The 54,065-nt window shown below is 62.8% G+C and carries 58 protein-coding genes, 2 pseudogenes and 1 riboswitch (1 of these 61 cut by a window edge); of the genes and pseudogenes, 39 read left to right on the top strand and 21 right to left on the bottom strand.

All coding sequences use genetic code 11. The features are described 5' to 3' along the window. Positions 1-1,122 carry the 3' portion of a dicarboxylate/amino acid:cation symporter gene (locus tag ACP2YO_RS19465; RefSeq protein ID WP_426442276.1) on the top strand. It extends 177 nt beyond the left edge of the window, so only the last 1,122 of its 1,299 coding nucleotides appear in the window; the start codon falls outside the window, past its left edge; it ends in the stop codon at positions 1,120-1,122. Positions 1,123-1,146: 24 nt separating this feature from the next. Here ACP2YO_RS19465 and ACP2YO_RS19470 read toward each other — a convergent pair whose 3' ends face one another. Next, positions 1,147-1,602: a hypothetical protein gene (locus tag ACP2YO_RS19470; protein ID WP_426442277.1), complete on the bottom strand. Its 456-nt coding sequence runs from the start codon at positions 1,600-1,602 to the stop codon at positions 1,147-1,149. 70 nt (positions 1,603-1,672) lie between these two features. On the opposite strand from ACP2YO_RS19470, the gene ACP2YO_RS19475 reads away from it, so the two are divergent. The 5 genes from ACP2YO_RS19475 (at position 1,673) to ACP2YO_RS19495 (ending at position 6,742) form a co-directional block, all read left to right on the top strand. Beyond that, positions 1,673-2,458, top strand: a complete 786-nt coding sequence (locus ACP2YO_RS19475) for an ATP12 family chaperone protein (RefSeq protein WP_426442278.1) — start codon at positions 1,673-1,675, stop codon at positions 2,456-2,458. A gap of 65 nt (positions 2,459-2,523) precedes the next feature. After that, positions 2,524-4,092: a flagellar hook-length control protein FliK gene (locus tag ACP2YO_RS19480; RefSeq protein WP_426442279.1), complete on the top strand. Its 1,569-nt coding sequence runs from the start codon at positions 2,524-2,526 to the stop codon at positions 4,090-4,092. Next, entirely contained in the window at positions 4,089-4,358 is a 270-nt protein-coding gene (locus tag ACP2YO_RS19485; protein WP_426442280.1) for an EscU/YscU/HrcU family type III secretion system export apparatus switch protein, read from the top strand. The genes ACP2YO_RS19480 and ACP2YO_RS19485 overlap by 4 nt, the downstream gene beginning before the upstream one ends. 91 nt (positions 4,359-4,449) lie before the next feature. After that, positions 4,450-5,262, top strand: a complete 813-nt coding sequence (gene blaOXA / locus ACP2YO_RS19490) for a class D beta-lactamase (protein ID WP_426442281.1) — start codon at positions 4,450-4,452, stop codon at positions 5,260-5,262. 106 nt (positions 5,263-5,368) lie between these two features. Then, entirely contained in the window at positions 5,369-6,742 is a 1,374-nt protein-coding gene (locus tag ACP2YO_RS19495; RefSeq protein ID WP_426442282.1) for a serine hydrolase, read from the top strand. Positions 6,743-6,769: 27 nt separating this feature from the next. Here ACP2YO_RS19495 and ACP2YO_RS19500 read toward each other — a convergent pair whose 3' ends face one another. Further along, positions 6,770-7,771 (bottom strand): dienelactone hydrolase family protein, encoded by a 1,002-nt coding sequence (locus tag ACP2YO_RS19500; RefSeq protein ID WP_426442283.1) that lies wholly within the window; start codon positions 7,769-7,771, stop codon positions 6,770-6,772. A gap of 52 nt (positions 7,772-7,823) precedes the next feature. After that, positions 7,824-8,234: a DUF4260 domain-containing protein gene (locus ACP2YO_RS19505; protein WP_426442284.1), complete on the bottom strand. Its 411-nt coding sequence runs from the start codon at positions 8,232-8,234 to the stop codon at positions 7,824-7,826. A 196-nt stretch (positions 8,235-8,430) separates the two neighbouring features. Between ACP2YO_RS19505 and ACP2YO_RS19510 the strand changes: the two genes are divergently transcribed. The 3 genes from ACP2YO_RS19510 to ACP2YO_RS19520 all read left to right on the top strand — a co-directional run bounded on the left by ACP2YO_RS19510 (position 8,431) and on the right by ACP2YO_RS19520 (position 10,727). Next, positions 8,431-9,963, top strand: a complete 1,533-nt coding sequence (locus ACP2YO_RS19510) for an acyl-CoA carboxylase subunit beta (protein ID WP_426442285.1) — start codon at positions 8,431-8,433, stop codon at positions 9,961-9,963. A gap of 124 nt (positions 9,964-10,087) precedes the next feature. Then, the gene (locus tag ACP2YO_RS19515) at positions 10,088-10,288 is read left to right on the top strand and encodes a hypothetical protein (RefSeq protein ID WP_426442286.1); all 201 of its coding nucleotides are present in this window, start codon (positions 10,088-10,090) and stop codon (positions 10,286-10,288) included. Between the two features lie 88 nt (positions 10,289-10,376). Continuing rightward, a complete protein-coding gene (locus tag ACP2YO_RS19520; RefSeq protein ID WP_426442287.1) occupies positions 10,377-10,727 on the top strand; it encodes a hypothetical protein in 351 nt (116 codons plus the stop codon). A gap of 134 nt (positions 10,728-10,861) precedes the next feature. On the opposite strand, the gene ACP2YO_RS19525 is transcribed toward ACP2YO_RS19520, so the two are convergent. After that, on the bottom strand, positions 10,862-12,820 hold the full coding sequence (locus tag ACP2YO_RS19525; protein ID WP_426442288.1) for an alpha/beta hydrolase domain-containing protein: 1,959 nt from the start codon (positions 12,818-12,820) through the stop codon (positions 10,862-10,864). Between the two features lie 867 nt (positions 12,821-13,687). Further along, positions 13,688-14,038 (bottom strand): cupin domain-containing protein, encoded by a 351-nt coding sequence (locus tag ACP2YO_RS19530; RefSeq protein ID WP_426442289.1) that lies wholly within the window; start codon positions 14,036-14,038, stop codon positions 13,688-13,690. 265 nt (positions 14,039-14,303) lie between these two features. Between ACP2YO_RS19530 and ACP2YO_RS19535 the strand changes: the two genes are divergently transcribed. Together ACP2YO_RS19535 and ACP2YO_RS19540 are read left to right on the top strand one after the other, a co-directional pair. Further along, positions 14,304-14,603 (top strand): twin-arginine translocation signal domain-containing protein, encoded by a 300-nt coding sequence (locus ACP2YO_RS19535; RefSeq protein WP_426442290.1) that lies wholly within the window; start codon positions 14,304-14,306, stop codon positions 14,601-14,603. Positions 14,604-14,684: 81 nt separating this feature from the next. Continuing rightward, entirely contained in the window at positions 14,685-14,930 is a 246-nt protein-coding gene (locus tag ACP2YO_RS19540; protein WP_426442291.1) for a GCG_CRPN prefix-to-repeats domain-containing protein, read from the top strand. A 64-nt stretch (positions 14,931-14,994) separates the two neighbouring features. Here ACP2YO_RS19540 and ACP2YO_RS19545 read toward each other — a convergent pair whose 3' ends face one another. After that, entirely contained in the window at positions 14,995-15,243 is a 249-nt protein-coding gene (locus tag ACP2YO_RS19545; protein WP_426442292.1) for a GCG_CRPN prefix-to-repeats domain-containing protein, read from the bottom strand. 91 nt (positions 15,244-15,334) lie between these two features. Continuing rightward, the gene (locus ACP2YO_RS19550; protein ID WP_426442293.1) at positions 15,335-16,030 is read right to left on the bottom strand and encodes an ArsR/SmtB family transcription factor; all 696 of its coding nucleotides are present in this window, start codon (positions 16,028-16,030) and stop codon (positions 15,335-15,337) included. Positions 16,031-16,108: 78 nt separating this feature from the next. Here ACP2YO_RS19550 and ACP2YO_RS19555 point away from each other — a divergent pair, with 78 nt between their 5' ends. Both ACP2YO_RS19555 and ACP2YO_RS19560 read left to right on the top strand, forming a co-directional pair. Then, complete coding sequence (locus ACP2YO_RS19555) at positions 16,109-16,417, top strand: NIPSNAP family protein (RefSeq protein WP_426442294.1); 309 nt, start codon at positions 16,109-16,111, stop codon at positions 16,415-16,417. Between the two features lie 82 nt (positions 16,418-16,499). Further along, a complete protein-coding gene (locus ACP2YO_RS19560; RefSeq protein ID WP_426442295.1) occupies positions 16,500-17,315 on the top strand; it encodes an isocitrate lyase/PEP mutase family protein in 816 nt (271 codons plus the stop codon). A 63-nt stretch (positions 17,316-17,378) separates the two neighbouring features. Here the strand turns inward: ACP2YO_RS19560 and ACP2YO_RS19565 are convergent, their stop codons facing one another. Beyond that, positions 17,379-17,816 (bottom strand): hypothetical protein, encoded by a 438-nt coding sequence (locus ACP2YO_RS19565; RefSeq protein ID WP_426442296.1) that lies wholly within the window; start codon positions 17,814-17,816, stop codon positions 17,379-17,381. A 143-nt stretch (positions 17,817-17,959) separates the two neighbouring features. On the opposite strand from ACP2YO_RS19565, the gene ACP2YO_RS19570 reads away from it, so the two are divergent. Continuing rightward, the gene (locus ACP2YO_RS19570; protein WP_426443256.1) at positions 17,960-18,601 is read left to right on the top strand and encodes a trimeric intracellular cation channel family protein; all 642 of its coding nucleotides are present in this window, start codon (positions 17,960-17,962) and stop codon (positions 18,599-18,601) included. Positions 18,602-18,605: 4 nt separating this feature from the next. On the opposite strand, the gene ACP2YO_RS19575 is transcribed toward ACP2YO_RS19570, so the two are convergent. Then, on the bottom strand, positions 18,606-19,811 hold the full coding sequence (locus tag ACP2YO_RS19575) for a c-type cytochrome (protein ID WP_426443257.1): 1,206 nt from the start codon (positions 19,809-19,811) through the stop codon (positions 18,606-18,608). Between the two features lie 255 nt (positions 19,812-20,066). Here ACP2YO_RS19575 and ACP2YO_RS19580 point away from each other — a divergent pair, with 255 nt between their 5' ends. The 9 genes from ACP2YO_RS19580 (at position 20,067) to ACP2YO_RS19620 (ending at position 33,375) form a co-directional block, all read left to right on the top strand. Continuing rightward, entirely contained in the window at positions 20,067-23,561 is a 3,495-nt protein-coding gene (locus tag ACP2YO_RS19580) for an indolepyruvate ferredoxin oxidoreductase family protein (protein ID WP_426442297.1), read from the top strand. 139 nt (positions 23,562-23,700) lie between these two features. Further along, positions 23,701-24,858 (top strand): thiolase domain-containing protein, encoded by a 1,158-nt coding sequence (locus ACP2YO_RS19585; protein ID WP_426442298.1) that lies wholly within the window; start codon positions 23,701-23,703, stop codon positions 24,856-24,858. Beyond that, positions 24,858-25,247 (top strand): Zn-ribbon domain-containing OB-fold protein, encoded by a 390-nt coding sequence (locus tag ACP2YO_RS19590; protein WP_426442299.1) that lies wholly within the window; start codon positions 24,858-24,860, stop codon positions 25,245-25,247. Before ACP2YO_RS19585 ends, ACP2YO_RS19590 begins: the two co-directional genes overlap by 1 nt. Before the next feature lie 251 nt (positions 25,248-25,498). Beyond that, positions 25,499-26,359: a MaoC/PaaZ C-terminal domain-containing protein gene (locus ACP2YO_RS19595; protein ID WP_426442300.1), complete on the top strand. Its 861-nt coding sequence runs from the start codon at positions 25,499-25,501 to the stop codon at positions 26,357-26,359. Positions 26,360-26,552: 193 nt separating this feature from the next. Continuing rightward, a complete protein-coding gene (locus ACP2YO_RS19600; RefSeq protein WP_426442301.1) occupies positions 26,553-27,431 on the top strand; it encodes an SDR family oxidoreductase in 879 nt (292 codons plus the stop codon). Between the two features lie 129 nt (positions 27,432-27,560). Further along, positions 27,561-28,517 (top strand): dihydrodipicolinate synthase family protein, encoded by a 957-nt coding sequence (locus tag ACP2YO_RS19605; RefSeq protein ID WP_426442302.1) that lies wholly within the window; start codon positions 27,561-27,563, stop codon positions 28,515-28,517. Positions 28,518-28,520: 3 nt separating this feature from the next. Further along, complete coding sequence (locus ACP2YO_RS19610) at positions 28,521-29,342, top strand: NUDIX hydrolase (protein WP_426442303.1); 822 nt, start codon at positions 28,521-28,523, stop codon at positions 29,340-29,342. 249 nt (positions 29,343-29,591) lie between these two features. Further along, entirely contained in the window at positions 29,592-30,500 is a 909-nt protein-coding gene (locus ACP2YO_RS19615; RefSeq protein ID WP_426442304.1) for a DMT family transporter, read from the top strand. 193 nt (positions 30,501-30,693) lie between these two features. Beyond that, complete coding sequence (locus tag ACP2YO_RS19620; RefSeq protein WP_426442305.1) at positions 30,694-33,375, top strand: PAS domain S-box protein; 2,682 nt, start codon at positions 30,694-30,696, stop codon at positions 33,373-33,375. A gap of 131 nt (positions 33,376-33,506) precedes the next feature. Here ACP2YO_RS19620 and ACP2YO_RS19625 read toward each other — a convergent pair whose 3' ends face one another. Continuing rightward, positions 33,507-33,857 carry a GrlR family regulatory protein gene (locus ACP2YO_RS19625; protein WP_426442306.1) on the bottom strand — a complete coding sequence of 117 codons (351 nt, stop codon included), beginning with the start codon at positions 33,855-33,857 and terminating at the stop codon, positions 33,507-33,509. Between the two features lie 238 nt (positions 33,858-34,095). Between ACP2YO_RS19625 and ACP2YO_RS19630 the strand changes: the two genes are divergently transcribed. Then, entirely contained in the window at positions 34,096-34,536 is a 441-nt protein-coding gene (locus ACP2YO_RS19630) for a hypothetical protein (RefSeq protein WP_426442307.1), read from the top strand. Between the two features lie 107 nt (positions 34,537-34,643). Here ACP2YO_RS19630 and ACP2YO_RS19635 read toward each other — a convergent pair whose 3' ends face one another. Continuing rightward, positions 34,644-35,027: a VOC family protein gene (locus ACP2YO_RS19635; RefSeq protein ID WP_426442308.1), complete on the bottom strand. Its 384-nt coding sequence runs from the start codon at positions 35,025-35,027 to the stop codon at positions 34,644-34,646. A gap of 280 nt (positions 35,028-35,307) precedes the next feature. Between ACP2YO_RS19635 and ACP2YO_RS19640 the strand changes: the two genes are divergently transcribed. Then, a complete protein-coding gene (locus ACP2YO_RS19640) occupies positions 35,308-35,940 on the top strand; it encodes a hypothetical protein (RefSeq protein WP_426442309.1) in 633 nt (210 codons plus the stop codon). A 211-nt stretch (positions 35,941-36,151) separates the two neighbouring features. Next, positions 36,152-36,679, top strand: coding sequence for a hypothetical protein (locus ACP2YO_RS19645; RefSeq protein WP_426442310.1), 528 nt, complete (start codon positions 36,152-36,154; stop codon positions 36,677-36,679). 37 nt (positions 36,680-36,716) lie between these two features. On the opposite strand, the gene ACP2YO_RS19650 is transcribed toward ACP2YO_RS19645, so the two are convergent. After that, the gene (locus ACP2YO_RS19650; RefSeq protein ID WP_426442311.1) at positions 36,717-37,145 is read right to left on the bottom strand and encodes a hypothetical protein; all 429 of its coding nucleotides are present in this window, start codon (positions 37,143-37,145) and stop codon (positions 36,717-36,719) included. A gap of 189 nt (positions 37,146-37,334) precedes the next feature. After that, positions 37,335-37,413, top strand: a riboswitch (ZMP/ZTP riboswitch). Positions 37,414-37,429: 16 nt separating this feature from the next. Between ACP2YO_RS19650 and ACP2YO_RS19655 the strand changes: the two genes are divergently transcribed. The 7 genes and pseudogenes from ACP2YO_RS19655 to ACP2YO_RS19685 all read left to right on the top strand — a co-directional run bounded on the left by ACP2YO_RS19655 (position 37,430) and on the right by ACP2YO_RS19685 (position 42,442). Further along, a complete protein-coding gene (locus ACP2YO_RS19655) occupies positions 37,430-38,293 on the top strand; it encodes a bifunctional 5,10-methylenetetrahydrofolate dehydrogenase/5,10-methenyltetrahydrofolate cyclohydrolase (protein WP_426442312.1) in 864 nt (287 codons plus the stop codon). A 281-nt stretch (positions 38,294-38,574) separates the two neighbouring features. After that, a complete protein-coding gene (locus tag ACP2YO_RS19660; RefSeq protein ID WP_426442313.1) occupies positions 38,575-38,868 on the top strand; it encodes a hypothetical protein in 294 nt (97 codons plus the stop codon). Positions 38,869-39,090: 222 nt separating this feature from the next. Further along, on the top strand, positions 39,091-39,465 hold the full coding sequence (locus ACP2YO_RS19665; RefSeq protein WP_426442314.1) for a hypothetical protein: 375 nt from the start codon (positions 39,091-39,093) through the stop codon (positions 39,463-39,465). 136 nt (positions 39,466-39,601) lie between these two features. Continuing rightward, the gene (locus ACP2YO_RS19670) at positions 39,602-40,306 is read left to right on the top strand and encodes a DUF1223 domain-containing protein (protein WP_426442315.1); all 705 of its coding nucleotides are present in this window, start codon (positions 39,602-39,604) and stop codon (positions 40,304-40,306) included. Positions 40,307-41,059: 753 nt separating this feature from the next. Next, a pseudogene (locus ACP2YO_RS19675) lies at positions 41,060-41,669 on the top strand (IS66 family transposase); the annotation flags it as partial. Then, a complete protein-coding gene (locus tag ACP2YO_RS19680; protein ID WP_426443258.1) occupies positions 41,643-41,843 on the top strand; it encodes a hypothetical protein in 201 nt (66 codons plus the stop codon). The pseudogene ACP2YO_RS19675 and the gene ACP2YO_RS19680, both read left to right, overlap by 27 nt. A 335-nt stretch (positions 41,844-42,178) precedes the next feature. Further along, complete coding sequence (locus tag ACP2YO_RS19685) at positions 42,179-42,442, top strand: hypothetical protein (protein ID WP_426442316.1); 264 nt, start codon at positions 42,179-42,181, stop codon at positions 42,440-42,442. A gap of 280 nt (positions 42,443-42,722) precedes the next feature. Here ACP2YO_RS19685 and ACP2YO_RS19690 read toward each other — a convergent pair whose 3' ends face one another. Together ACP2YO_RS19690 and ACP2YO_RS19695 are read right to left on the bottom strand one after the other, a co-directional pair. Further along, on the bottom strand, positions 42,723-43,127 hold the full coding sequence (locus tag ACP2YO_RS19690; protein WP_426442317.1) for a hypothetical protein: 405 nt from the start codon (positions 43,125-43,127) through the stop codon (positions 42,723-42,725). Further along, the gene (locus ACP2YO_RS19695) at positions 43,066-43,521 is read right to left on the bottom strand and encodes a hypothetical protein (RefSeq protein WP_426443560.1); all 456 of its coding nucleotides are present in this window, start codon (positions 43,519-43,521) and stop codon (positions 43,066-43,068) included. The genes ACP2YO_RS19690 and ACP2YO_RS19695 overlap by 62 nt, the downstream gene beginning before the upstream one ends. Between ACP2YO_RS19695 and ACP2YO_RS19700 the strand changes: the two genes are divergently transcribed. The 3 genes and pseudogenes from ACP2YO_RS19700 (at position 43,432) to ACP2YO_RS19710 (ending at position 45,972) form a co-directional block, all read left to right on the top strand. Next, entirely contained in the window at positions 43,432-43,920 is a 489-nt protein-coding gene (locus ACP2YO_RS19700; RefSeq protein ID WP_426443259.1) for a transposase, read from the top strand. The two genes, ACP2YO_RS19695 and ACP2YO_RS19700, sit on opposite strands and share 90 nt — an antisense overlap. Positions 43,921-44,048: 128 nt before the next feature. Then, positions 44,049-44,776 (top strand): annotated as a pseudogene (locus tag ACP2YO_RS19705) (transposase). Positions 44,777-45,672: 896 nt separating this feature from the next. Next, positions 45,673-45,972 carry a helix-turn-helix domain-containing protein gene (locus ACP2YO_RS19710; protein ID WP_426442318.1) on the top strand — a complete coding sequence of 100 codons (300 nt, stop codon included), beginning with the start codon at positions 45,673-45,675 and terminating at the stop codon, positions 45,970-45,972. A 176-nt stretch (positions 45,973-46,148) separates the two neighbouring features. Here the strand turns inward: ACP2YO_RS19710 and ACP2YO_RS19715 are convergent, their stop codons facing one another. Further along, a complete protein-coding gene (locus tag ACP2YO_RS19715; RefSeq protein ID WP_426442319.1) occupies positions 46,149-46,643 on the bottom strand; it encodes a PilZ domain-containing protein in 495 nt (164 codons plus the stop codon). Between ACP2YO_RS19715 and ACP2YO_RS19720 the strand changes: the two genes are divergently transcribed. The 3 genes from ACP2YO_RS19720 (at position 46,618) to ACP2YO_RS19730 (ending at position 50,166) form a co-directional block, all read left to right on the top strand. Next, positions 46,618-47,196 (top strand): NYN domain-containing protein, encoded by a 579-nt coding sequence (locus ACP2YO_RS19720; RefSeq protein ID WP_426442320.1) that lies wholly within the window; start codon positions 46,618-46,620, stop codon positions 47,194-47,196. The two genes, ACP2YO_RS19715 and ACP2YO_RS19720, sit on opposite strands and share 26 nt — an antisense overlap. Before the next feature lie 209 nt (positions 47,197-47,405). After that, positions 47,406-47,699, top strand: a complete 294-nt coding sequence (locus ACP2YO_RS19725; RefSeq protein WP_426442321.1) for a hypothetical protein — start codon at positions 47,406-47,408, stop codon at positions 47,697-47,699. A 1,120-nt stretch (positions 47,700-48,819) separates the two neighbouring features. Beyond that, positions 48,820-50,166, top strand: a complete 1,347-nt coding sequence (locus ACP2YO_RS19730; RefSeq protein WP_426436472.1) for an IS5 family transposase — start codon at positions 48,820-48,822, stop codon at positions 50,164-50,166. 7 nt (positions 50,167-50,173) lie between these two features. Here ACP2YO_RS19730 and ACP2YO_RS19735 read toward each other — a convergent pair whose 3' ends face one another. From ACP2YO_RS19735 to tnpA, 6 genes are all read right to left on the bottom strand, one after another. Then, on the bottom strand, positions 50,174-50,458 hold the full coding sequence (locus ACP2YO_RS19735) for a hypothetical protein (RefSeq protein WP_426442322.1): 285 nt from the start codon (positions 50,456-50,458) through the stop codon (positions 50,174-50,176). Positions 50,459-51,010: 552 nt separating this feature from the next. Next, on the bottom strand, positions 51,011-51,175 hold the full coding sequence (locus tag ACP2YO_RS19740; protein ID WP_426442323.1) for a hypothetical protein: 165 nt from the start codon (positions 51,173-51,175) through the stop codon (positions 51,011-51,013). A gap of 70 nt (positions 51,176-51,245) precedes the next feature. Next, the gene (locus tag ACP2YO_RS19745) at positions 51,246-51,839 is read right to left on the bottom strand and encodes an ankyrin repeat domain-containing protein (protein WP_426442324.1); all 594 of its coding nucleotides are present in this window, start codon (positions 51,837-51,839) and stop codon (positions 51,246-51,248) included. A 184-nt stretch (positions 51,840-52,023) separates the two neighbouring features. After that, positions 52,024-52,890 carry a tetratricopeptide repeat protein gene (locus ACP2YO_RS19750; protein ID WP_426442325.1) on the bottom strand — a complete coding sequence of 289 codons (867 nt, stop codon included), beginning with the start codon at positions 52,888-52,890 and terminating at the stop codon, positions 52,024-52,026. Between the two features lie 78 nt (positions 52,891-52,968). Beyond that, a complete protein-coding gene (locus ACP2YO_RS19755; RefSeq protein WP_426442326.1) occupies positions 52,969-53,283 on the bottom strand; it encodes a FecR domain-containing protein in 315 nt (104 codons plus the stop codon). 112 nt (positions 53,284-53,395) lie between these two features. After that, the gene (gene tnpA / locus ACP2YO_RS19760) at positions 53,396-53,860 is read right to left on the bottom strand and encodes an IS200/IS605 family transposase (RefSeq protein WP_426442327.1); all 465 of its coding nucleotides are present in this window, start codon (positions 53,858-53,860) and stop codon (positions 53,396-53,398) included. Between the last annotated feature and the right edge of the window lie 205 nt (positions 53,861-54,065).

Genomic DNA, 54,065 nt, shown 5'->3' on the forward strand with positions numbered 1-54,065 from the left:
ATGATTATCGCGCCGCTCGTGTTTGCCACGATCGTCTCCGGGATTTCCAGCCTTGGCGCGAGCGGCGGCGCAGTCGGACGAATCGCCGTCAAGTCTCTGGCCTGGTTCATCACCGCATCGCTGATGTCGTTATTCATCGGGCTTTTGCTTGCCAACGTGCTTCAGCCGGGTCACGGCCTTGGTCTTGCGCTGCCGGAGGCAAATGCGGCGACCAACGTCCAAACCAGCAGCCTGAACGTCAAAGACTTCGCTGCGCACGTCTTTCCGATCAGCGTGGTCCAGGCAATGGCAGGGAACGAGGTGCTGCAAATCCTCGTCTTCTCCATATTCTTCGGTTTCGCGCTGAGCGCCGTCAAGACAACGCTTGCCCCTGATATCGCAAGGTCGATCGATCAAATCGTTCCGGTGATGCTCAAGTTCACCGATTACGTCATGCGCTTCGCGCCATTAGGCGTGTTCGCCGCCATGGCCGCGGTCATCACCACGCAGGGAGTAGGGGTTCTTGTGACCTACGGAAAGTTCGTCAGCGCCTTCTACTTCGGCCTTGCGGTGCTCTGGGTCATCATCATCGGCGCCGGCAGCGTCGTACTCGGTGGTGCAATCAAGACGCTTCTTCTCCTGCTCCGGCAGCCGATGATGATCGCGTTCTCGACCTCGAGCAGCGAGGCTGCCTTCCCGAAGATGATCGAGCAACTCATGAAGTTCGGCGTCTCGGAGCGCATCACCGGCTTCGTTCTGCCGCTCGGCTATTCGTTCAATCTCGACGGTTCGATGATGTACCAGACCTTTGCAGCCCTGTTCGTTGCCCAGGCATTCAACATCGAAATGCCCATCTCAACCCAAATCGCAATGCTGCTTCTGTTGATGGTTACCAGCAAGGGCATCGCCGGCGTGCCGCGCGCATCCCTGGTCGTGGCTGCCGCGACGCTTCCCACGTTTGGCCTGCCTGCGGGAGGCCTCGTCCTGCTCATCGGCATTGACGCGTTTCTGGATATGGGACGCACGATGACCAACGTCATCGGTAACGGCGTTGCAACCGCCGTCGTTGCGAAGTGGGAAAACGAGCTGGGTCAGCCCGTCGAGGAAGGCGCTGAATTCCTGCCGACGGCCGTGCCGGGGTAGCACCGGCATCTATAACTACACGGCTTACCTCTTGAACTGCGCCAGAAACAACCGCAATGAATCATGCGGGCTCTCGACGTCCGAGATCACCCAGCCCTCCGTCCCATAGACTACGATGAAGTTGAGCGTGATCGCGCGGCCCTGGTTGTCGAATCGTACAGTCACATAGGTCTTGTCGAGCTGCTTGCGCAGGATCGCGATCGAGATGGCGCCGAGCCGCCAGGTCGGGCTCTGCACCAGGAAGTCATAGGGCGCATCGTGCGGGGCGGTCCAGGCGTTGCGCAGGCTGGGGTCGAAGAACTGCCGGGCCGTCGCGTCGTCGCGCGGCAGGCCGTTCGAGAATTCCGCGCTGCCGCGGCCGTAATGGGCGTAGACGTTGCGGACCAGCGATTCCGGTGAGCGGAACCCGGCGTCGGCGGGGACCGCTCCGAGAGCGGCCGCCACCAGCAAAAGGCCTGCGAGGATTTTGGTCTGTCCCATCAGCTTTATTTGCCGTCGCCCCTGACATATCTTGCAGGCAAATCCTCCAGAGCGAAAGCCGGCCGGCGTGATGCGCGAACTGTTTGACGAAGCGACAGGACAATCCCCGCTCGATCCGCAGGAGGCGGTGCGGCGCCACACCCGCACGCCCCAGCGCAAGCGCTTCTATGCCAACGCCGGTATTGCGGAGGCCGAGGGCGGATTTTCGATCACGCTGGACGGCCGGCCGATCCGCTCGCCGTCGGGCAAGCCGATCGTGGTGCCGATGCGCGCCATCGCCGATGCGATCGCCGCGGAATGGAGTGCGCAGGGCGAGACCATCGATCCCCTGACCATGCCCGTGACGCGCTTTGCCAACAGCGTCGTCGAGGGTGTGATCGACCGCGTCGACGAGGTGGCGGATGATGCCGCAAAATTCCTCCGGACCGACATGCTGTGCTATCGCGCCGGCCATCCTGATACGCTGGTGGCGCGCGAAGCCGCTCATTGGGACCCGGTCGTGTTCTGGGCTGCCGATACGCTCGGCGCCCATTTCATCCTGGCCGAGGGGGTCGTGCATGTCGGCCAGCCCGAGGCCGCGATCAAGGCGGCGCGCGCGGCGTTCCCGGCCGATCCCTGGGCGGTCGCGGCCCTCCATGTGGTGACGACGCTGACCGGCTCGGCGCTGCTCGCGCTGGCGCTGGCGCATGGTTTCCGTGACGAGGACCAGGTCTGGGCGGCCGCCCATGTCGACGAGGACTGGAACATCGAGAGATGGGGCATCGACGAGGAAGTCGCCGCGCGCCGCGCCGCCCGGCTGGTCGATTTCAAGGCGGCCGCTGATATCCTCAGGGGGCTGATGCCGGCCGTCGGTTAACGAGGGGTTTACGGCGCTGGGCTAGCCTCGAGGCTGAATCTTGCCGCCTGGCCGAGACCTCCGACATGGCAATCTCCGTTAATCCCGTGCTGCCGGTGCTTGCCCCCCAGGAGGCGGGCAGCGCGGCGCCTGATCTTACGCTGCAGCAGGGCAGTGTCGTCAACGCGCAGGTGCTGAAGGTGCTGTCCGCCGATTTGGTGCGGATCGCGATCGCGAGCCTGTCGATCGACGTCCAGACCGAGGTGCCGTTGCAGCCGGGCCAGAACCTGCAGCTCGCGGTCTCGCAAACCCAGGATGGCGTCCGCCTTCAAATCGTCGGATCAGGTGCTGGGGCGACCGGCGGATCGAGCGATGCCGTGACGCTGTCGCCAGGCATTGTGACCGGGCTTGGTGCGAACTCTCAGACGAATGCGACGACGCTTGGCGCGGTGCTGACGCCGCTCGAGCGGGTCACCGTCACGACGGCCGTGCAGAGCGCGGCGACGGTGCAGGGCAGCCAGGCAGCGCTGTTTGCCAACCTTGCCGCGATCGTAGCGGCCAATCTACCCCCGAAGCTGCAGGCGGCGATCGCGCAGGTGCTGGCGCAGCAAACGAGCCTCGACGACAATCTCAACGGCGATGCCGTCAAAGCCGCCTTCCAGAAGTCCGGCCTGTTGTTCGAGGCCTCGCTGGCCTCGGGTATCGCGCCGTTCGACGGTAGCGCGCCGGATCTCAAGGCGGCGCTGATTGTGCTGCGCCAGACGCTGCAATCCTCGCTCGGCGCGGATGACGCCGTCGAAACGGCTGCGCCGGATGGAGCGCTGTCGCGCGGCGCGGCACCGAACCTGGTACCGGCGGCGGCGCCGGACCTTGAGTTTCAGGAGATCCTGCTGCCGCAGGCGCGCGTGCCGGCCGCGCACGATGTCTTGCCCGGCGGCGCGAGCCTCGCCGGCGCGCTTGCTGACGCGCTCGACACCGGGCCGTCGCCGGGCGGCGCGCTCAATCTGCTTCAGGAAGCCCTGCACGAACTCGGCCCGGCCCGGCAAGGCGATGGCTCGGCTGACGACGTCGTCGTGCGCACCAACACGCCGCCACCGCCGTTTCGTGGATCGCAGCCCGCCGCCCAGGCCATCGCCGAGCCGTCGATCGCGCCTGACGCACCGCTTGCGACCGTCGCACAGCGCCTGCTTGGTGATACCGATGCCGCGCTGGCGCGGCATACCCTGCTGCAGGTCGCCTCATTGCCGGACCGCCTCGACGGCCGCTCGCCGATCGATGCGATGATGCCGCGCTGGAATTTCGAGGTCCCGTTCCTGACCCCGCAGGGGACCGCGATGGCGCAGTTCGAGATTTCCCGCGACGGCAGCGGCGAGGCTACTGATGCGTCCAGGCGGGTCTGGAACGCGCGTTTCACGCTCGACGTCGAGCCGGCCGGGCCGGTGCATGCGCTGGTCTCGCTGAACGGCGAGCGCACCTCGGTGCGGATGTGGGCGGAGCGGCCGGTGACCGCCGCGCGGTTGCGCGCCAGCGCTCCCGAATTGAGCCAGGCGCTCGCCCAGGCCGAACTGACGCCCGGCAACATCGAGATCCGTGACGGCACGCCGCCGCAAGCCACGTCGGCGCCGGCCGGCCATTTCCTGGACCGCGCGCTATGAGCGACACCAAGAGCCAGCTTGCAGTCGCCTTGCACTACGACCACGGCGGCGCGCCGCGCGTCGTCGCCAAGGGCAGGGGCGTGATCGGCGCCAAGATCATCGAGGTCGCCAGGGCCAACGACATCCCGATCCAGGAGAACGAGGTGCTGGCCGGCGCGCTCTCCAATGTCGAGCTCGGCGAGGAGATTCCGGCCGATCTCTACAAGGCCGTCGCCGAGGTCCTGATTTTCGTGCTGCGGCTGTCGCGCCGGGCACCCCAGCGGTAGGAGCGCGGCAAAAGACAGCGGCCTGTTGCCATCCTTTTACCACGATGGCATTCACCATCGCCGTCAGCCCCGAACCAGTCTAGGACCCGTCGTGATCACTCGCCGCCATACGCTCGGTCTGCTCGCCGCAGCGAGCATCCTGCCGTCGCGCAGCCTTGCCAACGTCTCCTACCAGCGCAGCGAATTTCGCGAGGGTCTCGCCCGGCGGTTCTTCGATCTCGGCACCGAGGGCACCTTCGTCGGCTACAAGGTCGACGATTACCTGATCATCGCGAGCGACAAGGATCGGTCTGGGCAGGGCAGGTTGCCGGCCTCGACCTTCAAGATCCCGAACTCGCTGATCGCGCTGGAAACCGGCGTCGTGCAGGACCCCGACAAGGACATCTTCAAGTGGGACGGGGTGACGCGCAGCGTCGAGGCCTGGAACACGGATCACACGCTGCGTTCGGCGATCGCGGTGTCGGCCTTTCCGGTCTACCAGGAGATCGCGAGGCGGATCGGCGAGGAGCGGATGCAGAAGTATGTCGACATGCTCGACTACGGCAATCGCGACATCGGCGGCGGCATCGACCAGTTCTGGGTGGCGGGCAACTTGCGGATCGATCCGGTCCAGCAGGTCGATTTTATCGACCGGCTGCGCCGCGGCACGCTGCCGGTTGGCAAGCGCAGCCAGCAGCTGGTGTGCGATATCCTCCCCGTCACCAAGGTCGGCGACGCCGTGATTCACGCCAAGACCGGATTGACCGACAAGGAGCACGGCTCGCTGGGGTGGCTGGTCGGCTGGGCCGAGAAGGGCAGTGAGGTGACCGTGTTCGCCATGAACATGGACTGCAAGACGCAAGCCCAGATCGACGCGCGGATGACGGTGACGCAGCAATGCCTCACCGATATCGTCGCGCTGTGACGGGCTGACCTGCGCCGGTCGCGGCGCCGATATTGTGACAAGGACATCATGCCCGGGCTCGTCCCGGGCATCCGGGATATTCTCCAGTTAGGACACGAGGTCTTTCATGCTGGATCGCCGCTCGGTGCTGTTGGGAGCCGGTTCGCTGCTGCTGGGAGGCGGTCCGGCGCGGGCGCAATCGCCGGAGCAGGAGCTGTCGGCGCTGCTCAAGGAGCGCATCGATGTCGGCCGCGAGACGCTCGGGCTCGTCGCCGGGCAGCTCGACGGCGAGCGGCGGATCGTCGCCGCTTACGGCCGGTCCGGCGCGGACGATGATCGTCCGCTCGATGCTGACACCGTGTTCGAGATCGGCTCCATCACCAAGGTGTTCACGGCGCTACTGCTCGCCGACATGGTCGGACGCGGCGAGGTCGCGCTGGACGATACCGTGTCGAAGTTCCTGCCCGCCAGCACGAAGGTGCCCGATTTCGAGGGCACGCCGATCACGTTGCTCGATCTTGCGACTTACACGTCCGGCCTGCCGCGCATGCCGGCCAATTTCGCGCCTGCCGATCCGAACAACCCTTACGTCGACTACACGCCAGACCGGCTCTACGCGTTCCTGTCGGATCACAAGCTCGGCTTCAAGCCGGGCACGCACTATGAATACGCCAATTTCGGTTTCGGCCTGCTCGGGCACTTGCTGGAGCTGCGCGGCGGCAAGAGCTACGAGGAGCTGATTGTCTCGCGCATCTGCACGCCGCTCGGGCTCGACGACACCCGCATCACGCTGTCGGGCGCGATGCGGCAGCGCCTCGCCAAGGGCCACAACGCTGCGTTCGCACCGACCGCCAACTGGGATTTCTCGGTGATGGCCGGCGCCGGTGCGCTGCGCTCGACCTTGAACGACATGTTCAAATTGCTCGAAGCCTGCCTCGAGGTCAGGCCTAGTCCGCTCGCCGCGGCGATGAAGCTCGCGCTGTCGGTGCGGCGTCCGCGTCCGCAACGAAACCGCGAGGTGGCGCTCGGCTGGTTCATCAGCGACCGCTTCAAGGACGAGATTATCTGGAAGGACGGCGGCACCGGTGGCTATGCGACCCTGATCGGATATTCGACGCTGACCAAGCGCAACGCCATCGTGCTGTCGAATGTGGCCGACTATCTCCCCAACACCTCGCTCGCTTTGCACCTCATCAATGCGAAGTATGAGCTGCCCAAGATCCATCACGAGGTGCCGGTCGATCCCGCGATTCTCGCGACCTATGCCGGGCGCTATGCCGTCTCGCCGTCCTTTGTGCTGACGGTGCGGCCCGACGGCGCGCGCCTGTTCGTGCAGGCCACGGGCCAGCCCGAGTTCGAGGTCCATGCCGAGAGCGACGCCGACTTCTTCTACGCCGTCGTCAATGCCCAGATCACCTTCGCGAAGGCCGAGGGCGGCGTGGTGCCGTCGCTGACATTGCACCAGAACGGCAAGGACATGCTGGCGCCGCGCCAGCCGTAATGTGCCGCGCGGTCGCCGGACCGCCGCTCATCCGAGCTTGAACAGCGTCGTCAGGAAATCGCTGACCGCCTTGCGCGCCTCGATCGCGGTCGTCGCGTTGCCGCCGACATGCGGGCCCAGCTCGACGCAGGAATCCTTGTAGCTGAACGGCGCTTGCGTTGCGGCATCCATCAGCACGCCGCCTTCGCCCTCCTTGATGGTGCAGTGGCGCACGGTCTGCGATCCCACGGCTTCCACGACATTGGTCGCGCCGATCAGCCCGGCATCGAAGCCGTGAGCGGAATCCGGATATTCGGTCAGCACCACATCACGCTTGGCGGCCTCGAGCCGCGCGACATAGGCCTTGCAGCTCGCGACCGGGTTATAATCGTCGGGTGTGCCGTGGAAGATCCGGATTGGCCGCGCCGCGACCTCGGTATCGGTGGCGTAGCTCGTCGAGCAATCCGGATAGAACGGGATATAGGCCGCGAACCGGACGCCGGATTTGTTCCAGAGCTTGTTGAAGCGTTCGAGGCTCGCATAGAGCGTCGCCTGGCCGCCGCGCGAAAATCCCATCAGCGCAATCCGCCCAGGGTCGACCCGCGGATGTTTGGCGAGAATGTCCAGCGAACGATAGATGTCGACGATGAAGTTGAGCCGGCCGAGCAGCGCCTGGTTCGGACCCGTCGCGGTCAGGCCTCTGCCGGAGAAGCCGTCGATCACGAAGGTCGAGATCCCCATGCTGTTGAACTGGTGCACCCACGCATCCATCGTGCCGCCGACGCCGCTCGAGCCGTGCATCAAGACCACGACCGGGAGGCGGCCGGACCCCTGCGCGATGCGGAACTCGCCGCCCACCGTGACCGGCTTGCCGCTGGAATCGCCGGTCAGGAACTGCTGGTCGGAGATCGTCAGCGACGGGATGCCGTAGATCTCGGTGCGGGCGGCGATGTCTTTCGGGATCGACTGCGCGCTGGTCTCGATGCAAGTGAACAGCACGGCGCAACAGAAGATCACGGCCGTCGCGGCCAGGCGCCAGTCTGTCAGCATCCTATTCCCCGAGTTCGCATTGCCGTCGGCGCGCGACTACAGCAAGCGTCCGTCAGCCTGTCAATTTGTCCTTCCCCAACCGCCCGAGATGGGTGAAGCCGAATCCGGCCGAATATTTCAGGCCGTAGCCGAGCGCGCGATCGAACCCGATATGGGCGAGCCAGATCATCGCGATCGAGAGCACCAGCGGCTCTGCCGTGTAAAAGCCGAACGTCATCAGCGCCATCGGCGCCAGATAGGCGTGGGCGGCGTTGTAAACGATAGCGCCGACGCGGGGGCCGGCGAGATAGGCGGCGAAGCTCAAATCCGGCACCAGGAAGAGCACGACATAGACCAGCCACGATCCCTCCCAGGTCGCATAGAGCAGGGTCATGCCGAGAAACAGCACCAGCCCTTCGAGCCGGAGCAGGGTCCGCACCCCGCCGGTCGCAGCCCCGGTCTCAAGCGTGGTCGTTCCGTTCATCGACATCTCCCCCAAGGGTCAGAAAATACTACCGTTTTGCCGTCCGGATCGCCCACAACCCCGTTTCCGGTTCGGAAAATGCCGTGCTAAAGCGTTTTCGCGCGAAGCGGGAACCGGTTCGCATCAAGAAAACGCGTCGAACATGAGTTGGCGAAATCCTCTACGCAGGTCCAGTAGCTAATACGGGCGGAAGCAAATGAAAGATATCCTCGACACCCTCGAAGAACGGCGTGCCGGCGCCAAGCTGGGCGGCGGCGAAAAGCGAATCGAGGCGCAGCACGCCCGCGGCAAGCTGACCGCCCGGGAGCGAATCGAGCTGCTGCTGGACAAGGGCTCGTTCGAGGAATTCGACATGTTTGTCGAGCACCGCTCGACCGAATTCGGCATGGAGAAGAACAAAATTCCCGGCGACGGCGTCGTCACGGGCTGGGGCACCGTCAACGGCCGCAAGACCTTCGTCTTCGCCAAGGACTTTACGGTATTCGGCGGCTCGCTGTCCGAGACCCACGCGCTGAAAATTACAAAACTGCAGGACATGGCGATGAAGGCGAGGGCGCCGATCATCGGCCTCTATGACGCCGGCGGCGCGCGCATCCAGGAGGGCGTCGCAGCCTTGGCGGGCTATTCCTACGTGTTCCGCCGCAACGTCATCGCCTCGGGCGTGATCCCGCAGATCTCCGTCATCATGGGCCCCTGCGCCGGCGGCGACGTTTATTCCCCCGCGATGACCGACTTCATCTTCATGGTGAAGAACACCTCTTACATGTTCGTCACCGGCCCCGACGTTGTGAAAACAGTCACCAACGAAGTGGTCACGGCGGAAGAACTCGGCGGCGCCTCGGTGCACGCGACGCGTTCCTCGATCGCCGACGGTGCGTTCGAGAACGACGTCGACGCGCTCTTGCAGATGCGCCGCCTGATCGACTTCCTGCCGTCGAATAACACCGACGGCGTGCCGGAATGGCCGAGCTTCGACGATATCGGCCGCCTCGACATGTCCCTGGACACGCTGATCCCCGACAATCCCAACAAGCCCTACGACATGAAGGAGTTGATCCACAAGGTCGTGGACGAAGGCGATTTCTTCGAGATATCCGAGACGTTTGCCAGGAACATCGTCACCGGATTCGGCCGCATCGCCGGCCGCACGGTGGGCTTCGTCGCCAACCAGCCGATGGTGCTGGCCGGTGTGCTCGACAGCGACGCATCAAGGAAGGCCGCGCGCTTCGTGCGCTTCTGTGATGCCTTCAATATCCCGATCGTGACGTTTGTGGACGTGCCGGGCTTCCTGCCGGGCACCGCGCAGGAATATGGCGGCCTGATTAAGCACGGCGCGAAGCTGCTGTTCGCCTATTCGCAATGCACGGTGCCGCTCGTCACCATCATCACCCGCAAGGCCTATGGCGGCGCGTTCGACGTCATGGCGTCCAAGGAAATCGGCGCCGACATGAACTACGCCTGGCCGACCGCGCAGATCGCCGTGATGGGCGCCAAGGGCGCGGTGGAGATCATCTTCCGCAGTGACATCGGCGACGCCGAGGCGATCGCCGCCCGCACCAAGGAATACGAAGACCGCTTCCTGTCGCCGTTCATCGCCGCCGAGCGCGGCTACCTCGACGACGTCATCATGCCGCATTCGACAAGGAAGCGGATCGCGCGCGCGCTGGCGATGCTCAGGGACAAGAAGGTCGAGATGCCGGCAAAGAAGCACGACAATTTGCCGTTATAGGGATGTCGTAGGGTGGGTTAGCGAAGCGTAACCCACCATCTCTGCTCCGCGCTCGATCAGCGGCGGGTTGCGGCTTCGCCTAACCCGCCGCACAGGTTCTAACGAATGGTTTGGACCCGAAACGATGAGCTTCGTCCTGCAGATTGCCAGTCCTCCTGATCGTGATGAGTTGGTGACGGAGGTCTGGTGGAATGACCAATTGGTTGCGGAAGTACGCCGAAGTGCTGACGGCAAGCAGTTCATCGACCTTTACGCAAGTCCTTCGCGAATCCCGTGGTCATTTGAATTTCAGGAATGGCTCGCTGTGATGAATAAAGTAGGGTGAGTTAGCGAAGCGTAATCCACCATCTCTGCTCCGCGCTCGATCGGCGGCGGGTTACGGCTTCGCCTAATCCGCCCTACGGGACTTGTTCATGACGTCCGAGGACAACCCGACAGACGAGATTTCAGAACTCGAGACGCGGATCGAGGGGCTTGCCGAGATCGCCGAGCGATGCCGGAAGATCAGTCTGGCTTCCAAGATCGCAATCGGCGGCGGTTTTGCGTTGCTGATCGTCACGCTGCTCGGTTGGCTCGGAGCCAGTGAGGTTGTCGCGCTCGGGTCGATTGCGTTGATTATCGGCGGAATCGTGTCGCTTGGATCGAATTTTGGGACGTTGCGGCAGACCGAGGCCGCCATCAGCGCTGCCGAGGCGCGCCGTTCGGACCTGATCAGCCGGATCGACCTTCGCGTCGTCCATGATGCGCCGATTAAATTGATGTGATGGGCCGAACCACGGGCGATCTCGTCATTGCGAGCGAAGCGAAGCAACCCATCGTGCCGTATAGGCGGAAGAATGGATTGCTTCGTCGCTGTTGCTCCTCGCAATGACGAGGATGGTCCGTTACGCTTCACCGCTCACTGTCCCAGCTTCGCGAGATTGCCCTGCTTCGCCGCCTCGACCGCGCGGTCCGCATCTTCCGGTAACAGCAATCGTTCGGCCACCTGCCGTGCGGCTTCCCGGCGGACTGCGGCGACATAGGCATCATTGTCCGCGTAACGCTCGGCGATCGACAGTCGCGGATCGTGGACTTCCTTCCGCGCGGCTTCGGTCGGCGCGAACGGCACCACACCACCTTGCAGCGGATAGAGCGCTGTCGGCCCAAAGCCTGGCGCACGCGGATTCCACGCGGTGTAGGTCGCGCGCGGGACGGCGATGGCGAGCTGGTGAACACCGGCGATGGCCATGCCGTCATCATCGGCTTTCGGCACGAACACTGGATAGCGGCCGATCTCGTTTGGCGGCAGCACAGTCTGGTCGGAGAAGACGGCCGGCATATGGATGCCCTTGTAGGGCAGGCCGGGGATGTCTGATGGCACCGCGCCGCTGGCTGAAACCAGCGTGCCTTGCGAGCGCATCGGCACGCGACTCGAGGGCGGCGGTACGCCGTCGCTGATCCAGGCATTGAGGTCCGTCAGCAGCGCGCGCATCGGGGCGCCGGCATGCATCGGGTTCTGCGGCAGCGACATCGCTGGCACGCCCTTGTGCATCACGTCGGTGGGCTCGGCGAAATGCGGCGTGCCCGCGATCATGTAGGCGCGGACGTTGCCGGGCAGGTCGAGGTGATTGCCGGCGAGGTCGGTGACCAGCAGCGAGGCGTGCGACGACCACCATTCCAGCTCGCTGTCGGTCTGCATCACCCTGGGGCAGGTCGTTGACAGCTCGCAGCGGCGGAGCAGGCCGTCGGTCTTGCCGGAAAGCGGATCTGATAGCGTCGCATAGGTGAACGGGAACAGGTCGGCCTGCCAGGCCGGGTCTTGCGGGTGGCGCGGATTGCGGCCGGGCTGGCCGAATCGGAAATTGGTCGCCATCCGCCGCGTGCCGGCGACATGCGGCATCAGCCCGTCGAACACGACGCGGCCCTGCACATCCTCGTTGAAACCGAGATAGAGGAAATCGCGCAGGAAGCGGCCGGATTGTGAGACGCCGAAGCCGATGGCACGGCTTACCGACGGGTGCAGTCCGTCGAGCAGCGGATTGGCCGCCGTCGTGTCGCGGCGCAGGAAGCTCGCGACATCGCGGACCGCGGCAAAGCCCATGCCGAGCGGCACCGGATCGCGCGCCGTATAGGTGATCTCGTAGAGCGCGCCGGCGTCGAACGCGTCGGGCCGCGTGATCTCGACCGTGGAGGGGTCGACCAGATGGATGGAGAGACTTTGTGGCGTCTCGCGACGATCGGCCCAGGCGGCGCGGACAGTGACTTTGAGATTGGCAGGATCGGCCGCGGGCCAGGTCAGGATTGCCCGTGCTGCGTTGACCGTGTTGTCGAACACGATCTCTTCGCGCGCCGGCCCGGTGACGCCCTTCAGCACCGGCGCGGCCATCGCCATCTGGCCGGGCTTGGAGGGGATGTCGCCCTGCCAGCCGACCCAGACCATCGTGTAGCCCTGCCGGTGCAGGAAGCCGATGCCGGCATCATCGGGAGCTTGCGCGTTGTTGGCGCCGGGCTGCGGTGAATCGTCGAACAGTTGCGGTGCGAGCTTGCGGCCGCGATTGGGCACTTCCAGCAGCAGCGTGCCGTTGCCATGCGTGGGATCGGCGGGCCGCAAGATCACGACGTCGGCGGTCGCTTCCACCTTGCCGTCGGCATTGCGCGGCGCCTGCGCGAGATCGGTGATGACAGCGTTGCGATCGTCTGTGGGATCGAGCGCGATCGTCGCCCGCGCCGTGATCCGCTCAAAGGGGCCGACATCGCTGAAGCTCCGGCCCGCGAAGGCCGGCACGCGCTCCACAATGTCGAAGCGCACGACCTCCGCCCGCAAGGTAACCGGTGAGAGGCAAACGGCCGCGATGACAGCAGCCAACATCTTGCGCATGGCGGTTCTCGTCCCTGTTCGGCGCAGGAGGTTGAGATCCCCGTCGCGCTCATTGTTGTCGCTACTCAGCTATAGCATCGCGCGCTGCGTCCGACGGGAGGATTTCACCTCATCGCAGCCCCGTGCAATTCGCATGGAGCCTCATCGCCGATCGTTTCCCCCTGGCACTGATTTGCCCGACGGCGCAAGGCCTCGCGGCAAAAATATTCTGATTTTCGGAAGGGCGACTTAGTGCTATAGATTTCCCTGTCTCACCCGATTGAGGGACGCTCGCGATCGTCACGAACGCGCGGTGAGATCCGGTGGACGCTGATGTCGCGATTGACGGTCGTGACGGATGCGGACGGCGAAGTCGTGCAGGCCTGACGCCCTAGTGGCAGGTGTCTCATCAGCGAGGGGCTAACGTCCCTTCCGATGGCGGTGACAAGCAAGCCCAGTCTCACCGGGGAGAGCACGTATAAGCCGTAACCCATCGCGCAGGGAAAGCCGGAGTTCCCGGTTACACCTGTGGTCCTACCCCGGTGCTTTTTGTTGCACCGGGCCCATGGGTGCGATCGGCACCCGGCTTTCCCCTGCGCCCTCTACAAGATGAGAGGGCGGAACGAAATGCAAGACTCGGGCAAATCATGTCGCGAGAGCGCGCAGCTGCGTCCGTATCCACAATTGTCATCGCCCGGCCTTGTGCGCAATTGCGCACTGGGACCGGGCGACCCTGTACGCCGCAGCCCATCCGCTCAAGCACCGGCGTCTCTGGAATACTGGATCACCCGCATGCGCATGCGCAGGTGATGACACTGCGATGGTTGATAGTGAATCGAGAACCATCACCCTTCGCCAGACGACACGCGGAGAGAGCGGCGCGCGCAACTAATGCGACGCCAGCGGGACGTAATCGTATTCGCCGACGCCCTGCAAAACCAGGAACGTCAGCGAATTGGTGCCCGCATTGGTCACGAGATGCGGCCGCGTCGGCCTGACGGCATAGACGTCGCCGGGCTTGAGATGCACGTCCTCCTTGGGCTCCTGCAGGAACAGCCGCATCTCGCCTTCCAGAACGTAAAACGTATCGGAGATGTTGGAGTGCGTGTGCCACGGCACCTTCTGCGTCGGCGAGAGCTGCAATTCCGCGATGCGAAAGCCGGGGCGGGTGGCATGGTGGGCGCGACGCTCGACTTCGTAGAGGTGACTTGCGTCCTTGACCGGCTGTCCTTGCTTCATGGCGGCCTCCCTGGTTTTTCTTGTTCCCGTCGCGGGACGTCCGACGCCATCCTAGCGCGCTTCCATCATCAACGAAACGGTTGGACCGGGCGACGTCATCACCTTGTGGGCCAGGCGCGCCTGCGAGGTGATGTTTGTGTGACGTCATGTTGCTGTATCGCACGTATCGAGTTCACGTACCTGAATGCGCGGTTCAGCGAGTGTTCAGGTGGTCGCGACAAAACTTGCGGCGCAAATCGTCTCACTCCAGACAGAGGAATCAGGCATGGAACGTCGGGATTTCCTGAAGATCGCCTTTGGTATTGCCGCGGGTGCCGCGGCTTTCGCAGCGAGCGTCCAGGCTGCGCCGCTCGCGCCGCATCCGCTCAACGAAGACGCAAAGTCGCCGGCGGGCGAGGATGCCCATCCGGCCGTGACCACGGGCGAGGAGGTCGACCGTCTCAAGCCCGAGGAGGTGCGCTGGCATCATGGCCACCGTGGCTGGGGACATCGTCACTGGCACCACCGGCATTGGGGCTGGCGTCGCCGCCATTGGCACCGTCACTGGCATCGCCGCCGCTGGTGAGGCGCCGGCCGGATTTTCTGTGAACTGTTTTTGGGATGAGCACACGAATCAACTGATGCGTATCAACTGAAAGGATTTGTCATGAAATTTATTGCTGCTTCAGTGCTTGCGCTCGGCCTTGGTCTGGCCGCGATGTCCGCGTCCCAGGCCATGCCGGTTGCGCCGCTCGATCAGGCCCAGGCCGAGTCCGGCGACACCATCCGCGTGGCCGGCGGCTGCGGCGCCGGATGGCATCGCGGTCCGTATGGCGGCTGCCGCCCGATGTTTAATTGCCCGCCCGGCTGGCATTCGGGTCCGTACGGCCGCCACTGCTTCCGCAATTGGTAGAATGATTGCACAAAAGAAAAACCCCGCAACCAAGCGGGGTTTTGTTTGTCGTATCCGAGTGCGATCAGATCGTCCGGCAACGGCCGTAGCGCCAGACGAAACCGACGGGGCAGGCGCGGACAACCGGCCCTACCACCACGGGACGCTCAACGACGACGGCGCCCGGAACGACGACGACCTCGCCACGATTCCTGACGCATCCGGCATAGGGGCCGCGATGGAAGCCGGGGCCGCATCCGCCCGCGGCGCCAGCCGCACTGATGCCGGCGAATGCGGTCGTGATCAAAACTGCTGCTGCAAAAAGATACTTCATGTCTTCTCCCTTGGATTTCGTCGCACTGCGGCACCGCAACAAACTTCCGCTCAACGAGCCGAGCAACAATTCGTCATGGTTGCGAGCGCGGTTATTCTCCGGGCCCGAACAGCGCGGCGAATCGCTTCTCGCCGTTGCGCGAGAAATTGACCACGCGGCTGCCCGGCGTGATGTCGCGCGCGGCCCATTTCAGCTCCGTGAAGCGGTCCATCACGGCAGCGCCCAGCGTGCCCGCAAGATGATGCCGCCGTTCGCTCCAGTCGAGGCAGGCCTTGCACACGGGCCGGCGTGGATGCGTGAGCGTCTCGGCGTCGATCTGCAGCGCCTCGGCCATGAAGCGCTTCCCGTCGCCGGTCAGCTCGATCGCCTCCTTGGTCTGGCGGATCAGCTTCTGCTGTTTCATGCTGTCGAGCATCTGCACGCCGAGGTCGCCAGCGAGGTGGTCGTAGCAGATCCGCGCGCGGCGCAGCGCCGGATCCTTCGGCCCGGTGCGCACGCGCATATGGCCGGCGCGGGCCGCGATGCCCTGCAGGCCCTCGAGCACGTCAGCCACGTCGGGGCCGGTGAGGCGATAGTAGCGGTGGCGGCCCTGCTTCTCCGGCTCGATCAGCCCTCCGGCTTCGAGCTTCGCAAGGTGCGAGCTTGCCGTCTGCGGCGTGATGCCGGCCTCCTGCGCCAGTTCACTTGCGGTCAACGCGCGGCCGGTCATCAGCGCGGTCAGCATGTTGCAGCGTGCGGGATCGCCGACCAGGGCGGCAATCCGGGAGATGTCGGGTCCTGCTTTCATAGTTCGATGATAGCCGAAGCATCGACGTCGGGCAAGCGGCTAGTGTTGCAGATGACGCCAACATGCATGAGGCCATCAATGACCATCACCGTCTTCATCCGTTACCAGCTCGATCCGTTCAAGCGCGCGATGTTCGAGGAGTATTCGAAGAACTGGCTCTCGATCATCCCAAGATGCGGCGGCGACCTGATCGGCTACTGGATGCCGCACGAAGGCACCAACAACATCGCCTTCGCGCTGATCTCGTTCGAGAACCTTGCGGCCTACGAGGCCTATCGCGCGGGGCTGCGCATCGACAGGGAGGGCATGGCGAACTTCAACTTCGCGGAAGAAAACAAGTTCATCCTGGCGGAGGAGCGGACATTTCTGCGCAAGGTGGAAGCATAAGCGCCGCGGGCTCACACGCCGGACTGGCGCCGCACGCCGTGCATGCCTATTTGTGCGCGGCCAATCAATCAGGGAGAGAACGATGCCAGTGACAACTGCTGACAAACGCGCCACCTTCAAGAAGCTGCACGAAAGCGGATGCTTCATCATTCCGAATCCGTTCGATGTCGGCAGTGCCTGCGCGCTGCAGCACCTCGGCTTCAAGGCGCTGGCCTCAACCAGCGCGGGCTTCGCCTGGACGATCGGCAAGGCCGACAACGCCGTCACCATCGATGACGTCTGTGATCATCTCACCGCCGTGTGTGCGTCGGTCGATATTCCCGTCAACGCGGACTATGAGGACGGCTTCGCCATCGAGCCCGAGAAAGTCGCCGTCAACGTCGCGCGCGGCGTCGAGACTGGCGTAGCCGGGCTCTCGATCGAGGATTTCACCGGCGATGCCGCCAATCCGCTGTTCGAGCATAAGCTTGCGGTCGAGCGCATCAGGGCGGCACGCAAGGCGATCGATGCCGACAATAGCGGCGTGCTGCTCACCGGCCGGTGCGAGGCGTTTCTACGGGGGGTGCACGATCTGAAACTGGTGATCGAACGGCTGCAGGCCTATTCAGACGCCGGTGCCGACGTCCTCTATGCGCCGGGCATCAAGACATCAGAGGAGATTTCCGCCGTCGTGAAGGCGGTCGCTCCGAAGCCGGTCAATTTGTTGACCGGCTTCGCGCCATTGTCGCTGAATGAGATCGCCGATCTCGGCGTGCGCCGGGTCAGCATCGGCGGTTCGCTGGCGCGGATGGCCTGGGCCGGCGTCATGAAGGCCGCGAAGGAGATGGCCGAGAAGGGCACCTTCACCGAATTCGCCAATGGCTATCCCGGCGGCGAGCTTAACAAGATATTCAAGTAAGCGAGACAAAAAAGCAGCGGGCCGATCGGCCCGCTGCTTCGCCGCCGTCATTCGTTGGCTTGCTTACTGTTTGTTGCCACCCGTGGAATTCGACGGCGCCGCCGAGCGGTCGATGTCCTGGCCGGTCGGCTTGCTGGCCGGGGGAGCCGCGGGCTGAGCCGGCGCCGCGCCCGTCGTCATGCCGGGTTGGCTGTTGGCCTTCGGCGTCACGTCGCGCATGCCCGGAGGCGCCCCGGCCGGGTTAGGCTGGGTCTGCGCGGTCTGGGTCGACGGCGTCGTGGCGGCCTGATTCACCGACGTGTTATTCAGCCCGTAGAACAGCGCGCCCAGCACCACGGCTACTGCGACTGCGAACATCGCGATCTTGGTCCCGCTGGCCGGCCCTTGCGCGAGTTCCGGATCCGGCTGCAGCTCGTTGTCCAGGCTGTTGAAGCGCGCCTGACGGCGGATTTCGTCATCGGTCATGTTGGCGCGATACGGATCGTTGGGTTCGTAGGTCATTATCGTTCCTCCGTTAGCACCCCAAAGCTAAACGCGAGGGACAATAGCTGGCGCGTAAGGATGTTCCGCGCCAATGTTGCAACTTGTCCATGATGGAACTGCCGATTCCCCGGTTCCTGACCCTGTTCCGTGAGGCCTTCGCGATGTGGAGCATGCCACCCACCGATTCCGTGCTGCACGTGCTCTCGTTCATCGCGGTCGCGGCGCAGGCGATGACGGCGGCGCTCGCCGCGGGCCGGCGCAGCATGGATTGGGCCGGCGTCTGCATGCTCGGGGCCATCACCGCGCTCGGCGGCGGCACCATCCGCGACGTGCTGCTCGGGCATTATCCACTGCTCTGGGTCGCGCACCCGATCTACCTCGCGATTGCGGGGGCTGCGTCCTTCGTCACCATCCTGCTGGCGCGGCTGGTGGTCAGGCTCAATCTTGCCTTCCTCGTGCTCGACGCGATCGGGCTCGTGGTGTTCACCATGGCCGGCTGCGACGTCGCCTGGCAGGTCGATGCGCCGCTGGCGATCGTGATCGTCTCGGGCATGATTACCGGCTGCGCCGGTGGCGTGCTCCGCGACCTCCTCTGCAACGACGTGCCGCTGCTGTTTCGCAGCGAGCTCTATGCCAGCGTCTCCGTGGTCACCGGGCTGTTCTACGCGACCGCCTTCGGACTGCAGCTGAACGACACGCTCTGGACCGGGCTGACCTTCGCGCTCGGGCTGACGTTCCGCATGCTCGCGATCCACTACAAATGGGAAATGCCGAAATTCGTGTTCAGCGGCGAGGAGCGGTGACCGGCTATTTTGGCTGGCGCGCCTTCGCAACCTGGTCCGCCGTCACCGCAGGTGCCGCATTGCCCCAGGAGTTGCGGATATAGGTCGCGACGTCGGCGATCTCCTGGTCGGTCAGCTTCGGATAGGACGGCATCGAGCCGGCGTTCGGCGCCCGCGGCGTGGTCACGGTCTGCGCGCCGTCGAGGATGATGCGTAGCGTGCTCGCGGGGTCGGCGGATTGCAGGTTGGCGTTGCCGGGCAGCGGCGGATAGATCCGGGGCGAGCCTGAACCGTCGAGTTCGTGGCAGGCGACGCAGGAACCGCGATAGATGCGCTCGCCGTCGCTCATCTGTGCCGGCGAGGGCGGAGCGACCGCAGGCTCCGGCGCGCCCGCCGGCAGCGCCTTCAGATACACCGCGATCGCGCGAACGTCGGCGTCGCTCATCTTCGAGGTCGAATTGACCACCACCTCCGACATCAGCGGGCCGGCATGGCTGTGCCCGTTGCGGCCGCTCTGCAGATATTCGACGATGTCGTCGACGCTCCAGGATTTCAGCCCGCTGCGTTCAGCGCCGTCGAGCCGCGGCGCGAACATGCCCTGAACCATGCTGCCGCCGAACGCCTGGCCGCGTCTGTCGGCGCCAAAGGCGTTCTTCGGCGTGTGGCAAGCGCCGCAATGCGCCACGCCTTCGACCAGATAGCCGCCGCGATTCCATTGCGCGGACTTGCCCTGGTCCGGCTGGAAGATGCCGGGCACAAAGAACAGGTAATCCCAGGCCCGCATCAGAACCCGATCGTTCAGCGGCCAGCGCAGCTCCGGCGGCGGTGCCTTGTTGCTGACGGGTTCGAGCGTGGCGAGATAGGCGCGGATCGCCAGAATGTCGTCACGGATCAGCTTCGTGAAATTGGGGTAGGGGAAGGCGGGATAATAGTGGGTCCCGCTCGGCGAGACGCCGGTGCGCAGGGCGCGGAGGAAATCGTCGACGCTCCAGCCACCGATGCCGGTATCGCGGTCGGGGGTCAGGTTCGGCGAAAACACCGCGCCGAACGGCGTGTCGATCCGTTTTCCCCCGGCGAACGGCTTTGCCGGATCGGCGGTGTGGCAGCTCGCGCAATCCCCCGCGATCGTCAGCGCCTTGCCGCGGGCGATCACGTCGTCGGACGGCTCGGCCACGCATTCGCCTGATGCGAACGCACCGCACAATAGCAGGGGCACCAGAATCGCCCGCATCGCCTGAAGCCGCCGCCGCATCTATCCACCTTCCGGTCCACACGACGCGTTACGCTGTTTCGCCGCGGGCCTGTCCTGCGACAGAAACCGAAACGGCCCCACGATATTCCCGGTACGAAGTTGCGATTTTTGCGCGCCGGGCATCCTTGCCCAGAATTGTGGTGCGTGCGTTGGAACATCCGACATAGACTGGTTCTAACAAGCTCGGATGACTAGCTAAAACACAGTCGTCGCGACCAGGAAAAAGAGGGCTAAATGGGTATCAACCAAGGGCCTATCGGTCTCGACCAGAAATACACCCAAGGCACCGGCCATGTCTTCCTGACCGGCATCCAGGCGCTGGTCCGCCTGCCGATGGCGCAGATCAGACGGGACCGCGCCGCAGGCCTCAACACCGCGGGCTTCATCTCCGGCTATCGCGGTTCTCCGCTCGGCGGCTATGATCAGCAGCTGTTCGCCGCCCGCCAGCATCTCGAGCAATACAACATCAAGTTCCAGCCCGGCGTGAACGAGGACCTGGCTGCGACCGCGATCTGGGGCTCGCAACAGCTCGGGCTGTCGCCCGGCGCCAAGTATGATGGCGCGGTCGGCATCTGGTACGGCAAGGGCCCCGGCGTCGACCGCTGCGGCGACGTGTTCCGTCACGGCAACGCGGCAGGTTCGGCCAAAAACGGCGGCGTGCTCTGCCTTGCCGGCGACGACCACGGCGCAAAATCCTCCACCGTCCCGCATCAGTCCGACCACGCCTTCATCTCCGCACTGATGCCCTACCTCTACCCCTCCAGCATCCATGAAATGATCGAGATGGGTCTCCTGGGTATCGCGATGTCGCGCTACTCCGGCTGCTGGGTCGGCATGAAGGTGATCACCGAGACGGTTGAGACCACGGCCGAGATCGATCTCACCGACGAGATGACTCCGTTCGTGATCCCGACCGATTTCGAGATGCCGCCGGGCGGCTTGAACATCCGCTGGCCCGACGACCGCTTCGAGCAGGACCGGCGCTTGCAGGATTACAAGGGCTTCGCCGCGATCGCCTTTGCCCGCGCCAACAAGGTCAACCGCATCACGATGGATTCGCCGAACGCGCGCTACGGCATCATGGCCTCGGGCAAGAGCTACGAGGACATCCGCCAGGCGCTGCGCGAACTTGGCGTCACGCCTGAGATCGCCGCCAAGATCGGCATCCGCCTCTACAAGATCGGCATGCCATGGCCGCTGGAGCCGGAGGGCGTGCGCAATTTTGCGGTCGGGCTCGAGGAGATATTCATCGTCGAGGAACGCCGCGAGATCGTCGAGAACCAGGTCAAGCAGGAGCTGTTCAACTGGCGCGACGACGTGCGCCCGCGCATCGTCGGCAAGATGGACGATCACGACAAGCGCTTCCTCACCTTCGCCGCCGAACTCAGCGTCGCCTCGCTTGCAAGCTCGCTGACCGAACGTCTTCTTCGACTTAATCTCAACCCCGAAGTCGCCGAGATGCTGCGCGCCAAGGCCGACTGGTTCAACGGCCGGCAGTCGACCCAGATGCAGGCGGTCGCGCCGGTGTCCCGTACGCCGTATTTCTGCTCGGGCTGTCCGCACAATACCTCGACCAAGGTGCCGGAAGGCAGCCGCGCGATGGGCGGCATCGGCTGCCACTTCATGGCGCTGTGGATGAACCGCTCGACCGAGACCTTTACCCATATGGGCGGCGAGGGCGTGCCGTGGGTCGGCATCGCGCCGTTCACCAACGAGAACCACATCTTCGCCAATCTCGGCGACGGCACCTATTTCCACTCCGGCATCCTGGCGATCCGCCAGTCGATCGCCTCGAAGGCCAACATCACCTACAAGATACTTTACAACGACGCGGTCGCGATGACGGGCGGCCAGCACCACGACGGCGACCTGTCGCCGCAGAAGATCACGTTCCAGCTCCACGCCGAAGGCATCCGCGAGATCTACCTGGTCTCGGAAACGCCCGATGCCTATCCGGCCGACAGCATCGCGCCCGGCGTCAAACTGTTCCATCGCGACGAGCTCGAGAACGTCCAGAAGATGTGCCGCGACACCAAGGGCACTTCGGCGATCGTGTTCGTGCAGACCTGCGCGGCCGAGAAGCGCCGCCGCCGCAAGCGCGGCCTGATGGAGGATCCGGCGCGCCGCGTGCTGATCAATCCGGCGGTCTGCGAAGGCTGCGGCGACTGCTCGGTGCAATCGAACTGCATCTCGGTCGAGCCGCTGGAAACGGAATTGGGGCGCAAGCGCACCATCAACCAGTCGACCTGCAACAAGGACTATTCCTGCGTGAAGGGTTTCTGCCCTTCCTTCGTGACGGTCGACGGCGGCAAGCTCAAGCGGCGCGCGCCCGCTGAGCTTGGCGATATCGGCGCCTTGCCGGAGCCGGCCTCAAAGCCCGCGCTCGACCGGCCCTACAACATTGCGGTCGGCGGCGTCGGCGGCACCGGCGTGCTGACGATCGGCGCGCTGCTCGGCATGGCCGCCCACATCGAGGGCAAGGCCAGCATGATCCTCGACATGTCCGGCCTTGCGCAAAAAGGCGGCGCGGTGCTGAGCCACGTCCGGCTTTCCGAGCACACGGCCGATGTCACCTGTTCGCGCATCGTCACCGGCACGGCCGATCTGGTGCTCGCCGCCGACGAGGTCGTGGCGGTGTCAAAGGACACCATCTCGCTGTGTGACAGCAGCCGCACCGTCGGCATCATCAACAGCCACATCATTCCGACCGCGGACTTCATCCTCAACCGCGACTTCAATTTCCAGAGCCGCAAGGTCAACAGCGTGCTGGAGACTGAGCTGCGCAAGGACACCGCGTTCTTTGACTTCACCAAGCCGGCCGAGGCGCTGCTTGGCGATAGCATCGCCACCAACATCATGATGATGGGCTTTGCGTATCAGCGCGGCCTGTTGCCGCTGTCGGCAGAGTCGATCCAGCAGGCGATCGAGGTCAATGGCGTCTCGATCAAGATGAACACGCACGCGTTCCAGCTCGGGCGCCTGGCCGGTGCCGATCCGGCACGCCTGGCCGCGATGATGAAGGGACAGGATGACGACACAGCGCCCGTGAAGTCGCTGGATGCGATGTCGCTCGACGAGATCATCACCCATCGCATGGCACTGTTGACCGACTACCAGAACGGACGGCTGGCAAAGCGCTACCGCAAGCTGGTCGACCAGGTTCGCGAGGCCGCGACCAAGGGTAGCTATGGCGAAGCGCTGCCGCGTGCGGTCGCGATCAATTACGCCAAGCTGCTCGCCTACAAAGACGAGTACGAGGTCGCGCGTCTGTTCACCGACGGCCGTTTCGAGAAGCAGCTCCGCGACCAGTTCGAGGGTGAGTTCAAGTTCAACTTCAATCTGGCACCGCCGATCCTCGGCGGCGGCCTCGACGCACAGGGCCGTCCGAAGAAGCGTGAGTTTGGCGCCTGGATGATGTCCGCCTTCAGAATGCTGGCGAAATTCCGTGTCCTGCGCGGCACGCCACTCGACGTCTTCGGCTACAACGCCGACCGTAAGCTCGAGCGCGACCTGATCGCAGGTTACGAGAAGGACGTCGCGACCGTGCTCGGTCTGCTGTCGCCGCTCAATCACGAAATCGCGGTCGAACTGCTGTCGCTGCCCGATCGGATCAGGGGCTACGGCCCGGTGAAGGAGAAGGCGATCAAGGAGGCCAAGGTTCGCTACGCGCAACTCGCCGCCGACCTCGCCAATCCGCCGCCCGCGCCGCGGCAATTGGCGGCGGAGTAGGGTAGGAGCAAATTCGATGTAGTTCCGGGCGCGCGCTGCGTACGCCGCGGTCTCGCCTGACGGAATATTTCCGCGCTTGCCAAGCCCGCCACGGCGGTTCAGAAAAACGCTGGATCAAGAAACGCCAGCGGAGAATGATTTGACCATCAAGGGCAAGGCCTACATTGCCGGGATCTATGAGCATCCCACCCGGCACGCACCCGATAAATCAACCGCACAGCTTCACGCCGAAGTCGCCAAGGGCGCGATCGAGGACGCGGGGCTCACCAAGGATGATGTCGACGGCTATTTTTGCGCCGGCGATGCGCCGGGCGGGCTGTGGCCGATGGTCGATTATCTCGGTCTCAACACCAAAAAAGTTCGCCACGTCGATTCCACCGAGACCGGCGGCTGTTCCTACCTGATCCATCTCGGCCATGCCGCCGAGGCGATCGCCGCCGGCAAATGTTCGGTCGCGCTGGTCACGTTGGCGGGCAAGCCGCGCACCGGGGCGATGCCGCCGCGTGCCGCCGGTGCCGAGGCCGATTTCGAGGCCGCCTACGGGGCGACCACGCACAATGCCTACGGCATGTGTGCCATGCGCCATATGCACGACTACGGTACGACCTCGGAGCAGCTCGCCTGGATCAAGGTCGCCGCTTCGCATCACGCGCAATACAATCCGCATGCGATGCTGAAGGAGGTCGTCACGGTTGAGGACGTCTTGAACTCGCCGATGATCTCCGATCCGCTGCATCGAATGGATTGCTGCGTCGTCACCGATGGCGGCGGCGCGATGATCGTCACCACGCCCGAGATCGCGAAGAGCCTGAAGAAGCCGCTGGTGCGCCTGATCGGCCATGGCGAAGCGATGAAGGGCCCGCGCGGCGGCAAGGATCTCGATCTGACCTACTCTGCCGGCGTGTGGTCCGGTCCGCGTGCCTTCGAGGAGGCGGGCGTGACGCCGAAGGACATCAAGTACGCCTCGATCTATGACAGCTTCACCATCACCGTCCTGATGCAGCTCGAAGACCTCGGCTTCTGCAAGAAGGGCGAGGGCGGCAAGTTCGTCGCCGACGGCAATCTGATCTCCGGCGTCGGCAAGCTGCCGTTCAACACCGACGGCGGCGGCCTCTGCAGCAACCACCCCGTCAACCGCGGCGGCATGACCAAGATCCTCGAGGCTGTCAGGCAGTTGCGCGGCGAGGCGCATCCGAAGGTGCAGGTGCCGAATTGCGATCTCGCAATTGCGCACGGCACCGGTGGACTCCTTGGCGTTCGCCACGCCGCCTCAACCTGCATCCTGGAGCGTGCGTGATGTCTGAAGCGAAGAAGTACAATGCCCCGGTGACCAACCCGGAGACCGCGCCGTTCTGGGAGGCGGCCAAGGCCGGCAAGTTCATGATCAAGCGCTGCACCGCCTGCGGCGAGCCGCATTACTTTCCGCGCTCGATCTGCCCGTTCTGCTTCTCCGACAAGACGGTGTGGGAGGAGGCGTCGGGCGAGGCGGTGGTCTACACCTACAGCCTGATGCGGAAGTCGCCGACCGGTCCCTACGCGATAGCCTATGTGACGCTGAAGGAAGGCCCCTCGCTGCAAACCAACATCGTCGATTGCGATCTGGAGCAGGTGAAGATCGGCCAGAAGGTGAAGGTGGTGTGGAAGCCGACCGACGGCGCGCCGCTGCCGTTCTTCACGCCGGCCTAAAAAGTACCTTCCCCCCTTGCGGGGGAAGGTGCGTAGGCGGCCTTTGGCCGCCGTCCAATTAACGCCGATGCTTCGCATCGGCTACGGCAGCTGCCGGAAGAGGGGTTCTCTCCACGTATGGAGTTTCTGTGCGGAGGCAACCCCTCTCCCAAACGAGTTTGCGTTTGATGCCGGTGCAGCCCTCTCCCGCAAGGGGAGAGGGCACTTCAACGGGCACCGTTGAGAAAAAGAGTTCTCGGGAGAAAACGACAATGCCGATCGTGTACGAACAGCTGATGGCCCTGAAGAATCTCGGCCAAAAATACAGCTACGCCGACCGCGACGTGATGCTCTATGCCTATGGCATCGGGCTTGGCGCCGATCCGATGGACGAGAACGAGCTCGCTTTCGTCAACGAGGGCACGCTGACGCCGCGTGCACTGAAAGTGGTGCCGACGTTCGCGTCCGTCGCCGCCTGGGGCGCCGGTCCCGGTGAGATGAACCTCAATCGTGTGATGGTGGTCGACGGCGAGCGTGACATCACCTTTCACAAGCCGTTCGCGACCGCGGCCCACATTACGGCCGACTCGACGGTGCTCGACGCCTTCGACAAGGGCAAGGACAAGGGCGCGGTGATCCGTCACCAGACCGTGCTGAGAGACGAGAAGGGCGAGAAGCTCGCAACGCTGGTCGCCTCGCGCTTCGCCCGCGGTGACGGCGGCTTTGGTGGACCGTCGGAAGGCCAGCCTGAGCCGCACAAGGTGCCGGAGCGCGCGCCCGACCAGGTCGTCGATATCACGACGCGGCCGGACCAGGCGCTGATCTACCGGCTCTGCGGCGACCGCAATCCGCTGCACAGCGATCCGGAATTTGCGAAGAAGGCCGGCTTCCCGCGACCGATCCTGCACGGCATGTGCACCTACGGCATCACCTGCCGCGGCGTGCTGCGAACCTATGCCGATTACGATCCGTCCGCCTTCAAGCAGCACGCGGCGCGGTTCTCCTCGCCGGTGTTTCCCGGCGAGACCGTGACGATGGAGCTGTGGAAGGACGGCAATGTGGTGTCGTTCGAGGCCAAGGTGAAATCGCGCGGCGTCACCGTGATCAAGAGCGGCAGGACGGTGCTGGCGTAGCCACAAGCGAAGGCCGTCGGCTCCCTCGCCCCGCTCTTGCGGGGAGAGGGTTGGGGTGAGGGGTTCTCACCGCAGGCTGTGAACGTGGTGAGACCTGTACCCCCTCACCCGGATCGCATCTTGCGATGCGATCCGACCTCTCCCCGCGAGCGGGGCGAGGTAAGGAAGAGCAGCAATAACGGGAGAAGAAACCATGGGATTACTCGACGGAAAAGTCGCCATCATCACCGGAGCCGGCGGCGGGCTCGGTGAGGCCTACGCAAAGCTCTTCGCAAGCGAAGGCGCGGCGGTTGTGGTCAACGACCTCGGCGGACCGCGCGACGGCTCGGGCGCCGACAAGTCGATGGCCCAGAAGGTCGTCGACGCGATCAAGGCCGAGGGCGGCCGTGCGGTCGCCAACGGCGCCGACATCTCGACCCTGGCCGGTGGCCAGTCGGTGTTCGACGACGCCATCAAGAATTTCGGCCGCGCCGACATCCTGGTCAACAACGCCGGCATTCTGCTGGACGAGACCTTCCACAAGGCCAGGGAAGAGAACTGGGACAGGGTGATGAAGGTGCATCTCAAAGGCACCTTCTGCTGCACCCAGCCGGTGTTCAAATGGATGCGCGACAACGGCGGCGGCGTCATCGTCAACACCTCCTCGACCTCGGGCCTGATCGGTAATTTCGGCCAGACCAACTATGGCGCGGCCAAGGGCGGCATCTGGGGCCTCTCCAACGTGCTCGCGATCGAAGGCCGTAAGTACAATATCCGGATCTGGACACTGGCGCCGGGTGCCTTGACCCGCATGACCGCAGACCTGCCCCGCTACAAGGAGAACCCTGGCGCGGCCCTCGGTCCCGACGGCATCGCGCCGGCCGTGCTATACATGGTCAGCGATTTGTCGGGCGACCAGACCGGCAAGGTCCTCGGTGTCTCCGGTCCGCGCGGCGTCCGCGAGATGCGGATGATGGAGATGGACGGCTGGAAGCCGCCATTTTCGGGCTGGAAGGCCGAGGACATCGTCAGCCACGCCAAGGAGATCTTCTTCTCCGAGGAGCAGATCAAGATGGGCGCCCGGCGGTTCTGATGTATACCGTCATTCCGGGGCACGCGAAGCGTGAACCCCAATGCGCAATTGCGCATTATGGAATCTCGAGATTCCGGGTTCGATGCTGAGGCATCGCCCCGGAATGACGGAATAGGATGGATGCACTAGATGACAAAACTCACCGCCCAGGCCGCAGGCACCTTCGCGATTGCGCCGACCCCGTTTCATGACGATGGCCGCATCGACGAGGCCTCGATCGACCGGCTGACCGATTTCTACACCGACGTCGGCTGCGATGGCGTCACCGTGCTGGGCATTCTGGGCGAGGCGCCGAAGCTCGACGCCGCCGAGGCCGAGCAGGTCGCGCTCCGCTTCATCAAGCGCGCCAAAAAGCTGCAAGTGATCGTTGGCGTCTCTGCCCCGGGTTTTGCCACCATGCGGTCGCTGGCCAAGGCCTCGATGGATGCGGGTGCCGCCGGCGTCATGATCGCGCCGCCGCCCAACCTGCGCACCGACGACCAGATCGTCAGCTATTTCAAGCAGGCCCAGGAAGCCATCGGCGACGACATTCCTTGGGTACTGCAGGACTATCCGTTGACGCTGACCGTGGTGTTCACGCCCGCGGTGATCCGCAAGATCGTGATGGACTCGCCGTCCTGCGTGATGCTGAAGCACGAGGACTGGCCGGGACTTGAGAAGATTTCGACCTTGCGCAATTTCCAGAAGGACGGCTCGCTGCGGCCGCTGTCGATCCTGGTCGGCAATGGCGGCCTGTTCCTCGATTTCGAGATGGAGCGCGGCGCCGACGGTGCGATGACCGGCTACGCTTTCCCCGAACTCCTGATCGACGTGGTCAATCTGTCGAAGGCCGGCAAGCGCGACGCTGCGCACGATCTGTTCGACGCCCATCTGCCAATGATGCGCTACGAGCAGCAGCCGGGCGTCGGCCTCACGGTGCGCAAATACGTGCTGCAGAAGCGCGGCATCATCTCGTCCAGCGCCCAGCGCAAGCCGGGTGCGGTGATCACGCCGCAGGCGAGGGCGGAGGTCGACTATCTGCTGTCGCGCGTGGCCAGCGTCGATCGCCGCGCCAACCTGCAACCGCAATCCAGCGCGGCGGGCTAGCGCATGACCGAGATCGTCGCTCCGCGTCTTGCGTCGACCGTGCTGCTGTTGCGTGACGGCAAGGCTGCCGCCGGCGACGGCAAGAGCCGCGCCGAGGTCGAAGTCTTCATGATGGTCCGCCATCACCAGATCGAGTTCAACTCGGGTGCGCTGGTGTTTCCCGGCGGCAGCGTCGACAAGAACGACAAGGAGATCGCGGCCGACCCCGCGCTCTATTCGGGCGGGGAAGGGCTTGACGCCGACGCGCTCGGTTTCCGGATCGCGGCGATCCGCGAAACCTTTGAAGAGAGCGGCATCCTGCTGGCGCGTCCGAAAGGATCGAAGGATCTGGTCGACGCCAAGCGCGCCAGCGAGATTGCGGTCGCGCATCGCGCGGACCTGAACGAGGGCAAGATCAGCTTCCTGAAGGTGCTCACCGACAACGGCATGCTGCTCGCGCTCGACGAGCTCGTGCCCTATGCGCACTGGATCACGCCGGAAGGCATGCCCAAGCGTTTCGACACCTGGTTCTTCCTCGCCGCGGCTCCCCCCGAGCAGCTCGGCGCCCATGACGGCAAGGAGTCGACCGACTCGGTCTGGGTGTCGCCGCGTGAGGCGCTGGAGGGCGGTGAGACCGGCCGCTTCAAGCTGCCTTTCCCGACCACGCGCAATCTGATCAGGCTCGGCAAGCAGGGCAGCGTCGAGGCCGCGCTCGCCGACAGCGCGGGCAAATCGATCGTCACGGTGATGCCGGTCATGACCAAGACCGCGACCGGCCGCCAGCTCCGCATCCCCAAGGAGGCCGGCTACGACGGCGAGGTCTTCGACGTCGGCGCGATGGGGTAGAGGGTTCATCTCTCTCCCTCGTCATGCCCGGGCACAGCCGTCTGAAGGACGGCGTCGCTTCCGTTCGCCTATGACCCGGGCATCCACGTCTTGGGTACAGCAAGAAAGTCGTGGATGGCCGGGACAAGCCCGGCCATGACGCAGAAAGAATAGCCAGATCAGTCGAAAGCATACTTCGGTCTGTACCGAAGGATCACCGCCTTCTGCCGATGTAGTTTCCGTCCGCATCTTCGAGACGGAACCGCTGCCATGAACACCTCCTCGCCACAGCCCAACATGGCCTTCGAGCTGGCCCTGCTGCTCGCGCTCGCCACGCTCTGGGGCGGGTCCTACACCTTCATCAAGCTCGGCGTTGCGACCATTCCGCCGATCACGCTGATTGCGGCGCGCACGACGATCGCGGGCCTGCTGCTGCTGGTCATCATGCGCTGGCGCGGCGTAAAGATGCCGACGGATCTCGCGACCTGGCGCCGCTTCATCTTCCAGGCCTGCCTCAACAGTGTGATCCCGTGGACACTGATTGCCTGGGGCGAGAGCATGGTCGACGCCGGGTTGACCACGATCCTCAATTCGGCCTCGCCGATCTTCACCTTCCTGTTCACGGTCGCGATTACCCGCCACGAGGCGGCAAGCCCGCGAAAACTGTTCGGCGTGGTCGCCGGCATGACCGGCATCTGCCTCGTCGTCGGTGTCGACGCGTTCCGCGATCTCGGCAGTGGGATCGTTGCCGAGATCGCGATCGTCGTGGCGACCATCTGCTACGCCTGTGCCGCGATCTTCAGCCGCGGCTTCAGGGGCCTCGATCCGATGGCGCCCGCGGCAGGCTCGTTGATTGCCGGCGCTGCGATACTCATTCCACTCAGCCTCGCGGTCGAACGGCCCTGGATGCTGTCGCCGTCCACGACTTCGCTGCTGGCGCTGCTGGCGCTTGCGGTGTTCTCGACTGCGATCGCCTTCGTGATCTACTTCCGCCTGATCCAGACCCTCGGCTCGGTCGGGACCACCGCGCAGGCCTATCTGCGCGTGCCGATCGGGGTGGCGCTCAGCGTCGTCTTTCTCGGCGAACGGCTGAGCCCGACGGCCTGGATCGGCTTGGCCTGCGTCGTGATCGGCGTGGCCGCGATGACGATCCCGGCGCGCTGGACCGCTACAGCCTGAGATTGTCTGGAGGCCCGATATCCCGGGCCGGAGACCCTGTGCGGGTCTTGGCCCGGATTGGGGCAGCCTGCGTCACCTGCGTGACGCAAATCACCTTCAGCTGCACGGGCCGGCTGTCCACCCGCGTCAGCCTGTTCCCCACAGCCCGTAAATTCCCGTATATTGCGGCCGACTGGACCCCGGCCTCGATGACATGACCGCTGAACTGCCGCCGAATTCGCAAGCGCCGCGCGCGTTTTCCCTCTCGATCGGACAGCTCACGTTCGGCAGCTTCCTGCTGGTCCTGGCCGTGATCATCATCACATCGACCGCGAGCGTGGTCGCGATCCGCCACATCGACACGACCTTTGTCGAGCTGCAGCGATTGCAAAGCATCGGCGACATCGCCGAGGATATCGACCGCCGCATGAACGAGCTGCGGCTTGCGGCGCGAGACTTCGTCACCGAGCCCGGCAGCCAGTCGGCCCAGGTCGCGCAAGCGGCTCAATCGCTGAGCGAGACGCTGAAGAAGACCCGCATCGAGCTGGCGCCCGAGCAGCAGGAGATGATCGACGGCGTCACCCAGCGGCTTGCGACCTATCGCGGCGGCATCGATCGCATCTCGACGCTCCTCAGTCGCCGCTCCGAACTGGTCGCCGGGCTGCCGCCGCTGCGCGACGACTTCGACAATGCGATCGCGGCGAGCGCCGATCCGGGCCTGGCGACGACGCTGTCGCAAACCCAAAGCCAGATCGCTACCGCACTGCTCGCGCACAATACGTCCGCCGCCGAGCGGGCCGCGCAGAGCATGCGGGCGCTGACCATTTCCGATGCCGCCTTGCGGACCGCGGTCGACAATTACGCCGGGGCGATCATTGCGATCTCGGTGCGGGAAGGGCAGATCGCCGATATCGACAAGGAGGTGCTCGGCGAGGAAGGCCGGCTGATCCAGCGCGTCACCGAATTGCTGCGCGAACTCAGCACAAGGCGCGGCCACGTATTGTCGCGGGATTTTGCACGCACACTGGCCGAGGCAAAGTGGCAGAGCATCGTGCTCGGCACAGCCGGCGTCCTGATCGGCCTGTTCGCGGCGGCGCTGGTGGTTCGCCGCACCGTCCGTCCGCTGGCCAAGATCGCACGCTCGATCCGCAGGGTCTCGGGGGGTGAGAAGAACGCGTTCATCCCCGGCGCCGATCTCGACAACGAGATCGGCGATATCGCGCGCGCCGCCGAGGTATTCCGCCAGGCCCTTGTCGATGCCGACACCGCGCGCGAGGCGGCGCTGCGCGCGCTCGCCGAGCAGCGGCTTGCCGAGGAGAGCTACCGCAAGTTGTTTGAATCCTCCGTCGAAGGCATCTATGTGACGACGCCGCGCGGGACGCTGCTCAACGCCAATCCGGCGCTGGCGCGGATGATGGGTTACGCCACGCCACAGGACCTGATCAGCGGCATCGACGACATCGCCTCCGGCGTCTATGTCGATCCGGCGGCGCGGACGCAGTACCAGCAATTGATGCAGCGCGACGGGATCGTGCGCGACTACGAGTACCAGGTGCGCTCGCGCGAAGGCTCCGTGCTGTGGCTGTCGGACTCCGCCACCGCCGTGCGCAACGACGAGGGCGAGGTGGTCCGCTACGAGGGTACGGTGCGCGACATCACCGACCAGAAGCGTGCCGAGGATGCGATCGCTGAAGGCCGCCGCCTGCTGCAGATGGTGATCGACACCGTGCCCGCCGTCATCAACGTCAAGGACCGCGAGCTGCGCTATGTGATGATGAACCGCTACATGGCCGGCATCTTCGGCGTCGAGCCGCAGGACGCAACTGGCCAGACCACCTCCGATCTGATGTCGCGTTACGGCGCGGCCAAGACCGACGAGAACGACAAGCGCGTGCTGTCGGCGCGGCGCGAGCTCGGTTTCTACGAGGAGGAGTACAAGGATTCCGCCGGCAACATGCGGCAATGGCTGGTCAACAAATTGCCGATCCTCGATGCGCAGGGCGAGATCGAGAACATCGTCACGGTCGCGCTCGACATCGGCGAGCGCAAGCGTTCCGAGCAGGAGATGCGCAAGGCGAAGGATTCCGCCGAAGCAGCCCTGCGCAATCTGCGTGAGACCCAGAACTCGCTGATCGAGGCCGAGAAGCTCGCCGCGCTCGGGCGGCTGGTGGCCGGCGTTGCCCATGAGGTCAACAACCCCGTCGGCATCAGCCTGACGGTGGCCTCGGCGCTCGAACGCAAGACCGCGATTTTCGCAGGCCAGGTGGGGCGCGGCGATCTCCGCCGTTCCGCCCTCAACGACTTCCTTGAAACGGCCCGTGATGCGTCGTCTCAGCTCGTCGCCAATCTGAACCGCGCGGCGGAGCTGATCCAGTCGTTCAAGCAGGTCGCCGCCGATCGCAACTATTCGGACCAGCGCAGCTTCGATCTCGGCGATCTCACCGAGCAGGTGGTGATGAGTCTGCGGCCCGGCCTGCGCAAGCACAACCTCACGCTCAACGTCGATTGCGAGCCGAACCTGATCATGAACTCCTATCCCGGGCCGTATGGCCAGGTGCTGACCAATCTGTTTCTCAATGCGGTCGCGCACGCATTTCCGGACGGCAAGGCAGGCCAGGTCGACATCCAGGTGCGCTCATCCGGCAAGGACAACGTTGAGGTGATCTTCGCCGACAATGGCTGCGGCATGAGCCTCGACGTGCGCCGCCGCGCCTTCGACCCGTTCTTCACGACGCGGCGCGACCAGGGCGGCACCGGGCTCGGCCTGCACATCGTCTACAGTATCGTCACCACCCGCCTCGGCGGCCGACTCGCGCTCGATTCCGCACCGGGCAACGGCACCCGCATCCAGATCATCCTGCCCCGCACAGCTCCGCTGGAGCAGGCGGCGGAGTAGCTGCGCCCCGAGCCGACGTTCCCAATCGCGAGAGCGTTTTCGAGCGAAGTGGATACCGGTTCGCGTAAAGAAAACGCGTCAAAACAAGGAATCTAGAGCCCCGTTCCGATTCCATCGGAACGGAATCGGCTCTAGTTGATGTCGGTGAGCTTGTGCAGCGTGGCGCCGAAGATCTGGCTCGCTTTGCCGACCAGCGCGGTTCCGGTCATGATGACGCGCGTGTCGGTGAAGGTGCCGGTGACACCGACGCCGACCGGAGCGGGGCCGCCGAACAGCGGATTGTCGTTTTCGCGCGGCGTGGTGTGGCGCTGCACGAGCACTTCGCCCTTGAAGGTGTCACCCTTCACCGTGTAGCTGCCGGTGTAATAGAGATAGGCATCGCCGCCGAAAATCTGGCCATCGCGAAACAGGATCACGCCGCTGCCCTTGCCGGCGCGTCCGTCCAGCAGGGTCACGTGAATCGAATATAGCCCGTTCTTCATATCGCCCCGATCGCCGGCCGCCGCGCCCACAGAAAGCCGGTTGGTTTTTTATGCCAAAGCGCGCACCTTCGCGCAACGCGGCAGGTCGATTCCGGGGCGAGTACAGTTGGGTGGACCCTCGGTTCCTGCCAGCCCGTGTGACGGCGCAATGACTGCGGACCATGCGCGCGAATCATTCTGGCCCGCGAAATGCATAGCTCTGGTTGCACTGGCCGGTGAGTGCTGGAGCAAGAAACACATGGCAGACTGGATTGATTCCGGCGGCCGTTTGGCCCGCCCTCGTACTGAAAATGGAACTTCGGCTCGGCGTCGTATCGGTCGTGTGACGGCGCCCCTGAAGCTCGGCCTGATAGCGCTGGTGTCGGTGACGGCCGTGCAGTTCGCACAGGCGCGCGATCCCGATGGCCGCTATGCCAATTCGCCGCTCAAGCAATGGTTCGATGGTTTGCGTAGCGGGAAGGGGCCGTGCTGCTCGGATGCCGACGGCAGCGCGGTCAGCGACGTCGACTGGGACTCCAAGGATGGACACTATCGCGTCCGTCTCGATGGCCAGTGGATCGACGTGCCCGAGGAGGCCGTGATCACCGAACCGAATCGGGCCGGTCGCACCATGGTGTGGCCGATCCGCGGTTACATGGGCGTGACGATCCGCTGCTTCATGCCAGGCAGCATGACGTAGCAGACGAGACTGCGAGGCCCCCCGTGATCCCGGCGCAACCGCGAAGCCGTTGCGCCGGGGGTGACGGCAAGGTTTGCGTCGCCCGTTGCCGCAAAGCTTGATTGCGCTCACGCGTATTTCTTGTCGCGCTCCAGCAGCTCGATCGAGATGCCCTGCGGACCGCGGATGAAGCAGATGCGTACGCCGGGGCGGATGGTGGTTGGCTCCTTTGTGAACTCGACGCCCTTGGCCTTGATCTCGGCGGCAACGGCGTCGATGTCTTTCACCGTCAGCCCGAAATGATCGAGCCCCTGGTAGGGCGTCACCGGGGCCGCGTTGACGCCGTCGCCGGCATTCACTTCCGCGATGAACACCTTGGCGCCGCCGAGCTGGACATCGATGCGGCCGGGACCGCGGATGATTTCGGCGCCGAGGATGTCGCGGAGCCAGCTCGCCGTCGCCTCGGGATCGGGACTGCGCAGGTGGATGTGGTCCCAGGTCACGGTCGGCATCGCGATCTCCTTGGTTATTCTTGTTGCGCGCTGAGCTCGCGCCGCGCGTTCGGACGCTGCACAAATCTAGCGGCCGGCCCGGTGCAATTCCATCCCTGCATGACGACGTCAGCCGCAATATCGCCGTGCCAAATGAAACCATTTTGGCTGTCAGCAATTGTCCTGACCATGGCGCCCGTACCGCGGCCGTCGTCCCTGGAACCCTACGGTGCGGCGCGCCGTATGGCTTTTTTCATGCGCGGCGGCTTGGCTGCCGCCGTCGCCGGGTGAGGGCACGACAATGCGGATCGGCTGGGCGTCGTTTCGTGGCTTTGGACGTCCTGGCACGACGAGGCTTGGCATAAGCCTGATCGTGCCGCTGATCGCCGTCGCCGGACTTGCGGCATGGTTGATGCTCCCCGATCCGAGCGATGCCGACGATCAGGACGACGCGCCGGCGTCCCCCGTGATCATCCTCGCGGCACAAAGCGGCTCGACCGAAAACGTATCGGCCGCAGGTCAGCCCGGCAAAGCTGTAACTGCAAGCACACCGGCGGATGAGCCCGCCACAGCCGGGGTTGCCACTGCGCCGGCGGCAGCATCTGCACCGGTGGCAGCACCGGAGCCCAAGCCGGAGAAGTCGCCGCTCGACAGGTTGCGGATTGCGTCGCAATCGTGGCGCCGGGGCGGCCTCGGCTCGAAGGCGCTGGTGACCCTGACGCTCCGCAATGCCAACGACTTCGCGGTGAAGGATATTGAGATCGCCTGTGCCTTCATCCGCCGCGACGGCAGCCCCCTGACCGAGCGCAAGCGCCTGATCAGCGACACCATCGCCATGAAGAGCCGCAAGACCTATCAGCAGATGTTGATCGGATTCGTAAATATTAATGCAACTAAAGCGAAATGTTCCGTGACGACCGCGAGCCGCCTCTAAACCCTGCATCTCGAAAAAGTGACTGCCCGGGGTGAACCGTAAACGGCGGCAAGGAACTAACTGATAGATCGCCAGTTGGAGCATGACCCGGCGGCGCGGATGGCCGTTCCTGGGGGATCATGCGTAAACCATGAGATCGGCGCGCGATGACCAGTGTCGTCGCGTTCCAGGTGAGATGAACCGCGCCCGTGGCGCGGGGGGAGCTACCAAAATGCCTGTAGCGCGTTATTTCCTGTTTGTCGGCGGAGTTCTGCTCGCGCTGCTGTTTGCTCTCGACGCTATTGTCCCACAGGAGACCGTGGTCGCCGCGACCGGTCCGTCGTCGCCGAGCTTCGACCGAAGCACAGTCCGGATCAGGTCGACCCAGAAATTGCCGGAGCGGGTGGTGTATGACACCAACCTGCCGACCATCGTCCCGCCGCAGATTAACGTTGTCGCCGCGGCTGCGCCCGCGCGTGAGACGTCGGCTCAGGCACGTGTCCGCGATACCTTTGCCCAGTTTATTCCCGAGACGAAGAACGACGCTCGCGGCAAGCCCGCGGCGGCCGAGGCGAAGCCGCCCGAGCAGCAGGCGCAGCTCCAGCCGGTGCAGGCGCCGAAGAAGCACAGGGTCGCCAGGGCTCGCCTGCCGACGCAGCCGCAGCGCTTCGCTCAGCCCGGCCAATACCAGTACCAGCCATATCGCGTCGCTCAGCAGCAGCCGCACTTCGGGCTATTCAGCGGATTTGGCACCTGGTAGCCGGATTTTGCCGCCGCTGTCGCGGCGGCGAAGTTGGTTAACGCGGCAGCCGCGGGATCTTGTCGGCGAAACCGTTGTAGCAGGTCAGCCGCTCGTCCTCTTCCTTCAGGAAACGGCACTCGTTGACGCCCTTTGCGACGGGGGCCTTCGGCTTGGGCTGCGGCTTGAAGATCGCGTCGTAGCAATTCAGCCGGTCCTTGGTCGCGTCGTCGATATCCCCGCATTCCTGCAGCTTGAGCGCGACCGATTGCGGCTTGCCCGGCGCGGCGGCCTTCTCGCCCTCCTTGGCGGCCGGCTTCTTGCCGACCTGGACCAGCGGCTTGTCGCCGACCATCGGCGGCGGCGAGGCGGCCGGCTGGGCGGTGCCGGGAGGCGGGGCGGTTCCCGGGCCAGTTCCTTGTGCAGTTCCTTGGGCAAGCGCGGCGGCGGGGCACAGCAGTGCCAGCGCGAGGATGATCTGTCTCATGTCGAAATGTCCGAAATGGCGTGATGACCGGAAGGAGGTGCCGGGGATCGGAAAAGCACGGCCGGCGCCGTGACTTATCGCAACTTTCTGGTAAATCCTACCCCAGACTTTAGCGGTATTATTTAACCATGACGAGCCTCGCCCGCTCGTGCGGTTATTTGCGTTTGTCTGGCCGGACCGCTATGACCGTGCCATCTGCGCGACTGGCGCTTGGATGGACCACCATCGGGGAGCGCAGAGACTGACGCCGCGCGCCTGGGCACCGCTTCGAAATCGGAGGTGCCATGACGGCGATCATTCTGGATGGGCACGTACACGCCCAGATACTCATCGACAATATCGCAGCCGAACTGGATCGGATGCCCCGTGCGCCGGGGCTTGCCGTGGTGCTGGTCGGCGACGACCCGGCCAGCCACATCTATGTGCAGAGCAAGATCAGGATGGCCGAGAGGCTCGGCTTGCGCGGCGAGGTCGAATTGCTGCCGCACGATGCCGGCGAGCCCGCTCTGCTCGCTTTGATCGGGAGGCTCAACGCGCGCGACGATGTCGACGGCATCCTCGTGCAATTGCCGATGCCGGCGCATATCGACGCCTTGCGCGTGATGGCCGCGGTCGATCCGTCGAAGGACGTCGACGGTCTGCACGCCCTCAACGCCGGTCGCCTGTTCCACGGTGGCGATGCGCTGGTGTCGTGCACGCCGCTCGGCTGCCTCAGGCTGATCAAGTCGATCCGGCCGGATCTCACCGGCTGTCATGCCGTCGTGATCGGAAGCTCCAACATCGTCGGCAAGCCGATGGCCGCGCTGCTTCTGAAAGAGCAGGCGACCGTGACGCAGACCCACATCCACACCAGAGGCATCAGCGGCATCTGCCGCCAGGCCGACATCCTCGTCAGCGCGGTGGGCAAGGCCGGACTGGTGCGCGGCGACTGGATCAAGCCGCAGGCCATCGTCATCGATGTCGGCACCACCCGCGTGCAAACACCTGACGGCGGCTACGCGGTGCGCGGTGACGTTAGCTTCGATGAGGCGGTGCTGGTGGCCGGCGCCATCACGCCGGTGCCGCGCGGTGTCGGCCCGATGACGATCGCGTGCCTGATGGAGAATACGCTGAAGGCGGCGAAAGCGAGAGCCGCGCGGCTGCATTAGAGCGTTTTCGAGCGAAGTGGATACCGGTTCGCGTGAAGAAAACGCGTCAACCAAGAATCTTGGGCGGTTTCGGATTCGATCGGAAACGGAAACCGCTCAAGCTCATCGGCGTTCGGAGCATGCCATCGTGACGGCGCGTCGTGGGAACCTACGACGCGCGATCAAACCGCATGCGGTGCGGGAACGTTTCGGTGCGGGATCGGTTCGAGAGTTGAGACCCTGAGGAAACGGGCGAAGCGGGGGAGGAACCAGCCAACATCAGAACCAGACAGGAGCAGCGGATGAAGCTAAATTCCGAACAGGTGAAACGGACGATGATGCAAATGGAGGCCGAGGTGCTTCCCGAGGATCATCCCGCCGTCGCCCGATTGAACAGTGTCTTCGGAGACCACACCTTCTTCGTCGACAGAAGCGGTCTCAAGGTTCTCGAGCCCGCGGAAACGCGCGACATCGACGGCCAGGCCGGCGAGGTCGTCAGTCTCGCCGAATGGAGCGACGCGTCCTTGACGAGTCTGCAGCCGCATGAGCCGGAACCGACCGGCCTTATCGTGGTGCTCGAGCCAAGCAAGCACTAAACAAGCAAGCACCAGTCCTTCTCATGAGACTTAACGTGCAGCGACCGGCTCCTTGCGAGGAGCCGGTCGCTGGCAGATTCGTTTTGGTGCGTCCGTCGCAGAGATGACGTGGCCAACAGTCCCCTTCGTCACATCAAGAGGTGCCGAAAGTCACATGACAAATCAGCTTCGGCTGCGTATGCATCGGTTCCAGATGGAGCGTGTCCGGGCGATGGGGGCCAAATGGGGAGCGTGCGGCGCTGGACGTTTGATGAGGATGAAAAGCTCCGGGCGCTCGCCAAAGCCGGCAAGAATGCCCTTGAGATCAGCAATGAGCTGACCCGCCGCGCGTCGGCCGTGCGGCGGCGCGCGGAAGTCCTGTCGATCCTCATCATTGCAAAAGCCTATCGGGCGCGTCCCTCGCATGTCGCCACGCATCTCGAACGGGTGGCGATCGACGCGATCACGAACGGCCGCCGGTTTCCCGCCGGCGTCGGTCCGAGCACCATCGCCGGGATGGTCGAGAAGGGCTGGATCGTGCCGGAGGGCGGCCGGACCTATCGTGTCACCGACGCCGGCGTAGAGGCGGTGCGCCGCAAGATCCCGAGCAGCAGTTGAAGGACATGAACTCGAGAGCGAGGACCGGCCTTTCGCGCACTGCCACCGCAATTCCTTCACCTAAACGTGTGGACCAGGTTCTGTAACAAGCCGGCCTAATCCCCGAATGGACCCCTGAACGAACTTGGAGGTTCACATGCGATCGTGGAAACTGCTTGTTATCGGGACTCTTGCGACAATCTCTCCTCATGTTGCGGCAGCGGCGGACCGGCCCATCGTGGTGGAGCTTTTCACCTCGCAAGGCTGCTCGTCGTGCCCGCCGGCGAACGCCTATCTGAATGAACTGTCGAAGCAGCGCTCCGACGTGTTGGCGCTGGCCTTCCACGTGACCTATTGGGATTATCTGGGCTGGAAGGATCCGTTTTCGCTGCAGACGGCCACCGACCGCCAGGCGCGGTATGGACGGCGGTTCGGGGATGGATCGTACACGCCCGAGATCGTCGTGGACGGCGGGACCGGCCTTGTCGGTTCGTATCGCGATGACGTGAACGGAGCGATTGCCAGGGCTCGGACCGAGAGCAGGACGGCCGCCGACGTGCGCGTCGTTGCGAGGGACGGAAAGGTCTCGATCGACGTCGGTTCGGGGCAGGGCGCCGCGAAAGTGTATCTCGTCGGCTTTGACCGCGAGCACGTTACGGCGATCGGCCGCGGCGAAAATCAGGGGCGGACCATGCCGGAGTCGAACATCGTCCGGTCGTTCCGGCCGGTCGCGGACTGGCGGGGGACGCCGGTCCATATCGACCAGTCCCTTCCGGACGGCGAAGAGATTGCCGTCATTCTGGAAGCGCCGGATGGTCACATCGTCGGAGCGTCTCGTGCTTCCGGCCGGGGAGCTTCGTGACGGCCGGGTGCAGCGCGCGTCAGGTCTTCCGGCGTTTGGTAGCATTCAGTCCAGCACTGTCGCCGTAACTTCCTCCGCAATAAGACGGGGCACCCTGAACTGGAACCGCTAATCGCAAGCGGCCGCGACGAGAAGGTTGGGGTCAGCTGGTCTGGGTGTCCAGTACCCTCGCTGATTGAAGCCCGCATTGGTAGTTGTCGGAGCGCATACATAGCTCGTTTTGCCAACGCAAATGGGCGAGCCAATGGAATAGATAAGGTTCTCATATATGCAGTAATTGCCGATCCCGGACGCCAGATCGGTTGGAGGTGTTGCGGAGCCGCCGAAGGGTGGTGGAGCAAGCGGTGGCTGGACATCAGGCGGCGGTCGGTCTTGCGCTCCGGCCGTATGCACGGAAAGCAACAACGCCATACTCGCGAACAAGCGCAGCATGTAATCCCCCTCGGTTGGATTTCGGTACGCCGGTCAGTGGGTCCAGTCCCTTGCCACTTATGCTAGTTGCACTCGACGGCTTGCGTTCAGGAGAACGGCGAGCTTCGGCGCCAATTGCGTTTACCGGAATGGTGCGCTCGGAGAGATTCGAACTTTTCTACTAACGCGTTCATATGTCAATGGATTTTCTTTACATTTTGTTACGAGGGACAAGTCGAGGTCCTTCTTTCGGATCATGTCGTGGAATTGGTCGACGAGCGTGCGGGCCTCAACAAGGGACGGCACCCCAGCCTCGATGGCGGCGATGACCACGGCATCAGCGCAGTGCTTGACCCTATCCGCTGCCTTGTGGAGGCCCATGTCATGGCGGCCGAGCGCCTTCATGGGGATGATACGACTGTCCCGGTGCTGGCCAAGGGCAAAACCGATACAGGACGATGCTGGGTCTATGTTCGGGACGACCGGCCTTTTGGCGGAACGGGACCGCCGGCGGCGATGTTCTATTACTCACGCGACCGAAAGGGCGAGCACCCGAGAATGCATCTTGCAGGCTATGCCCGCATTCTGCAAGCGGACGCCTATGATGGCTACAACCATCTTTATCTGGCTGGGCGAAATCCAGGCCCGATCCGGGAGGCGGCGTACTGGGTCCATGCAAGGCGTCCGTTCTTCGCCATGGCTGATCTAGAGGAAAACGCCCGCCGCAAGGCCCAGGGCAAAAAGGAAATCCCGCTCTCGCCCATCGCGATCGAAGTCGTGCGCCGGATCGATGCCTTGTTCGAGATCGAGGGGCAAGCGCGCGGAAGAACGTCTGGCCGTTCGGCGGACGTTAAGCCGGCCATTGGTCGACGATCTTCGCGCCTATATGGGGGAACAGGCCGCCAGGCTCTCCCGTGGTCACGACCTGGTCAAAGCGTTCAATTACATTCTCTGGCTACACGACATCGCCAACGGAATGGAAATCGAGGATGGCGTTATCTGGGTCTACGGAGTCGGGGAAGATGGCATCTTGGCGTTCACCGACTTCGGTACCGAGAACCTGATCGATCTGATCAAAATGCACAAAGACGATCCCACGCTTCTCAAGCATTATCAGCTAGAGTGATCCGCGTGGCGGCCCACGCCGGATGCTTACTATTCGGCTCACGGTCGTGCTTCAGTTCGTGGCTGTGACGCTGACGAAAATCTTGCGATATTGTGCTGCCCGGCTTTAGCGAACGGGCGCCAGATTCCAAGCTTCGTCAATTTCGAGCACTGGGACGCGCGCCTAAGCTGCCTTTACTTCAGAAATATCTCGAAGATTTCGTTTCCGTACTACTACGGTAGCTCGGTATATGGATTGCAGACCCCAGTGGGATGATAATAATAATGCTAAGTTGCGACGTGCAGAATTGTATTTCCGAGTGCATAAACTCAGGGTTTGGAAACCAGGACAGCTTGATGACCGATCGGGTATTTAGTCATAACAGTATTAGTGAGTTCACCTCGTTCACTTACTTCGAGAGCGATGATCCCTCCAATTCAGCCGTATTCGTATTCAACGACAGTACTGGCAAGATGCTGATGCTCAGCACCACGCTGGAAATTGCTTCGGAAATGCGGACGTTGCTGAACGAGGCCTTCACAGAAATGGAGAGAGCCGACGTCAGGTCGCTTGCAGCGCCCCTGACGGCTGCCAGGGAGCTCGAACCGACGCCGCATTAGTCGCGTAGGGGCGCCGTCAAGACGTGATGGTCGCAGCGTCCGAGTTGCGCGGACTTGCCATCCGAAGTTGCTTCGCTTCAACGGCTTTTGCCGGTGCGGCAAGATAAGTCGACTTCGAGGTGAGTCTTTGATCGTGTGCTGCTCAGAGTGTTCGCCTGTCGCTGGGGCGAGCTGACCAGAGCGCTTCGAGCGAAGTGGATACCGGTTCGCGCAAAGAAAGCGCGTCAAAACAAGAATCTAGAGCCCCGTTCCGATTCAATCGGAATGGAAATGGCTCTGGCTAGTTCGGCTTCTGCCCGTGCTGTGCGGCTGCGATCAAAAGCGCGGCGAAAGACCGCGCCTCAGCCTTTTTCATCCGCCCCTGGATTGGATCGGAACGCTCTCCCTCGATCTGGATAACAACCTCGTCGGGCTCGTCGAGCGACGGTGTTGCATTGTAGTGTTCTACTCGTTCCGGCGAGGTCCGCATCTCGACCGCGCCCTCGGCGCGCGCCATCTGCGAAAAAGCTTTGCTCAAAAGAGCCTGCATTTCCGAGGCTATGGTCAGCGTCGTGGTGAGCACGAGCGTCTTGCCAGCATTGTCCTTGAAAATGAAGACCGCCGCGTTCGGGGGATCGCCTTCCTCAAAGTACGTGAACGAAACAAAATCGCGAATGCTGAAATTGCCGCCAGTCGAATCGGCCATCAGTTATGCGTCCTAATTCGATAATAGTTAAATCTGCAAACGTAATTTTTACAATAATTAAAATAGGCGGCGTGGTGGAGTTTTGCAAACTGGCTGTGTGGTCGGCAAATCCAGGACCGAGCGAAAAGAGACAGTAAAAGCCGGTCACGACCCTGGCTGTGTGAAAACGCTGTGCTGCTATGATTCCCGCATTGAGTCGGCGGAGCTGGGCATGACGCGCTTCGTGCAAGGGGCTGATCGGGGGCAATCGGCTCTGTTGCCGGAATGCCTGGATGACTGGGTTGCAGATGACAATCCGGTTCGCGTGATCGACGCCTTCGTTGCGGCGCTCGATCTGGCTGACCTTGGGTTCGGTGGCGTTGAGCCTGCCGGGACAGGTAGGCCGTCGTGTCATCCGGCCGCGCTCTTAAGGCTCTACATTTACGGATATCTCAACCGTGTGCATTCGAGCCGCCGGCTCGAGCGTGAAGCTGGCCGCAACGTCGAAGTGATGTGGCTGCTCGCCCGGCTTGCGCCCGATCACAAAACGATTGCCGATTTCCGCAAGGACAATGGTCCCGCATCAAAAAAGTCTGCGCGCGCTTCGTCGAGGTGTGCCGCGAGATGGGATTGCTCGCGACGGCCAGCGTCGCCATCGACGGCAGTAAATTCAAAGCCGTCAATAATCGCGATAAGAACTTCACGCGCGGCAAAGTCGAGCGGCGGCGCACGCAATTGGAGGAGAGTGTTGCGCGCTATCTCGCTCAGCTCGATACCGACGACCGGCAGGAGCCGTCGGAAACGCTGGAATTAAAAAAGACGCGGATCAAAGAACGGCTTGAAAATCTGACCGTTGAAATGGCGAAACTCGCAGCCGTTGAAAAACAGGTCCTGGCATCGCCCGATCAGCAGATATCGTTCACCGATCCCGACAGCCGTTCGATGGCCACGAGCGGCCGTGGTTCCGGTGTCGTCGGCTACAACGTGCTGACGGCGGTCGATACAGAAAACCATCTGATCGTCGCGCACGAGGTGACAACAAGCGGCTCAGACCGGTCGCAACTTGCAAACATGGCCCGGCAAGCCAAGGCCGTTCTTGGGGTCGACACGCTCGATGTTGTCGCCGATCGCGGCTACTTCAAGGGCGAAGAAATCCTGGCATGCGAGCAATCTGGCATCACGGTGACGTTGCCCAAGCCGATGACGTCGGGCGCGAAGGCTTGGGGGCGCTTCGGCAAACAGGACTTTGCTTATCTGCCAGACGGGGATGCTTATCGCTGCCCGGCCGGTGATAAACTCAAATATTACTATACCAACGAGGAAGATGGCCAGAAGCTGCGCAACTATTGGACGAACGCCTGCAAAACCTGTCCACTCAAATCGAAGTGCGTGCCGAACCCGCGACGCCGTATCAAGCGATGGGTGCACGAGGGCGTCCTCGAACGCGCGCAGGCGCGGCTCGACAAGAATCCAAACGCCATCGCACACGCCGCGAGACCGTCGAGCATCCGTTCGGCACACTGAAGATGCGCATGGGCGCGACGCACTTCTTGTGCGTGACGCTGCCGAAAGTTGCGACCGAGATGGCACTGTGCGTGCTCGGCTACAATCTGACACGCGTGCTGAACATCGTCGGGATGAAACCGCTGCTGGCGGTGGTGAGGGCGTGATACGGGCGCTGGCGCGCCCCGTTGCGGTTCATAGGGCGCGATGTTGCGTCAGGACGAGTTCTGGTCGACCGGCCGTAAAATCTGCCCGAATTGATCGGATTGCGGTAGCCTGAGTTCGACCGCGCCGGTCCGTGCCATGCAACAGCGCTTTTACACGACCAAGACCCGGGCCGGCGGGGCGAGGTGCCTAGCATTAGTTTTGCGGCGCCGGCGGTTGCGCTAACGGCGTCGTTTGCGCCCTTTCATCTCCCCAACCGTCCGTTGCATCTTCTGGCTGGACCCATGATGAGACGGCACGGGGCAGCCAAATCCGCGCGATAGTTTAGCGCGCGTTCGGTAAAAATATTAATGGAGGCGTTAACTCCAACGCTATATAACGATCAGGCAAGCCGAGAACCGGCTTGTCGTGGGCGGGATGCACGGTTGTTTGGCATCGCGAAGGACGACGCAGATAAAGGGCCCGACTCAGCGAAATAAGGCACTGAAACCTGACGACGCTCTATCCGGTGCCGCGAGCTAGCGTTTCGGTCCTTCATCGGCAGGCTACGGTTGCTCCCAAAAAAATGGTTGATCAGGCATTGGAACTATTCTCGGTTGTGCCGATTAATCGTACTACCAATTCGGTAATTTGGCTGTTTTTATCGCGACGATCATGAATTTGCTTCATTGCGTGAATAAAGCGCTGAGTTGCCTAAAGATCGTGCTCGACTGTCACGGATGAGTGGTGAGATTGCGTATTGGAACCGAGCCTTGTTCCTGCCGTGGTCATCATCCTTGATTCTCGATCTCTGAGCAAATATGGAAGGTAAATGAGGAAAACGACTGTGCCTAACGTAAGATCAAAACACGACCCGGAGTTTTCCGGACGACTGAAGCAACTGAGGGAGCAGCGCTCCATGAATGTTGCGGAGTTTGCAAAGCTCATAAAAGTCAGTCCGGCCGCGATCTGGCATTGGGAAAATAAGGGTACGGTACCAAGGAACGGCACCGTCGATCTGATCGCTGAGGTCTTGGGTGTAAGCCGCTCGTATCTTCAGACGGGTCAGCGGGCCAATAGCGAAGCTTACAGTGGCGATGTTCGCAATGGCGAAATCAGCGGCAAGGTCCGATCGACAAGAATTGAACTGAGCCTGGAGGAACTGGTGCGCGCTATCGAGGCGAAGGGCTTCGTAGTGTCCATCAAGACGCGAGGCTAAACATCTGGTGCTGAGACAAGCGTGTGGTTGCGCCGGCCCGGCGCGGGTTGTTTTGGCTATGCTTCGGCCGGCGAGGCAGTTGACCGGGGTCGCCGTGGTGCCCGCCCTTGGTCGACGGCATCTTCATTCCGAGGGTATCCCGGTCGTAGAGTCGCCCTTCTTGCCGGGGCGCTCCCTTAGCCGGTAAATTTGATGCCCAAGGTGTTTCCGCGACGCCAGACCACTTCGCAGGTCCGTTTGGGAGCTCCAGGGACGAGCGTGATCCCAAGGCGGCTCCCCGGTGCGACTTCAATGTCGGAATTTATCCTGGCGCCGCGTTCCGACACATCCGAGACCGAGCACTCGTGATCGGTCACGCCGTCGCGCGTAACCCACGCCGATTGGCGGCGGCGCCTGCGTAGCGGCCATCGTCGGATCTTGGGCCTTGGCCTGCTTTCAATCATAGCCAAAATTAGCGATCGAGCATTAATATTTGCGCAATGCAATTGGTCGTTTTGTCCATTCATGCTAGATTTATCTTTCCGGATCGGGGGCGAACCCGGGCCTTTCCTGACTTTGATCCCATTTTGTCCGCTGCCGTGGTGGTCGAGGAAATCGAGATTTTCGGCGTGGTTGCTTCGACCCCAGTCGCGGACTGCTTTTCCAATGCCGGCGCCGTCCGGCGATGCCATTTGCAATTCATGGTGGGCGATTGAGTTGAGCGACAGAATCGCAATGTTTATCGATGGCGTCAACCTGCACGCGAGCGCGAGAGCGCTCGGTTTCGACATCGACTACAAGCGTCTGCTCGAGAGATTCAAGGGCCACGGGGCGCTGTTACGCGCGTTCTATTACACGGCGACCCAGGATCAGGAATATTCCTCGGTCCGGCCATTGATCGATTGGCTGGACTACAACGGCTATAGCGTCGTTACCAGGCCCAACAAAGGGTCCTTTGACACCGGCGGCCGCCGCAAGACAAAGGGCAACATGGAAATTGAACTAGCGGTCAACGCCATGGAGCTTGCCGGGCATCTCGACCAGATGGTGCTGTTCTCCGGCGACAGCGCGTTCCGCCGGCTGGTTGAAGCGATGCAACGCCGCGGCGTGCGCGTGACCGTGGTCTCGACGGTCGCAAGCCGACCGATGACAGCCGCTGACGAGTTGCGGCGTCAGGCTGACGCCTTCATCGATCTGGCTGATTTGCGCCCCGTCATCAGCCGCCGTCTTCCTTCCTCTCCCTAGTCTAGAGCCAGCGCCATCGCGCCAGGCTGCGTCGAACAGATGAGGCCGAAGCTGCGCGGGTGCCCGGCAGCCGATTTAAATTCCTGTTGCGTCGCAACTAATTTAGTATTAACTTTACTGCTTTTAGCGGTGAGGGCTCTTCCCTCGCAGAGTACCAACGAATTGATTTTTCTACGGATTTGATCTCACGGCAATCAGAGGACTTTGATTTGCGAACGGTTCTGTATGTGATGGCCGGCTGGGTTCTACTCAATCTGGCTTTCGCCGTCGGCATGTATTTTCGGCCGATCCGTAAGCGGCCGATGGCGCCAAGTAACGAGTTGGAGCGATCAGCGGGGGACGCAAATGTTGCTCCGAACATGACGATCGCCCCATTGCGGCAACCGACGGTGATCGAACATATAAGCCACAAGCCCGAAAACGCTGCCGGGCTGCTGTTGTTCGGTTTCTGGCTTGGTGACGAGCTCCGATCGTCCAATGCCGAGAAGCGAGATCCGATGTAATGTCCGGGGTGGATGTAAAAGAAGCCAGCGTCTAGAGGCCTGTCGTCTTGGCCTCCAAGATGGACGAATGGGAAATGGCCGCTCTCCGTTCGGCGTGAGTGTAGGGACCCCGTCCCGCATCTCGACGAATCCCATTTCGATCAACTCGTTCAAAACATGACCCGGGGTAACGGCTTGCCTGGCTCCGATATCGTGCATCGTCAAGCGAAACGCCATCAGCAGGCCCGCACTAACACGCTACTGAATGAACCGAGCCTCTGTTGGCGGCCCTCGCAATAGAATTACAGAATGCGCAGGCGTCTAGGGTCTTTTGAGCGGCTGGGGCCGAATAGCTTCCGAAGTTTGATCAAAGAAACGGGACCGACGCGCGGCAGGCTGAAAAGCTCAGCATCCGATTTGGCGCGCACGTCGCCAACAGTTTTGATGCCATGTATTGTCAGTACGCTGCGCAATCGTGGTGCCAGCCCAACTTCGTGGAGAAGTACTGCGTCGTCGAAAAAACGTCCCGTCAAATTGGCCATTTCGCCCCAAGCCATAAAAGGTACTTTAGCCTAAAAGGGAATCACTGCGTCGGCGCGCCCCATCGTAGGTCTACCCGAGGCGGCCTCGCGGTCGTGCACGGCCTCCCAACGCTCCTGCGTGGGAAAGGTTGCTGGTGTGCTAATTTTAAATTAGATATTATATAATTAATGTAAGCTAATATGTCGCTCTAATTGCCCCCTGGGGTCGGAACAGCCTCCGGGTCCGACGGAGGGGTAGGGTGGCAACAGGCGCGGCTGCGGCGATGGCAAGGGAAACCAACGGGCGGGGTTGATAGGTGCCATGATGCTGGAAACTCTCGTGCCGCTGTTCGGACTAGGCGCCTGCGCCTTGCTGCTCATCGCCTTCTGGGGGCTTACCTGGCGATAGCCGAGCGGGGACCCCGCTGCGTCCCGCTCGCCCGAAATGTCTAGTCGTCCGTGAAGAGCGGCTAAGCGATTGAGCTAGAATCGCATTTGTCGTTGTGGACTGTTTTGCGATTGCAGGGTTTTGATGCTTCGAGCATCGGAACCCTGCAATTTCATTTTCAGGATTCCGTCGAATCGCCAGTCATGATTCCGTCGTCGCATCGGAGGTGGCGATGCGACCGAAGAAGCACAGGACGACGGGATCGGGCGATCTGTTCCGGGCCAGGCTGGACCAGATCATCAATATGAAGCACGAGCTGGTTCAGCTCGCCGGCAAAGTCGATTGGGACTGGATCGACGGTGAGATCGCGCCGCTCTATAGCGAGAACGGTCGGCCAGGCATCGCGACCCGATTCATGATCGGGCTGCTGTTGCTCAAGCACATTTATGGCCTGTCCGATGAGGGGGTGTGCGAGCGCTGGGTCCACGACCCGTACTTCCAGTTCTTCACCGGCGAAGAGTTCTTTCAGCACGCCTTCCCGCACGAGCGCTCGGACCTGAGCCACTGGCGCAAACGGCTCGGCGACAAGCTGGAGCTGTTGCTGGCCGAGAGCTTGCGGGTGGCGCACGAGGCCGGCGCGTTACGCAGCCAGGACCTCAAGCGGGTCACGGTCGATACCACCGTGCAGCCGAAGGCGATCACCTTCCCGACCGATGCCAAGCTGCTGCACGCGGCGATCAAGGGGCTCAACCGCCTGGCGAGGAAGCACGGGGTCAAGCTGCGGCAGTCCTACCTTCGCATTGCCAAGACCGCGGCAATGATGGCGGGGCGCTACGCCCATGCCAAGCAATTCAAACGGCATCAGCGGCAGTTGCGCATCCTGCGTAGCCGGCTGGGCCGGATCATCCGCGATCTCCGCCGCAAGATCGAAGGTCAGGCTGTGATCGAGAACGCGTTCGCCCTCCCGCTCAGCCGGGCTTCGCAGATCCGCTCGCAGCAGCAACGCCAGCGCGGCTGGAAGCTCTATTCCTTCCACGCCCCGGAGGTGGAGTGCATCGGCAAGGGCAAAGCAGCCGCGCCTTACGAGTTCGGCGTCAAAGCCTCCATCGTCACCAACAACCGCCTGGCTCCTGGGGGCCTGTTCGTGCTGCACGCCACGGCGCTACCCGATAACCCGTACGACGGTCATACCTTGCAGGACGTCATTGACCGCACCGAGACACTCACCGGCTGCGCGATCGAGCGGGCCTATGTCGACAAGGGATACCGCGGTCACAACGCACAAAATCCCCGCCGAATCTTCATCTCTGGCCAGAAGCGCGGCGTCTTCGGTGTCATCAAGCGCGAGCTGCGCCGCCGCTCCGCCATCGAACCCATCATCGGACACCTGAAGACCGATGGTCACCTCGGCCGCTGCTACCTCAAAGGCCGCGCCGGCGATGCGGCTAACGTCATCCTCTCAGCCGTCGGCCACAACTTCCGCCGCATCATCGCCTGGCTAAGGGCTCTTTGGTGCCTGATCCTGACCACCCTCATCGCTGCCGCCAGCGACCGCTCTCCGCTTAATTCGGTTTCTTAACGGACGACTAATCCGCCTGCTGCGTAGGGGATGCGCCCCGCTCACGGCGGATCGCGGTGTTAAGATCGAGCCCGGCCAGCAATGACTTTGCTTGCTCCGCTCGTCGCACCGCAGTGTCGGTCGGAGGGGCAACTGGGGCGGTTTCAATCACCGGCGTCACATTGCTCGGCTGGTTAGAGAGAGTTGGGAACGCGGGCTCCTCATCGAAGAAAGTAGGGGCCGAGGATTCTGTGTTGACCGAAATCAGGGGAAGCTCGCCAATTATCTCCGCAAGCAGTTTTTCTGTGTTCATTTTTTCTCCTTCGGCGGAGTGACGTCGATCACGGCTATTGCTCTTTGGCACGGCCGGCCGGCCACCTCGCGCGCGATGGCGGCCTCGTGAGCGAGCATAGCACGGGATTCGGTCGCTCACTTCGTTGCCCGCTGGTCTTTCGGTGCGGCGCGCCGGACGATCGTCATCAGCCGCGCCATGCGGTTCACGCGCCGAATGTTCTCGGCAAAACGTCCGGCACGCGTTCGGCTTCGAATTTTGAACACCAGCTTCCGAATGCGGTTCAGTATGGTCCCATGCATCTGTTTTTCCTACCGCCGTTCGATATTCCGCCGGACTTCGGCACGGGCCCTCTGGATCAACTCGAGCGCCGCCGGTCGATCCAGCGAATTCCCACGGCTTAACTGTTGGACGAGCTCGTTAAGTGCAGTGCGTAATTTGCGCGCTGATGTCGCCGCGCCTGACGTGCGCAAATGCGCATCTACTGGATCATCCATGCTGATCCTCCGATCGTAAAAGTAATTTAATTATTAATTTAATGCGCAGCGATAGAAGGCCGCCGGGGTTGCCCCGTCAATAGGCTGCCGGCGGTGGCTTCTCTTTTTTGCTCGATGGAACGCCGGCGCGACCGAGCAGCGCCAGGACGGTTCCGGCTACCCAGCCCCGTTCAACCGGCGGATTGCTGCAGCGCAGGACGGCATCTGCGTCAGCCCCGACCGGTTCACGCCCGGCGGTCATTTTTGTCTCACAGGTTACTCGCCACATGGACTTCCTTGCCAACCTCCAACAAGGCTTTCCCAAGTCGTTCTCAAGGGGAGCGCTTCAGCGCCTCGGCGGCCCGCCTGCGGTTCAGGATTTCCGCTTCTTCAAGGGGCGTGGCGCAATCGTCAATTCGAGTTCGCGCGCCGGCGTCGGCTCCATAAGCCAATAGAAGCTTAATAGCAGCAGAATCGTCCAAACTGGCCGCATAATGGAGTGGCGTCCAATCATTCAAGCCACGCTGCCCCGTATCGGCACCGCGAGACAGCAGCAGACGCGCGAGATCGAGTCGGTCAGATCGCTTGGTTGAGAGTGCAGCGATCAGAGACGGAAAACCGGTTCGGGGCAGGTAGTTCGGATTTGCGCCATGGTCGAGAAGTGTTTGTACAAACTCGAGTGGACTCCAATAAATCGCGTACTCAAGCGGAAAGTCCCCTAGCCCGAAATCGGAGGGATCGAGGCTGTTCGGAAAGTCAGCGGGATCCCCGAGGGCGACAAGCAGCGCGTCGAGATTGCCTTCCCGATAGGCGTCATCGATCGCCTTGAAAACCCGATGCCTCGCGCACCGCTCCCCATCCTTGCTCTTAGCTTCCGCCGTCGTCCTCGCCGTCGATATGGCAGATGGATTTCGAGGACGTTGCATCGGCGCCGCTCCAGTGAACGAGACCAGGATAATATCGTGTTTCAGTACGCGTTTCAGAATTCGGCGCCAGATCGGCGACGTCGCCCTCCAAACGCCTTAGCTTCGGGCGCGCGTCCAGTGATGACCTCCCGCGCTTTTCGGCCGTCAAGCGGCGGAAATCCGACGTTCGCGTTGATGCATTTGTCTATTGCACGCCATAACGTGTGAAGTCGTCGCCTATGTTACCCTGGATTGCCTTTGCCGCTGAGATATCGCTCTCGCTGCCAGCTTTGTCGCCTTGCCTGAGCTTCGCAAGCCCGCGCCCATAAAGCGCGGTCGCCATCTTCGCATCCAACCGAAGCGCAGAACTGTAGTCTTCGATCGCCGCGGCTAGCTGGCCCATCTTCAGGTAGATCAGGCCACGCGAGTCGTAGGTCGTGGCGCTGCCAGAATCCGACTGAAGTGCCTTGTTGCAATCCGCCAGCGCGGCCTGCAATGCGCCCAGGATGGCCCGGGTCCAGCAGCGGCCGTTCCACACGCCTTCCAGGTTCGGCTCAAGGCTAATTGCCTCATCATAATCTCGTGCTGCAAGCTCATATTCCTTCTTCTTCAAGTAGGCTGCAGCACGGTTGGCGAAGGCTTCGCCGTAGTTGGGGTTGAGCCTGATTGCCTGATCGAAAGCTTCGGTCGCGAGATTGTATTCGTGCTTCTTCAGGTAAGCCACGCCGTTGTTGTTGAACGGCTTGCTGTAGGTTGGATTGAGCCTGATTGACTCTTCGTAATCCTGGATGGCGTGGGTGTAGTCCCGCCGGGCGGTATAGGCGTTGCCACGATTATTGTAGGCGGTAGCCAAGCCATCCGTCGTCATGTCTTGGCGTGCATCGATGAGTGCCGTGCAACCATCGATGCGAGCGTCAGGCGACTTGTGATCCAGGCCGCTGCACAACTCGATATTCCGCAGATAGTCAGCCTTTGGCTTCAAGTTCTGTGCGGCCGCTGGCGGCCCGGGCAGTAGCAAGACAAGAAGCGACGCGAAGCGGCCAATGGTACCGGTCATTGCACGAATGTTCATATCGGGCACCCGGTTTTGCGGAGGTGCAGTCGCTGATTTCGCAAGCAGCCGTTCAAGGCCGAAGCCTCGCCTGCGCTCCTAACACCCTCGACAGATGTTCGGGCTGAACTTGTGATAGCCGTCTTGCTCGGGCTGCAACGCCGGTCGCGCCCCGGGCTTTTTAGGAGGCTTATTCTTCCCTTCTTCAATGAGAGTACCGAATTTGACCGTGCCATCGTCCGATATTTCGACGCGTGGAGTGGTGCCCCGAATTCCCATCGTTGCAACAGGAGTGTCGATCGTCATGTTGCCGGTCTTGGCTATGTTGCCGGCAACGAAAGTGAACGTTCCGTTGGTCAGCTTGAGCAGCGTCGAATTTGACTTGCCGTTCGGATCGTACACGAACTCGTCCAAGATCATCCGTGCATTGCTCGATAGACTAAACGAGGTGCCATCGGTAAAGCCAATAACCTCCAGCAGAGCTGGAGGTTTGATTGGGAACCGCCAAAGGCGGTTTTAAGGGATGTTAGGACGATTGATTCGACTTTGGAGCGGCTGAGATCTTTAGCTCAAACTGATCCAGCTGCTGGTCGGCCGTTTCCTGATTCTTGATGTAAGCCCGGATCATTTCCTCGTCACGACCGACGGTCGTGACGAAATATCCGCGAGCCCAGAATTTGTGGCCCAGGAAATTTCGCATCTTGCGTTCGACATTCTGCGCGATCCATATCGAACTCTTCCCCTTCATGTACCCTATGATCTGCGCCACCGAATACTTGGGAGGTATCGATATCAACATATGGACGTGATCCGGCATCAGATGACCTTCTTCGATCCGGCACTCCTTCCGTCGTGCCAGATCGTGAAATACCTGGCCCAAATGCCGCTTGATCTTCCCGAACAGCAGCTTCTTGCGGTACTTCGGCGTAAACACGACGTGGTACTTGCACTCCCATGTCGCGTGATTAAGATGATTGTACTCTGCTTCCATCATGGTCTCCTTGAGGGTTCTTGGCGGTTCCCCAAGGAGACTCCATGACTTCATTCCCGCAGCTGTCGAACTTCCTTTTTTCGCCCCGCCATAGGCGGGGGCTTAGCAGGTTTGGTTAATTCCCACCCGCCCGTCGGCTCCGGTCCGCACCACGTCGCCTAAATAGACGGGGTCTCCGACCTTCGCCTGACCGGATTGGTCAGAA

Source organism: Bradyrhizobium genosp. P (assembly GCF_049949265.1).
GTDB lineage: Bacteria > Pseudomonadota > Alphaproteobacteria > Rhizobiales > Xanthobacteraceae > Bradyrhizobium.

Excerpts from the sequence above, each read along its gene's own strand:
- ACP2YO_RS19470 (WP_426442277.1), bottom strand. The coding sequence starts at position 1,602 with ATGGGACAGACCAAAATCCTCGCAGGCCTTTTGCTGGTGGCGGCCGCT.
- ACP2YO_RS19475 (WP_426442278.1), top strand. The coding sequence starts at position 1,673 with ATGCGCGAACTGTTTGACGAAGCGACAGGACAATCCCCGCTCGATCCG.
- ACP2YO_RS19480 (WP_426442279.1), top strand. The coding sequence starts at position 2,524 with ATGGCAATCTCCGTTAATCCCGTGCTGCCGGTGCTTGCCCCCCAGGAG.
- ACP2YO_RS19485 (WP_426442280.1), top strand. The coding sequence starts at position 4,089 with ATGAGCGACACCAAGAGCCAGCTTGCAGTCGCCTTGCACTACGACCAC.
- ACP2YO_RS19495 (WP_426442282.1), top strand. The coding sequence starts at position 5,369 with ATGCTGGATCGCCGCTCGGTGCTGTTGGGAGCCGGTTCGCTGCTGCTG.
- ACP2YO_RS19500 (WP_426442283.1), bottom strand. The coding sequence starts at position 7,771 with ATGCTGACAGACTGGCGCCTGGCCGCGACGGCCGTGATCTTCTGTTGC.
- ACP2YO_RS19505 (WP_426442284.1), bottom strand. The coding sequence starts at position 8,234 with ATGAACGGAACGACCACGCTTGAGACCGGGGCTGCGACCGGCGGGGTG.
- ACP2YO_RS19510 (WP_426442285.1), top strand. The coding sequence starts at position 8,431 with ATGAAAGATATCCTCGACACCCTCGAAGAACGGCGTGCCGGCGCCAAG.
- ACP2YO_RS19515 (WP_426442286.1), top strand. The coding sequence starts at position 10,088 with ATGAGCTTCGTCCTGCAGATTGCCAGTCCTCCTGATCGTGATGAGTTG.
- ACP2YO_RS19520 (WP_426442287.1), top strand. The coding sequence starts at position 10,377 with ATGACGTCCGAGGACAACCCGACAGACGAGATTTCAGAACTCGAGACG.
- ACP2YO_RS19525 (WP_426442288.1), bottom strand. The coding sequence starts at position 12,820 with ATGCGCAAGATGTTGGCTGCTGTCATCGCGGCCGTTTGCCTCTCACCG.
- ACP2YO_RS19530 (WP_426442289.1), bottom strand. The coding sequence starts at position 14,038 with ATGAAGCAAGGACAGCCGGTCAAGGACGCAAGTCACCTCTACGAAGTC.
- ACP2YO_RS19535 (WP_426442290.1), top strand. The coding sequence starts at position 14,304 with ATGGAACGTCGGGATTTCCTGAAGATCGCCTTTGGTATTGCCGCGGGT.
- ACP2YO_RS19540 (WP_426442291.1), top strand. The coding sequence starts at position 14,685 with ATGAAATTTATTGCTGCTTCAGTGCTTGCGCTCGGCCTTGGTCTGGCC.
- ACP2YO_RS19545 (WP_426442292.1), bottom strand. The coding sequence starts at position 15,243 with ATGAAGTATCTTTTTGCAGCAGCAGTTTTGATCACGACCGCATTCGCC.
- ACP2YO_RS19550 (WP_426442293.1), bottom strand. The coding sequence starts at position 16,030 with ATGAAAGCAGGACCCGACATCTCCCGGATTGCCGCCCTGGTCGGCGAT.
- ACP2YO_RS19555 (WP_426442294.1), top strand. The coding sequence starts at position 16,109 with ATGACCATCACCGTCTTCATCCGTTACCAGCTCGATCCGTTCAAGCGC.
- ACP2YO_RS19560 (WP_426442295.1), top strand. The coding sequence starts at position 16,500 with ATGCCAGTGACAACTGCTGACAAACGCGCCACCTTCAAGAAGCTGCAC.
- ACP2YO_RS19565 (WP_426442296.1), bottom strand. The coding sequence starts at position 17,816 with ATGACCTACGAACCCAACGATCCGTATCGCGCCAACATGACCGATGAC.
- ACP2YO_RS19570 (WP_426443256.1), top strand. The coding sequence starts at position 17,960 with ATGTGGAGCATGCCACCCACCGATTCCGTGCTGCACGTGCTCTCGTTC.
- ACP2YO_RS19575 (WP_426443257.1), bottom strand. The coding sequence starts at position 19,811 with ATGCGGGCGATTCTGGTGCCCCTGCTATTGTGCGGTGCGTTCGCATCA.
- ACP2YO_RS19580 (WP_426442297.1), top strand. The coding sequence starts at position 20,067 with ATGGGTATCAACCAAGGGCCTATCGGTCTCGACCAGAAATACACCCAA.
- ACP2YO_RS19590 (WP_426442299.1), top strand. The coding sequence starts at position 24,858 with ATGTCTGAAGCGAAGAAGTACAATGCCCCGGTGACCAACCCGGAGACC.
- ACP2YO_RS19595 (WP_426442300.1), top strand. The coding sequence starts at position 25,499 with ATGCCGATCGTGTACGAACAGCTGATGGCCCTGAAGAATCTCGGCCAA.
- ACP2YO_RS19600 (WP_426442301.1), top strand. The coding sequence starts at position 26,553 with ATGGGATTACTCGACGGAAAAGTCGCCATCATCACCGGAGCCGGCGGC.
- ACP2YO_RS19605 (WP_426442302.1), top strand. The coding sequence starts at position 27,561 with ATGACAAAACTCACCGCCCAGGCCGCAGGCACCTTCGCGATTGCGCCG.
- ACP2YO_RS19610 (WP_426442303.1), top strand. The coding sequence starts at position 28,521 with ATGACCGAGATCGTCGCTCCGCGTCTTGCGTCGACCGTGCTGCTGTTG.
- ACP2YO_RS19615 (WP_426442304.1), top strand. The coding sequence starts at position 29,592 with ATGAACACCTCCTCGCCACAGCCCAACATGGCCTTCGAGCTGGCCCTG.
- ACP2YO_RS19620 (WP_426442305.1), top strand. The coding sequence starts at position 30,694 with ATGACCGCTGAACTGCCGCCGAATTCGCAAGCGCCGCGCGCGTTTTCC.
- ACP2YO_RS19625 (WP_426442306.1), bottom strand. The coding sequence starts at position 33,857 with ATGAAGAACGGGCTATATTCGATTCACGTGACCCTGCTGGACGGACGC.
- ACP2YO_RS19630 (WP_426442307.1), top strand. The coding sequence starts at position 34,096 with ATGGCAGACTGGATTGATTCCGGCGGCCGTTTGGCCCGCCCTCGTACT.
- ACP2YO_RS19635 (WP_426442308.1), bottom strand. The coding sequence starts at position 35,027 with ATGCCGACCGTGACCTGGGACCACATCCACCTGCGCAGTCCCGATCCC.
- ACP2YO_RS19640 (WP_426442309.1), top strand. The coding sequence starts at position 35,308 with ATGCGGATCGGCTGGGCGTCGTTTCGTGGCTTTGGACGTCCTGGCACG.
- ACP2YO_RS19645 (WP_426442310.1), top strand. The coding sequence starts at position 36,152 with ATGCCTGTAGCGCGTTATTTCCTGTTTGTCGGCGGAGTTCTGCTCGCG.
- ACP2YO_RS19650 (WP_426442311.1), bottom strand. The coding sequence starts at position 37,145 with ATGAGACAGATCATCCTCGCGCTGGCACTGCTGTGCCCCGCCGCCGCG.
- ACP2YO_RS19655 (WP_426442312.1), top strand. The coding sequence starts at position 37,430 with ATGACGGCGATCATTCTGGATGGGCACGTACACGCCCAGATACTCATC.
- ACP2YO_RS19660 (WP_426442313.1), top strand. The coding sequence starts at position 38,575 with ATGAAGCTAAATTCCGAACAGGTGAAACGGACGATGATGCAAATGGAG.
- ACP2YO_RS19665 (WP_426442314.1), top strand. The coding sequence starts at position 39,091 with ATGGGGAGCGTGCGGCGCTGGACGTTTGATGAGGATGAAAAGCTCCGG.
- ACP2YO_RS19670 (WP_426442315.1), top strand. The coding sequence starts at position 39,602 with ATGCGATCGTGGAAACTGCTTGTTATCGGGACTCTTGCGACAATCTCT.
- ACP2YO_RS19685 (WP_426442316.1), top strand. The coding sequence starts at position 42,179 with ATGACCGATCGGGTATTTAGTCATAACAGTATTAGTGAGTTCACCTCG.
- ACP2YO_RS19690 (WP_426442317.1), bottom strand. The coding sequence starts at position 43,127 with ATGGCCGATTCGACTGGCGGCAATTTCAGCATTCGCGATTTTGTTTCG.
- ACP2YO_RS19695 (WP_426443560.1), bottom strand. The coding sequence starts at position 43,521 with ATGACACGACGGCCTACCTGTCCCGGCAGGCTCAACGCCACCGAACCC.
- ACP2YO_RS19710 (WP_426442318.1), top strand. The coding sequence starts at position 45,673 with ATGAATGTTGCGGAGTTTGCAAAGCTCATAAAAGTCAGTCCGGCCGCG.
- ACP2YO_RS19720 (WP_426442320.1), top strand. The coding sequence starts at position 46,618 with ATGCCGGCGCCGTCCGGCGATGCCATTTGCAATTCATGGTGGGCGATT.
- ACP2YO_RS19715 (WP_426442319.1), bottom strand. The coding sequence starts at position 46,643 with ATGGCATCGCCGGACGGCGCCGGCATTGGAAAAGCAGTCCGCGACTGG.
- ACP2YO_RS19730 (WP_426436472.1), top strand. The coding sequence starts at position 48,820 with ATGCGACCGAAGAAGCACAGGACGACGGGATCGGGCGATCTGTTCCGG.
- ACP2YO_RS19735 (WP_426442322.1), bottom strand. The coding sequence starts at position 50,458 with ATGAACACAGAAAAACTGCTTGCGGAGATAATTGGCGAGCTTCCCCTG.
- ACP2YO_RS19740 (WP_426442323.1), bottom strand. The coding sequence starts at position 51,175 with ATGACCGCCGGGCGTGAACCGGTCGGGGCTGACGCAGATGCCGTCCTG.
- ACP2YO_RS19745 (WP_426442324.1), bottom strand. The coding sequence starts at position 51,839 with ATGCAACGTCCTCGAAATCCATCTGCCATATCGACGGCGAGGACGACG.
- ACP2YO_RS19750 (WP_426442325.1), bottom strand. The coding sequence starts at position 52,890 with ATGAACATTCGTGCAATGACCGGTACCATTGGCCGCTTCGCGTCGCTT.
- tnpA (WP_426442327.1), bottom strand. The coding sequence starts at position 53,860 with ATGGAAGCAGAGTACAATCATCTTAATCACGCGACATGGGAGTGCAAG.